Source organism: Paractinoplanes rishiriensis (assembly GCF_016862375.1).
Taxonomy (GTDB): Bacteria; Actinomycetota; Actinomycetes; order Mycobacteriales; family Micromonosporaceae; genus Actinoplanes; species Actinoplanes rishiriensis.
Map to the genome: position 1 here is coordinate 115,344 of NZ_BOMV01000026.1, position 57,120 is coordinate 172,463.

General features: G+C 71.6%; 47 protein-coding genes and 1 riboswitch (2 of these 48 running past the window's edge). Of the genes, 28 read left to right on the forward strand and 19 right to left on the reverse strand.

Features of this window, described 5'->3' with window-relative positions; translation table 11 throughout:
* On the forward strand, window positions 1–107 hold the final stretch of the coding sequence (locus tag Ari01nite_RS13725; RefSeq protein WP_203781592.1) for a vanadium-dependent haloperoxidase. Its footprint begins 1,036 nt before the window's first position; the window shows 107 of its 1,143 coding nt (coding positions 1,037–1,143); its start codon lies off the left edge, out of view; the stop codon is at window positions 105–107.
* A gap of 70 nt (window positions 108–177) precedes the next feature.
* Here Ari01nite_RS13725 and Ari01nite_RS13730 read toward each other — a convergent pair whose 3' ends face one another.
* Window positions 178–1,164 carry a hypothetical protein gene (locus Ari01nite_RS13730; protein WP_203781593.1) on the reverse strand — a complete coding sequence of 329 codons (987 nt, stop codon included), beginning with the start codon at window positions 1,162–1,164 and terminating at the stop codon, window positions 178–180.
* 262 nt (window positions 1,165–1,426) lie between these two features.
* Here Ari01nite_RS13730 and Ari01nite_RS13735 point away from each other — a divergent pair, with 262 nt between their 5' ends.
* The 3 genes from Ari01nite_RS13735 to Ari01nite_RS13745 all read left to right on the forward strand — a co-directional run bounded on the left by Ari01nite_RS13735 (window position 1,427) and on the right by Ari01nite_RS13745 (window position 4,440).
* Window positions 1,427–2,602, forward strand: coding sequence for a VOC family protein (locus tag Ari01nite_RS13735; RefSeq protein ID WP_203781594.1), 1,176 nt, complete (start codon window positions 1,427–1,429; stop codon window positions 2,600–2,602).
* Window positions 2,592–3,479, forward strand: a complete 888-nt coding sequence (locus Ari01nite_RS13740) for a fructosamine kinase family protein (RefSeq protein ID WP_239162731.1) — start codon at window positions 2,592–2,594, stop codon at window positions 3,477–3,479. Before Ari01nite_RS13735 ends, Ari01nite_RS13740 begins: the two co-directional genes overlap by 11 nt.
* A 301-nt stretch (window positions 3,480–3,780) precedes the next feature.
* Window positions 3,781–4,440 (forward strand): Bax inhibitor-1/YccA family protein, encoded by a 660-nt coding sequence (locus Ari01nite_RS13745; RefSeq protein WP_203781595.1) that lies wholly within the window; start codon window positions 3,781–3,783, stop codon window positions 4,438–4,440.
* Between the two features lie 261 nt (window positions 4,441–4,701).
* Here Ari01nite_RS13745 and Ari01nite_RS13750 read toward each other — a convergent pair whose 3' ends face one another.
* Entirely contained in the window at window positions 4,702–5,370 is a 669-nt protein-coding gene (locus tag Ari01nite_RS13750; RefSeq protein ID WP_203781596.1) for a lytic polysaccharide monooxygenase auxiliary activity family 9 protein, read from the reverse strand.
* A gap of 73 nt (window positions 5,371–5,443) precedes the next feature.
* Complete coding sequence (locus Ari01nite_RS13755) at window positions 5,444–8,212, reverse strand: LamG-like jellyroll fold domain-containing protein (protein ID WP_203781597.1); 2,769 nt, start codon at window positions 8,210–8,212, stop codon at window positions 5,444–5,446.
* A 91-nt stretch (window positions 8,213–8,303) separates the two neighbouring features.
* Here Ari01nite_RS13755 and Ari01nite_RS13760 point away from each other — a divergent pair, with 91 nt between their 5' ends.
* The 5 genes from Ari01nite_RS13760 to Ari01nite_RS13780 are packed head-to-tail and all read left to right on the forward strand — an operon-like array spanning window position 8,304 to window position 13,138.
* Window positions 8,304–9,611, forward strand: a complete 1,308-nt coding sequence (locus tag Ari01nite_RS13760) for a pectate lyase family protein (protein ID WP_203781598.1) — start codon at window positions 8,304–8,306, stop codon at window positions 9,609–9,611.
* 54 nt (window positions 9,612–9,665) lie between these two features.
* Complete coding sequence (locus tag Ari01nite_RS13765) at window positions 9,666–10,262, forward strand: sigma-70 family RNA polymerase sigma factor (protein WP_203781599.1); 597 nt, start codon at window positions 9,666–9,668, stop codon at window positions 10,260–10,262.
* Window positions 10,243–11,334, forward strand: a complete 1,092-nt coding sequence (locus tag Ari01nite_RS13770) for a hypothetical protein (protein ID WP_203781600.1) — start codon at window positions 10,243–10,245, stop codon at window positions 11,332–11,334. Before Ari01nite_RS13765 ends, Ari01nite_RS13770 begins: the two co-directional genes overlap by 20 nt.
* Window positions 11,331–12,299, forward strand: a complete 969-nt coding sequence (locus tag Ari01nite_RS13775; protein ID WP_239162732.1) for an ABC transporter ATP-binding protein — start codon at window positions 11,331–11,333, stop codon at window positions 12,297–12,299. Before Ari01nite_RS13770 ends, Ari01nite_RS13775 begins: the two co-directional genes overlap by 4 nt.
* Complete coding sequence (locus tag Ari01nite_RS13780) at window positions 12,296–13,138, forward strand: ABC transporter permease (RefSeq protein WP_203781602.1); 843 nt, start codon at window positions 12,296–12,298, stop codon at window positions 13,136–13,138. Before Ari01nite_RS13775 ends, Ari01nite_RS13780 begins: the two co-directional genes overlap by 4 nt.
* 18 nt (window positions 13,139–13,156) lie before the next feature.
* Here Ari01nite_RS13780 and Ari01nite_RS13785 read toward each other — a convergent pair whose 3' ends face one another.
* Window positions 13,157–13,909, reverse strand: a complete 753-nt coding sequence (locus Ari01nite_RS13785; RefSeq protein ID WP_203781603.1) for a TetR/AcrR family transcriptional regulator — start codon at window positions 13,907–13,909, stop codon at window positions 13,157–13,159.
* A 152-nt stretch (window positions 13,910–14,061) separates the two neighbouring features.
* Between Ari01nite_RS13785 and Ari01nite_RS13790 the strand changes: the two genes are divergently transcribed.
* The gene (locus Ari01nite_RS13790) at window positions 14,062–15,525 is read left to right on the forward strand and encodes an MFS transporter (RefSeq protein WP_239162733.1); all 1,464 of its coding nucleotides are present in this window, start codon (window positions 14,062–14,064) and stop codon (window positions 15,523–15,525) included.
* A 97-nt stretch (window positions 15,526–15,622) separates the two neighbouring features.
* Window positions 15,623–16,276, forward strand: coding sequence for a DUF4232 domain-containing protein (locus Ari01nite_RS13795; RefSeq protein WP_203781605.1), 654 nt, complete (start codon window positions 15,623–15,625; stop codon window positions 16,274–16,276).
* Window positions 16,277–16,355: 79 nt separating this feature from the next.
* On the opposite strand, the gene Ari01nite_RS13800 is transcribed toward Ari01nite_RS13795, so the two are convergent.
* Window positions 16,356–17,009: a helix-turn-helix transcriptional regulator gene (locus Ari01nite_RS13800; RefSeq protein ID WP_203781606.1), complete on the reverse strand. Its 654-nt coding sequence runs from the start codon at window positions 17,007–17,009 to the stop codon at window positions 16,356–16,358.
* A gap of 97 nt (window positions 17,010–17,106) precedes the next feature.
* On the opposite strand from Ari01nite_RS13800, the gene Ari01nite_RS13805 reads away from it, so the two are divergent.
* The 6 genes from Ari01nite_RS13805 to uppS all read left to right on the forward strand — a co-directional run bounded on the left by Ari01nite_RS13805 (window position 17,107) and on the right by uppS (window position 21,790).
* Window positions 17,107–17,508, forward strand: a complete 402-nt coding sequence (locus Ari01nite_RS13805; protein ID WP_203781607.1) for a DoxX family membrane protein — start codon at window positions 17,107–17,109, stop codon at window positions 17,506–17,508.
* An 82-nt stretch (window positions 17,509–17,590) separates the two neighbouring features.
* Window positions 17,591–18,268 carry a response regulator transcription factor gene (locus Ari01nite_RS13810; RefSeq protein ID WP_203781608.1) on the forward strand — a complete coding sequence of 226 codons (678 nt, stop codon included), beginning with the start codon at window positions 17,591–17,593 and terminating at the stop codon, window positions 18,266–18,268.
* Window positions 18,261–19,616 carry a sensor histidine kinase gene (locus tag Ari01nite_RS13815; protein ID WP_203781609.1) on the forward strand — a complete coding sequence of 452 codons (1,356 nt, stop codon included), beginning with the start codon at window positions 18,261–18,263 and terminating at the stop codon, window positions 19,614–19,616. The genes Ari01nite_RS13810 and Ari01nite_RS13815 overlap by 8 nt, the downstream gene beginning before the upstream one ends.
* Before the next feature lie 61 nt (window positions 19,617–19,677).
* On the forward strand, window positions 19,678–20,181 hold the full coding sequence (locus tag Ari01nite_RS13820) for a PepSY domain-containing protein (RefSeq protein WP_203781610.1): 504 nt from the start codon (window positions 19,678–19,680) through the stop codon (window positions 20,179–20,181).
* A 58-nt stretch (window positions 20,182–20,239) separates the two neighbouring features.
* The gene (locus tag Ari01nite_RS13825) at window positions 20,240–20,812 is read left to right on the forward strand and encodes a TetR/AcrR family transcriptional regulator (protein WP_203781611.1); all 573 of its coding nucleotides are present in this window, start codon (window positions 20,240–20,242) and stop codon (window positions 20,810–20,812) included.
* 204 nt (window positions 20,813–21,016) lie between these two features.
* Window positions 21,017–21,790: a polyprenyl diphosphate synthase gene (gene uppS, locus Ari01nite_RS13830; protein ID WP_239162734.1), complete on the forward strand. Its 774-nt coding sequence runs from the start codon at window positions 21,017–21,019 to the stop codon at window positions 21,788–21,790.
* A 138-nt stretch (window positions 21,791–21,928) separates the two neighbouring features.
* Here uppS and Ari01nite_RS13835 read toward each other — a convergent pair whose 3' ends face one another.
* The 3 genes from Ari01nite_RS13835 to Ari01nite_RS13845 are packed head-to-tail and all read right to left on the reverse strand — an operon-like array spanning window position 21,929 to window position 26,075.
* Window positions 21,929–22,615, reverse strand: coding sequence for a hypothetical protein (locus Ari01nite_RS13835; RefSeq protein WP_203781613.1), 687 nt, complete (start codon window positions 22,613–22,615; stop codon window positions 21,929–21,931).
* A gap of 5 nt (window positions 22,616–22,620) precedes the next feature.
* Window positions 22,621–23,835, reverse strand: a complete 1,215-nt coding sequence (locus tag Ari01nite_RS13840; protein WP_203781614.1) for a S53 family peptidase — start codon at window positions 23,833–23,835, stop codon at window positions 22,621–22,623.
* Window positions 23,836–23,843: 8 nt separating this feature from the next.
* Window positions 23,844–26,075 carry a hypothetical protein gene (locus Ari01nite_RS13845; RefSeq protein WP_203781615.1) on the reverse strand — a complete coding sequence of 744 codons (2,232 nt, stop codon included), beginning with the start codon at window positions 26,073–26,075 and terminating at the stop codon, window positions 23,844–23,846.
* A 174-nt stretch (window positions 26,076–26,249) separates the two neighbouring features.
* Between Ari01nite_RS13845 and Ari01nite_RS13850 the strand changes: the two genes are divergently transcribed.
* Window positions 26,250–27,221, forward strand: a complete 972-nt coding sequence (locus Ari01nite_RS13850; RefSeq protein WP_203781616.1) for a helix-turn-helix transcriptional regulator — start codon at window positions 26,250–26,252, stop codon at window positions 27,219–27,221.
* 21 nt (window positions 27,222–27,242) lie between these two features.
* On the opposite strand, the gene Ari01nite_RS13855 is transcribed toward Ari01nite_RS13850, so the two are convergent.
* The 3 genes from Ari01nite_RS13855 to Ari01nite_RS13865 form a co-directional block, all read right to left on the reverse strand.
* Window positions 27,243–28,859 carry a lysyl oxidase family protein gene (locus Ari01nite_RS13855; RefSeq protein WP_203781617.1) on the reverse strand — a complete coding sequence of 539 codons (1,617 nt, stop codon included), beginning with the start codon at window positions 28,857–28,859 and terminating at the stop codon, window positions 27,243–27,245.
* A 159-nt stretch (window positions 28,860–29,018) separates the two neighbouring features.
* Complete coding sequence (locus Ari01nite_RS13860) at window positions 29,019–31,958, reverse strand: M36 family metallopeptidase (RefSeq protein WP_203781618.1); 2,940 nt, start codon at window positions 31,956–31,958, stop codon at window positions 29,019–29,021.
* A 106-nt stretch (window positions 31,959–32,064) separates the two neighbouring features.
* Entirely contained in the window at window positions 32,065–34,368 is a 2,304-nt protein-coding gene (locus Ari01nite_RS13865; protein ID WP_203781619.1) for a putative bifunctional diguanylate cyclase/phosphodiesterase, read from the reverse strand.
* A 216-nt stretch (window positions 34,369–34,584) separates the two neighbouring features.
* Between Ari01nite_RS13865 and Ari01nite_RS13870 the strand changes: the two genes are divergently transcribed.
* Window positions 34,585–35,022, forward strand: a complete 438-nt coding sequence (locus Ari01nite_RS13870; protein ID WP_239162735.1) for a DoxX family protein — start codon at window positions 34,585–34,587, stop codon at window positions 35,020–35,022.
* Between the two features lie 300 nt (window positions 35,023–35,322).
* Window positions 35,323–35,592, forward strand: a complete 270-nt coding sequence (locus Ari01nite_RS13875; protein ID WP_203781621.1) for a hypothetical protein — start codon at window positions 35,323–35,325, stop codon at window positions 35,590–35,592.
* 37 nt (window positions 35,593–35,629) lie between these two features.
* On the opposite strand, the gene Ari01nite_RS13880 is transcribed toward Ari01nite_RS13875, so the two are convergent.
* Both Ari01nite_RS13880 and Ari01nite_RS13885 read right to left on the reverse strand, forming a co-directional pair.
* Window positions 35,630–35,992: a hypothetical protein gene (locus tag Ari01nite_RS13880; protein ID WP_203781622.1), complete on the reverse strand. Its 363-nt coding sequence runs from the start codon at window positions 35,990–35,992 to the stop codon at window positions 35,630–35,632.
* Between the two features lie 103 nt (window positions 35,993–36,095).
* On the reverse strand, window positions 36,096–36,629 hold the full coding sequence (locus tag Ari01nite_RS13885) for a DUF5134 domain-containing protein (RefSeq protein WP_203781623.1): 534 nt from the start codon (window positions 36,627–36,629) through the stop codon (window positions 36,096–36,098).
* 99 nt (window positions 36,630–36,728) lie between these two features.
* Between Ari01nite_RS13885 and Ari01nite_RS13890 the strand changes: the two genes are divergently transcribed.
* The 3 genes from Ari01nite_RS13890 to Ari01nite_RS13900 all read left to right on the forward strand — a co-directional run bounded on the left by Ari01nite_RS13890 (window position 36,729) and on the right by Ari01nite_RS13900 (window position 38,536).
* Window positions 36,729–37,130, forward strand: coding sequence for a four-helix bundle copper-binding protein (locus tag Ari01nite_RS13890; protein WP_203781624.1), 402 nt, complete (start codon window positions 36,729–36,731; stop codon window positions 37,128–37,130).
* A gap of 82 nt (window positions 37,131–37,212) precedes the next feature.
* Window positions 37,213–37,360: riboswitch (adenosylcobalamin (AdoCbl) riboswitch) on the forward strand.
* A 3-nt stretch (window positions 37,361–37,363) separates the two neighbouring features.
* Window positions 37,364–37,846, forward strand: coding sequence for a restriction endonuclease (locus Ari01nite_RS13895; RefSeq protein ID WP_203781625.1), 483 nt, complete (start codon window positions 37,364–37,366; stop codon window positions 37,844–37,846).
* A gap of 6 nt (window positions 37,847–37,852) precedes the next feature.
* Window positions 37,853–38,536: an MBL fold metallo-hydrolase gene (locus tag Ari01nite_RS13900; protein ID WP_203781626.1), complete on the forward strand. Its 684-nt coding sequence runs from the start codon at window positions 37,853–37,855 to the stop codon at window positions 38,534–38,536.
* Here Ari01nite_RS13900 and Ari01nite_RS13905 read toward each other — a convergent pair.
* Window positions 38,533–39,993, reverse strand: a complete 1,461-nt coding sequence (locus Ari01nite_RS13905; protein ID WP_203781627.1) for an Nramp family divalent metal transporter — start codon at window positions 39,991–39,993, stop codon at window positions 38,533–38,535. The two genes, Ari01nite_RS13900 and Ari01nite_RS13905, sit on opposite strands and share 4 nt — an antisense overlap.
* Before the next feature lie 232 nt (window positions 39,994–40,225).
* On the opposite strand from Ari01nite_RS13905, the gene Ari01nite_RS13910 reads away from it, so the two are divergent.
* Window positions 40,226–41,695 carry a Dyp-type peroxidase gene (locus Ari01nite_RS13910; RefSeq protein ID WP_203781628.1) on the forward strand — a complete coding sequence of 490 codons (1,470 nt, stop codon included), beginning with the start codon at window positions 40,226–40,228 and terminating at the stop codon, window positions 41,693–41,695.
* Here the strand turns inward: Ari01nite_RS13910 and Ari01nite_RS13915 are convergent.
* Window positions 41,672–45,673, reverse strand: coding sequence for a tetratricopeptide repeat protein (locus tag Ari01nite_RS13915; protein ID WP_203781629.1), 4,002 nt, complete (start codon window positions 45,671–45,673; stop codon window positions 41,672–41,674). The genes Ari01nite_RS13910 and Ari01nite_RS13915 overlap by 24 nt on opposite strands.
* Before the next feature lie 90 nt (window positions 45,674–45,763).
* Here Ari01nite_RS13915 and Ari01nite_RS13920 point away from each other — a divergent pair, with 90 nt between their 5' ends.
* The gene (locus Ari01nite_RS13920) at window positions 45,764–46,375 is read left to right on the forward strand and encodes a hypothetical protein (protein WP_203781630.1); all 612 of its coding nucleotides are present in this window, start codon (window positions 45,764–45,766) and stop codon (window positions 46,373–46,375) included.
* Between the two features lie 71 nt (window positions 46,376–46,446).
* On the opposite strand, the gene Ari01nite_RS13925 is transcribed toward Ari01nite_RS13920, so the two are convergent.
* Entirely contained in the window at window positions 46,447–47,184 is a 738-nt protein-coding gene (locus Ari01nite_RS13925) for a pectate lyase (protein WP_239162736.1), read from the reverse strand.
* A 760-nt stretch (window positions 47,185–47,944) separates the two neighbouring features.
* Here Ari01nite_RS13925 and Ari01nite_RS13930 point away from each other — a divergent pair.
* Together Ari01nite_RS13930 and Ari01nite_RS13935 are read left to right on the forward strand one after the other, a co-directional pair.
* Window positions 47,945–49,366 (forward strand): L-fucose/L-arabinose isomerase family protein, encoded by a 1,422-nt coding sequence (locus Ari01nite_RS13930; protein ID WP_203781631.1) that lies wholly within the window; start codon window positions 47,945–47,947, stop codon window positions 49,364–49,366.
* A gap of 90 nt (window positions 49,367–49,456) precedes the next feature.
* The gene (locus Ari01nite_RS13935; protein WP_203781632.1) at window positions 49,457–51,367 is read left to right on the forward strand and encodes an acyl-CoA dehydrogenase family protein; all 1,911 of its coding nucleotides are present in this window, start codon (window positions 49,457–49,459) and stop codon (window positions 51,365–51,367) included.
* A gap of 4 nt (window positions 51,368–51,371) precedes the next feature.
* Here Ari01nite_RS13935 and Ari01nite_RS13940 read toward each other — a convergent pair whose 3' ends face one another.
* Window positions 51,372–52,406: an MBL fold metallo-hydrolase gene (locus Ari01nite_RS13940; protein ID WP_203781633.1), complete on the reverse strand. Its 1,035-nt coding sequence runs from the start codon at window positions 52,404–52,406 to the stop codon at window positions 51,372–51,374.
* An 86-nt stretch (window positions 52,407–52,492) separates the two neighbouring features.
* On the opposite strand from Ari01nite_RS13940, the gene Ari01nite_RS13945 reads away from it, so the two are divergent.
* Window positions 52,493–53,050, forward strand: a complete 558-nt coding sequence (locus tag Ari01nite_RS13945; RefSeq protein ID WP_203781634.1) for a GntR family transcriptional regulator — start codon at window positions 52,493–52,495, stop codon at window positions 53,048–53,050.
* 16 nt (window positions 53,051–53,066) lie between these two features.
* Here the strand turns inward: Ari01nite_RS13945 and Ari01nite_RS13950 are convergent, their stop codons facing one another.
* Complete coding sequence (locus tag Ari01nite_RS13950; RefSeq protein ID WP_203781635.1) at window positions 53,067–56,573, reverse strand: TIR domain-containing protein; 3,507 nt, start codon at window positions 56,571–56,573, stop codon at window positions 53,067–53,069.
* A 120-nt stretch (window positions 56,574–56,693) separates the two neighbouring features.
* Window positions 56,694–57,120 carry the 3' portion of a lytic polysaccharide monooxygenase auxiliary activity family 9 protein gene (locus Ari01nite_RS13955; RefSeq protein ID WP_203781636.1) on the reverse strand. 281 nt of this gene lie beyond the right edge of the window, so only the last 427 of its 708 coding nucleotides appear in the window; its start codon lies beyond the right edge, outside the window; the stop codon is at window positions 56,694–56,696.

Consider the following 57,120-nt stretch of genomic DNA (forward strand, 5'->3'; position numbering starts at 1 on the left):
GCATCATGGTCGGCTTCCATTTCCGAAAGGCCGTCGACGAGGGCATCGCCCACGGCGTCCGGATCGGCGACTGGACGGTGCACAACACCCTGCGGCGCGTGAGCTGAGGCCACGCACATCGACCGCTCACCGGCCCGCGGTGGGGTCGCCCACCGCGGGCTGTGGCCGCTCGATCGCCTACGGGCTGGGGACTTCGACGCGTCGTGCGGGTGGCGTTGCGAGGCCGCCGAGCAGGGCGCCACCCAGCGCTGCCAGGACCACGTTGCCGGTCCACAGTTCCACCGGCCAGGCGATGCCCTGGGCCACCGCCAGGCCGAGCAGATGACCGGCGGTGAACAGGGCGCCGAACAGGCCGCCGATGATCGGCAGGCGCAGTGCGGCGTCTGGGCCGCGTACCGCATCGAGGCGCACCGCGATCAGGTCGACGACGAAGGCCCCGGCGGTCGCGCCGAGAGCGACGGCCGTGAGCACGCTCGGGAACTCCGCGGTTATCAGGTTGAACAGGAAGATCGCACCGACCACCGCGGTCGCGGTGCCGAGGACAGCCCGGCGCCGGTACACGAGCAGAATCGGCAGGAGCAGGATCATGGTCGTGGCGAGGTATCGGGCCGAGGCGTACGACGCCGCAACGTGGCTCGGCGAGCCGGTCACGAAGTCGTATGCCTGAGTCGGCGTGATCGACCTGAACGCGGTGGAGTGGCTGAGAAGCAGCACGCCGAAGACGGAGCCCAGCGCCAGCGCGGCGAGCCCCGTGCCCGCGCGCCGGCTGGTGGTGCCGGTGGCCCACCACGAGCGCACGGGACTGGTCACCAGCAGCGTTCCGGAGACCGCCAGCACCAGGTGACTGGGGCTGAGGACCGCGTCGAGCGAGACCTCGACTCCGAAGATCGTGTGCCAGATCATGTCCAGCGCGCCGCCGATCAGGAAGCCGACCGCCCCCAACCCGCCAACTGCATACCCGGCGGGCCAGTCGTCCAGCCACCACCGCTCCGCGGACGTGCGACGCCGGTACGCCAGCCAGAACGTCCACGCCGCGGTTAGCGCGAACCCGGCGTAGAGCAGTGCATGCCACGGGGTGAAGAAGCCTTCCAGCTCATCGACGATGTTGGCGTGCGCCCACGCGTCGGCGGCCGAACCCCCGATCAGCATGGCCGAGAAGATCACCGTTACGAGATCCTCTTTAACTGTCGTGACGTGCTGCTTCGCGCCGCCCGGCGCAATTGCCGCTTGTGGAGCTCTCCCGGTCGTCATCCGTTCCCCGCCTCCCGACGCCACAAATTGGCCTGTGACGATGTTTTCACTCCGGGAGTTCGCGAGCCATCCTCTTGTTTCGCGAATGACGCTGGCGGCTCGCCCGGTTCGAAGCCGGCGGCAACATTCCGCATCCGGCAGGAGATCGTGCGGAAAGGGCTCTACAGTGCTGGGCATGACAGAGATCGGACCGGATTGGCGGGCGGTCGACGGCGTTGCGACGGCATGGTTCGACGCGCCATCGCTGGTCGCGGGGGCGGCGCTGGCCGGGCGCATCGGGGAGCTGCCGGCCGACATCGTGGTCGACCTGCGCGCGACGGGCGTGCGGGTGCGCCTCGACTCGGACGAGTACGCCGAGGCGGTGTCGGCCGCCGCGCGAGACCTCGGGCTGGCCGCGAACCCGGCCGTACTGCAGCAACTCAGCGTCGTGTTCGAATCCGCGAACCCGTCCGTGGTGCGGCGGTTCTGGCAGCGCGTGCTCGACTACGCGCCGGGGAAGGACGGCGGTCTGGCGGATCCGGTACGGCGCGACCCCGCGATACGGATCCGGCAGTCGACCGAGCCACGGCCGCTGCGAAACCGCATCCACCTCGACGTGGTGCGGCCCGCCGCGGCGGTCGAGCAGGCGCGTCCTGGTGAGGCATCGGGACCGTACGGGGTCTGTCATGCCGACCCCGACGGCAACGAGGTCGACCTGGTGCCGGGCGCGGTGCTCGGCGAGGGGATCGGGACAGCCGACTGGCAGACGGTGTTCAGCGCGATGGCGTGCTACCGCGTCACCTCCCCGGCGCAGCAGCGTGACCTGGCCGCCGCGGCAGCGGCGCTGGCCGGCGACGCGGGCTTCCCGCTGCTGATCGACCTGCGCCCCGGGCTGGTGATCATCGACAGCGGTAAGGACCAGGCAGAAGACGACGCCCACGGCCTGGAGCTCGACTTCGCCGACCTCGCCGGAAGCCTCCAGACCGCCGCGCGCGAACTCGGGGCGACGGCGGATCCGGGGCTGCCGCGCTTCGCCCAGCTTTTCCTCGACGCCGCCGACGTCACCGCGGTCCGCGCGTTCTGGGTCGACGCGCTCGGATATACCCACGACCGGCGGGCCGGGGTGAGCGACATCCACGATCCGCGGCGGCTGAACCCGGTGCTGGTGTTCCAGCAGCTCGATACCTCGGACTCGGAGCGGCGCCGGCAGCGCAACCGCATCCACTTCGAGCTCGCCGTGCCGCCGGACCTCGCGCAGACGCGTCTCGCCACGGCCGTCGCCGCCGGTGGCCGGCTCCTCGACGAGTCGGCGGACCGCTGGCGGGTCGCCGACCCCGAGGGCAACGAAATCGTTCTCGTCAGTGGGACCTGAGCTGGCCGGCGGCGTGCTGCGCGCGACCCTGGAGAGGTCCGGGTTGCCGGACGTCGTCGCGGTGGAGCCCCTAAGTGGTGGGCTCGCGGCGCTCGCGGGCATAGCAACCCGCCGGGACGCGCCACCGGTGTTCGTCAAGGCGTTCGACGACGTTCCGGACGACGACGTCTTCGCCGCGGAGGCCGAGGGGCTGGCCGCCCTGCGCGAAAGCGGCATGGCGACACCCGAGGTGATCCTGGCCAACCGGGAACTGCTCGTGTTGTCGCTCCTACCGGCGAGACCGCGCAGCGAGACCTTCTGGGAGCAGTTCGCCCACGCGCTCGCCCGCCTGCACACGAGCACGGTCCACCCGCGTTTCGGATGGCACCGCGACAACTGGCTGGGCCGCCGCCGGCAGATCAACACCTGGAACGACGACGGCTTCGCATTCTTCGCCGAGCACCGACTGCTGCGATGGCTGGGGGAGCCCCGCGTCGAAGCCGCACTCGACGCCGGCGACCGCGCCGCGTTGGAGCGGCTGTGTCACCGGTTGCCCGAGTTGCTGCCGGAGCGGCCGGCCTGCCTGACCCACGGCGACCTTTGGACCCAGAACGTCCTGGCAACCGCGGATGGCCGGCCGGCGCTGATAGATCCGGCGGTGTCGTACATGTGGGCCGAGGTAGACCTCGCCCACGTATGGACCACCGCACCGCCGCCCGAGGCACAACGGTTCTTCCCGGTCTATGCCGAGCTGACCGCACTCGACAGCGGCTGGCAGACCCGGATGCCGATAATCCAGCTGCGACAACATCTCGCGGTCCTGGCCCAGTTCGACCCGGATTGGGGCGCAGCCGAACAGATCCGCGCCACCCTCGCCCCCTTCCGGCCATCAATATGAATGAAGGCCTCACTAGAATCGCGGGAGCGGTCGCCGAATGTACGTGGTGCCGTTCATCCTGCATTGGGCGGCCCTGCGCGCGACACCCGGGACAGCACGCCCGTTGGACCTCGAAGAACGGATGGCCGAGCTGGCGAAACCGAGCCGACCAGGCGCCGATGCCCTGCCTCGCGCCCGAGGCCCTCGACGAGATCGACCGGACCGGCTCCCGGCGTCATCGACGGTGAGTCTCTCCAGGCCCGCGAGTATCACCCCTGGCGAAGGGTGTCCGCCTGCCCGCGCGGGTTCATAGTGATGGGCCATGGACGACACCTATGCCTACCGGCCGGCCGGGATTGCCGTCCGGGACCGTGGGCGTACGCTGTTTGCGCAGACCATGGCCTATGTCGCGGCTACCACCGGGCTGTTCGCGCTCGGGGCGTACCTCGGTCGTAATTTTCCCGGTGGCATTGCGTTTCTCGCTTACCTTGCGGCGTTTGCCGCGCTGATCGGGATGCAGTTTGCGGTACGACGATCGCGGCAGACCACGGTCGCGCTGCTTGCCGCCTTCGGGTTTCTGATGGGGGTGGCGGTCGCGCCCACGCTGGTCTACTACGCCAGCACCGATCCGCAGGCGCTCTGGCAGGCGGGGGCGGCCACCGCGCTGTTCGTCGCGGCGTTCGGGGCGGCCGGTTATGCGACCCGGCGGGACCTCACGGCGCTGGCTCGCATCTGCTTCTGGGCGCTGGTGGCGCTGCTCGTCTTCGGCATTGTGCTGATCTTCGTGAATATCCCGTTCGGGTCACTGATCTACTCGGTGCTCGGGCTGGTGATCTTCGCGGGGTTCATCATGTTCGACTTCCAGCGGCTGCGGCGCTCGTCGGACGTCAACTCCGCGCCGCTGCTGGCGGCGTCGATTTTCCTGGACATCCTCAACGTGTTCCTGTTCTTCCTGCGGATCTTCCGGGGCGGCAACCGCTGAACGGGCCGTGCCCCCGCAGCCGGCGGGGACACGGCGTCCGGGTCAACCGCCTTGCTCGTACGGGGCACGACTGCAGGCCGACCCCGAGGGCGCGCTGCGGTACGCCGAGCGGCCGCTCGCGCTGTGGGGCACCTCGACGGTCCGGGCTGGGAGGGCAAGACGGCGAACGCCGGGCCTCTACCACGCGCACGGCGGCGCACCCGGGCTGATGACCGGGTCCGGCCCGGGACGCTCAGCGTCCCGGGCCGGAGGTGGTGCTGATCAGGAGAACACTACGTCGCTGCACCACATGTAGGCCTGGTCGGAGTGCGAGGCCTGCCAGATGACGAACAGCAGGTGGTGTCCGGTGTAGCCGGAGGTGTTGACGTTGAACGAGATGTTCTGGGCCGGCGCGTACCGTCCGGTCTGCTGGATGAAGTCGAGGTTGCCCCAGCCGAGGCGCTGCGTGGCCGGGTTGAACCCCTGCTTGCTGACGTAGACGCGGAAGTAGTCGGCACCGTGGCTGGCCTGGTCGTACAGCTGGACGGTGAAGTTCCGGCTGATGGCCGTGGTCTTCCAGGCTCCGGGCGTGTTCAGGCTGTCGTTACGGGTGAGGCCGTTGCTGCACAGCTGGCCGTCCGGGGTGCGGGCCTGGAACTGGGCCCCGAGGCCGTCCCGCAGCGCGCTCATCCAGTTCCACATGGTGTCCGGGTTGGCCTGGAAGGCCGCCCAGCACATGGGGTCCTGAGTCTGCATGGTCGGGCTCATGTGGTTGGTGCCCCAGGTTTTCCAGCACTGGTACGCGCGGGTCTGGGGGCTGATGATGGTGCCGTGGGCCTGAGCGGGTGCGGCCCAGGCGAAGGCGCCGGCGAGCATCGTGAGGACCACGAGAAGCGCGCGGACGGCTGAGCGGGACTGTCGGCCGGACTGAGCGGAGTCGTGTGGGGGCACGGTACGTCCTCCATTATTCGGCGATCGGGGATGGGAGCGCTCCCGGCAAGCATTGCATCCGTAAGGCTAGGTATCAATTGATAGTTTTCGATACATCGACGTAGTCGAGGTCGACCGTGCCGGGCTGGTCGGACTTGGTGAACGCCAAAGTGGACGCTCCGGCCGGGAGATCGACCTGGACCGTGGTCTGGCGGATCATCTGGCGGAACTGGGTGGGTTCGTAGGAGACCGGCTGCCACGGGCCGTCGTTCACCCGCACGAGTTGGCCGGATTTGATCTGGGCGCGGCGTTCCGCCTCGGTGCCCGCGGTGGAGTAGCCGATCGTCAACCGGTAGCGGCCCGCCGCCGGGACCGACACCGGCAGCCGCAACGTGCTGCTGGGCAGGGCGAAATCCGCCACGTAGGCGTTGCCCGAGACGTAGGGGGCGAAGAAGTTGGCCTCGGACATGTCGATCCGGGTCAGGCTGGCGTCCGTCCAGGTGCCCGACTCGGCCTGCACGCGAGTGCGAAACGGGCTGATGTCCAGGTAGTCGGCGCCGAGCGTACCGCCACGGATGTTGACTTTGATCTGGTTGTGGCCCTTGCGCAGGACGGCGGTGGACCGGACGGTGGCGAAGCCGTCGGCCGCCGGGAAGGAGACCGGGCGGCCGGCGATGCTGCCCTCGGCGGCGCCGCCGGTGTAGCGCAGGGCGAGATCATATGCGCCGGCCGCGGGGGCGTCGACGGTGAAGGTGAAGTTCCTGCCGGTCGCGTAGTGGTTCTCCGAGGCCAGCGGGCTTGTCCGGGAACGACCATCAAAAGCTTCGGAGCGATGGTACGAGGGAACCGGTCCCGTGGCGGGGCGGACCACCGCGAGATAGGCCGTGGTGTCGTCCATATCGGACACCGGCACCGAGATGGCGCCGTCGCGGACCGGATAGGTGCCGCCGAAGACCGGTACCGGACCCGCCGAGACGCCGTCGGTGCCGGTCCACTCGGTGGCGAAGACGCGGACGTCGGCCCGGCCCCGGAACGGGATGCCGGCCACCTTCAGCTGCAGGTCGCCGGAGCCGCCGCCGAAGACCACCTTGGCGGTGCGGCCGTCGACGCTGGCGAAGCCGTCCGGAGCGGGCAACTGCGAAACGCCGGTCACGCCGGTGGTCACGGTGCCGTCGTGGCCGTTGCCCGAGGCGTCCGGCGTGGTCGGAGCGGCCGTCTCGTCGAAGTGGTACGCGAGGACGTTGCCGGCGCCGGGCGCGGTCTGCAACGCCTGCACCTCGGCGGCGGTCAGCGCCCGGTCGTAGATGTTGAAGTCGTCGACCGTGGCGTCCAGCAGCGGATCGGGGTACTGGGAACGGCCGATCCAGTTGTTCGGGGTGTCGCCGGCGTTGAGGTCGGCCGGTCCGATGGTCAGGTTCGGGTTGGTGCCGACCGGGGCGCCGTCCACCCACAGCGTGCCGGTGGTGCCGTCCTTGGTCACGGCCACGTGGTGCCAGCCGGTGGGCAGCGGGCCGGTGCCGTTGATCTGCTGCTCGGCGCCGGGGCCGGTGGTGATCGAGAAGCGCAGGCCACCGCCGCCGGCCCGCGGGGTCAGGAACATGTTGACCGAGGTGCCGGTGCCGAAGTCGAAGATCCGGGCCCAGTCGGCGACGGACGCCAGGTTGACCCAGGTCGCAATGGTGAAGTCGGAGACGCCGCGCAGCACGCCGGCCGGCATCGTGACGTGGCGGTTCGGGGCCTCGCCGTTGAGCGGGATCGCGCCGCCGAACCGGCCGGCGGAGCGGGTGGGCGCGGACGGGACCGGGGTGCCGACCTCGATCCAGCGTGCGGTCGGCGCGGGCGGGGTCACCTGGACCATCCGGCCGGTCATCCCGGCGTACCACTGGTAGAGCCAGTAGTTGCCGGTCGGGTCGGCCTCGCGCGCCGGACCGGAACCGCCGCCCTTGGGCACCAGCAGGTCGGCCAGCCGGCCGGGCTTGTGCCAGAAAGCCAGGTTGGCCGTGTCGACCCGGGAACGTTCGAGCTTGGCCACGAAGCGGGTGAGCCAGCCGGGCACGCCGGCGTCGCGCGGTGAGCCGTACTCGTTGATGCTGATCGGCAACGGGCCGACGCCCAGTTCCTTCTCCAGCGCCCGGTACTGGTCGACGTGCGTCTCGACCTGCATGCCGGTGACCGGCCCCAGCTCGTGCCAGGAAACGATGTCGGGCACCGTGTCCGAGGCGACCGCGGCGGTCAGGAACGGGCGCAGGCCGACCTCGTAGTCACGGTCGTAGCTCGGGCCGATGATCGGGGTGTCCGGGTCGATCGAGCGGATCAGCCGGTGGGTCTTCGCCCACATCGCGAAGAAGTCACCCCAGGCCGGGTTCCAGGTCCACTGCGGCTCGTTCCAGATCTCGTACCCGTAGATGTTGTCGGCGCCGGAGGCCAGGGTGGCGCGGACCATCTTCTCGACCTGGCCGTACCAGTAGTCGTCGCCCTGCCACACGTACGGGAAACTCGGGAAGATGTCGGGCAGCCGGACGGTGACGGTCGCGCCGTGCCGCTTGGCGACCGGCCACACCTTGAGCGTGTCGCCGACCGGGGCGGGTTCGCCGTTGGGCTGGTGGGTGGCGCCCGGCGGTGGCTGGGTGAACATCTTGGGCTTGATGCCGGCGATCCATTTGTCGGCCGGCCAACCCTCGTCGCCGAGGCCGTAAAGCGAGCCCGAGGCGGCCTGGTCGACCGGCTTGATCGGTTTCGACAGGTCGACCGCGAGGACCATCGGCGGCCGTTCGGCCTGCGCGGCCTGCGCGGCACCGGGGTGGGCGATCACGCTACTCACGATTATCAGAAGTCCGGCCACGCCGGTGGTCCGTCGAAGCACGCTGCTCTCCGTCCGTGGAGGAAAACGTTTTCCTCCACGGACGCTAGGGTGCTCATTGAACCGTGTCAATGCGTTCGCCTACCATCGCGATGTGAAGAGGACTGTGGGTCTGCTGCTCGCCGTTGTCGTCGTTCTGGCCGGTCCCGCACCGGCGCAGGCCGGAGCCAGAGACCGGCAGGTCGGTGGCTGGGCCAGCCTGAACGGCGGCGTCACCGGTGGCCTCGGCGCGCCGCCGGAGAGCGTGACCGTGGTGCGTGACCGGGCCGGCCTGATCGCGGCGCTCAAGAACAACGGCAACCCCACCGGCCCCAAGATCGTGCAGGTGGCCGGCACCATCGAGGGCAACCAGGCGGCGGACGGGCGGCTGCTCGGCGAGCAGGACTACGCGCCCGGCTACGACCTGCAGCAGTACATGTCCTGCTGGGTGGACGGCAAAGTCTGGTCGGACAGCGCGTACCCGTACTGCAAAACCATGCGGCAGCTGCGGCAGAGCGGGTCGAACGCGCAGAAGGCGCAGATCCAGATCGAAGTCCCGGGCAACACCACGCTGGTCGGGCTCGGCCGGCACGCGCGGCTCAACGGCGTCTACCTGAGCATCCGGGCGAGCAGCAACATCATCGTCCGCAACCTCACGCTCGAGGCGCCGGTCGACCACTTCACGTCCTGGGACGGCGAGAGTGCCTGGAACGCCCGGTTCGACGCGCTGTCCGTGGTCACCGGGTTCAACCTGTGGATCGACCGCTGCACGTTCACCGACGGCCGCTACCCGGACAGCTCAGCCCCGATCGGGCTGGGCGGCAAGCACGTGCAGCACCACGACGGCCTGCTCGACATCGAGGACGGCAGCGACTTCGTGACGGTGTCCCGCAGCGTGTTCGAGAACCACGACAAGTCACTGCTGATCGGCTCCGGTGACAGCCGCGCCGAACGGGACCGCGGCCACCTGCGCATCACGTTCCACCACAACCTCTTCCGCAACAGCCTGCAACGCAGCCCGCGGGTCCGGTTCGGTCAGGTGCACGTCTACAACAACGTCTACGAGGGCACGCCGCAGTACTTTCTCGGCCTGGGCATCGAGTCGAAGATCTATTCCGAGTACAACGTGTTCCGCTACCGCGGCAGTCCCGACCTCATCGTCGAGAACTACAAGGGCAACACGTTCCGTGACCACGGCTCCTGGCACAACGGCCGGCGCGTCGACCTCAACGTGATTGCCGAGCGTGAATATCTGGCGGCCAGTGCCGCCGCGATCGCCGCCGGCGACACCGGCGAGTGGACGACCGCCGGCTTCCGCACCGAGGTGGGCTGGGCTCCGAGTTCCGTGTACGCCTACCGGCCGCTGAGGTCCGCGGCGGCCGTCACCGCCCTGGTGCGCCGGGAGGCCGGCGCCGGGCGCTGATCACTTTTTCGGCGCCTCCTGTCACATGCGAGGGCGCGGCGGTGCTCTCCTGATGTGAAGGATGAACTGGAGCTCGCCGGGCCCGCGCTGCTGACCCTCGGCCGCGGGCGAGCCGAGCGGAAAGGCGCCGCGGCCGTGACTCCTGCGCGACAAGGGGCCGTGCGGCCCGATCTCGAACAGGTCTTCCGCTCCGCCTACCCACGGGTCGTCGCGGTCGCCGCCCGGGTGCTCGGCAACCGGTCCGAGGCCGAGGACATCGCCCAGGAGGTCTTCCTGACCTTCGGCCGGTCCGCGGTGCCGGCCGGCGAGGCGGGCGGCTGGCTGTCCGTGGCCGCCGCGCACACCGCGCTCAACCACCTGCGTACCGGCCGGCGACGGGCCTCCCGCGAGGAGGCGGCCGGGGACGGACAGGTGGTCACCCCGGACATCGCCGACGCGGTGGTCAGCAGCGACGAACGCCGCCGGGTGCGCGCGGCGCTCGCCCGGCTGCCCCGCAAGCAGGCCGTCGCCCTGGTCTTACGGCACAGCGGCCTCAGCTACGTCGAGGTCGCGGCCGCCCTTGATCTCTCTCCCGGCAGCGTCGGCACCACCGTGCGGCGCGCCGAGTCCGCCCTACGCGAGGAGTTGAACCGTGAAGCGTCATCCGAGTGACGGCACGCTGCGCCGCCTGCTGGACGAGCCGGCCGGGGTCGCCGACGCCGACCGCCGGCACGTCGCGGACTGCCCGGTCTGCCTGGCCGGGGTGGCCGCCGCCGGCGAGGACGCGGCCCTGATCACCAGCGCGCTGGCCGTGGACGCGAGCGCCGACGTCGACGAGGGGTGGCGGCGGCTGTCCGGCGCGCTCGCCGCCGAACCGGCCCGCCCGGTGACCACGGCCGCCCGCGGCAACCGGTGGCGGGCCGCGCTGCGCAGCCCGGTGATCGCCGTGGTGGGTGTGGTCGCGCTGCTCACCGGTGCCAGCGCCGCGGCCGCCGCGGACTGGTTCCAGATCTTCAAGGCCGAAAAGATCGCCCCGGTGACGGTCACTCAGGCCGACCTGCTCAAGTTGCCCGAGCTTTCGGCGTACGGGGAAATGAAGATCAACCAGAAGGCGGACATCCGCGCTGTGCCGGACGCCGCGGCGGCCCGGGAGGCCACCGGCCTCGCGGTGGCCCGGGTCGGCAAGCTGCCGCGCGGCGTCGCCGGTGAGCCGCAGTACCTGGTCGGCAACCGGGTGAGCGCGTCGTTCACCTTCTCCACGGCGAAGGCCGCCGCGACCGCCCGGGCGGCCGGCCAGGCGCTGCCCCCGCCGCCGCCCGGCCTGGACGGCAGCGAGTTCCGCCTCACCGCCGGCCCCGGCGTGGCCGCCGTCTGGCAGTCGTCGGCCGGCCTGCCCAGCCTCGTGGTGCTCCGCGCGAACGCGCCCACCGGTTTCTCCGAGGGCGTGCCGTTCGCGACCGCCCGCGACTACCTGCTCTCGATGCCCGGCCTGCCCGCATCGGTGGCGTCCCAGCTGCGCAACTTCACCGCCGACGGCTCGACCCTGCCGCTGCTGGTCAAGCAGGAACGGGAGCGGTCGTTCAGCACCGACGTGAATGGCGCCCAGGCCACCGTGCTGACCTCGCGCGACCAGGTGTTGTCCGGGGTGGCCTGGGTCGAGAAGGGCGTCCTCACCGCGGTCGGCGGCTCGCTGAGCAGCGACGAGGTCGTCGAGGTGGCCCGCGGGCTGCGGTGGGACTCGTGACCAGCCCCGCTCTCGACGCGGCGGCGCAGCTGGTCGCCGACCTGCCGCCCGCGTCCGCGGTCTGGTGCTCCGGCCTGCGCAAGCGGTACCGCAAGCGCACCGCGGTGGACGGCGTCTCGTTCGCCGTGGGCCGCGGCGAGGTGCTCGGCCTGCTCGGGCCCAACGGCGCCGGCAAGACCACCGTCATCAAGATGCTGCTGGGCCTGGTCCGGCCGGACGCCGGGGAGGTGCTGCTGCTCGGCAAGCCGTCCGCCGAACCGGCGAGCCGGGCCCGGGTCGGTTACCTTCCGGAGCTGTTCCGCTATCAGCCCTGGCTGACCGCCGCCGAGGTGCTGAAGCTGCACGTCCGGCTGGCCGGCGCGCAGGTGGCGCCCACCGAGCGGCAGGAGTGCCTGGCCACGGTCGGGCTGGCCGACCGGGCCGGTGACCGGGTGGGCGGCTTCTCCAAAGGCATGCAGCAGCGCCTCGGCCTGGCCGTCGCGCTGGTGGCCCGCCCGGAACTGGTGATCCTGGACGAGCCGACCAGCGCCCTCGACCCGCTCGGCCGGGCCGACGTGCGCGACCTGCTGCTCGCTCTCAAGGCCCGGGACGTCGCGGTGCTGCTCAACTCGCACCTGATCGGCGAGGTGGAGCGGGTCTGCGACCGGGTGGTGATCCTCGACAAGGGCCGGGTGGCGGCGGCCGGCACCCTGCCCGAACTGCTCGGCCGGCGGGAGGTGCGGCTGCGGCTCGACGGCGTGACCGCGGCGGTCGAGACCCGGCTGGGTGCGGCCGGCCCGCTGACCCGCGACGGCGACGAATTCGTCGTCACGCTGCCGGTCGAGCCGGACCCGGACACCGTGCCCGACCTGGTCGCCGACCTGGTTTCGCTGGGCGTACGGGTGCACGCGGTGGAGCCCGCCCGGGTCAGCCTCGAGGAGAGGCTGCTGGACATTCTTCGGACGCCTCACGAGGAGCGCGGATGACCGTTCTGACAATCGCCGGCCTCACCCTCAAGGAGGCGGCCCGGCGGCGGGTGCTGCGCTCGCTCGCGGTGCTGACCGCGGTGCTGCTCGGGCTCAGTGCCTGGGGCTTCTCCCGGCTCCAGGCGGAGTTCGGCGGGCTAACCAGCGGCGAGGCGATGATCGCCGGGTCCACGGTGCTCAACCTGGTGATGTTCGGGCTCAGCCTGATCGCCGCGCTGGGCACCGCGTTCCTGGCCGGCCCCACCCTGGCCGGCGAGGTCGAGTCGGGGATCGCGCTGGCCGTGATGACCCGCCCGATCCGCCGGTCGTCGGTCCTGGTCGGCAAGTGGCTGGGCCTGGTGGCCTTCGGCGCCGGCTTCGTGACCGTCGCCGGGCTCGCCCAGTTCGCCATCGTCAAGGCCACCGTGGACTACTGGCCGCCCCGCCCGGTGACCGGCCTGGCCCTGCTGGCCGGCCAGACCGTCGTGCTGCTCACCCTGGGCCTGCTGCTGTCCACGGTGATCGCCCCGATGGCATCCGGCATCGTGGCGGTCGGCCTGTTCGGCGCGACCTGGATCGCCGGCATCGTCGGCCTGGTCGGCGAGGCGTTCCAGAACGACAGCGTGGCCCAGGTCGGCACGGTCTCCCGGATGCTGCTGCCCACCGACGGCCTGTGGCGCGGCGCGATGAACGCGTTCCAGAACCCGGGGTTGCTGTCCGGCGCGGCCGGCGGCGGCTTCGAGGCGTCGCCGTTCCTCAGCCTCACGCCGCTGACCGCCGCGTACGTCGCCTGGTCCGTGCTCTGGGTGGCGGCCGTGCTGGGCCTGGCCACGGTGTCGTTCCAGCGCCGCGACCTCTAGTCAGGGCGCCGGCCGACGTCAGCCCTGATCGGCGCGGTATCTCACCATCAGGTCGATGCCGTCGAGCACTCGGGTCAGGCCGAAGACGAACTCGGTGTCCGGGTGGTCGGCGACGTCCATCACGCCCGCGTCGATCACCCGGCGCAGCGCCGGGAAGCGGTCGGGCTGCACCAGGTGGCGCAGCAGGGTGCCGTACTCGGCCATCACCGCGTCGAGGGTGCGCTCGCCGGCCCGGGCCGCCTCGACCATCTGGCCCTCGATCGAGGCCTCGTTGCGCACAAAACCGCTGAGCAGCAGAATCACCGACAGCTTCTCGCCCTCGCCCAGCCGGGTGCCGGTGAGCGCGGTCAGGCCCACCTCGACCCAGGCCAGCTGACGCGGGGTGGCCGGCGGGCCGGGGATCGGCGCCTGCAGGAACCAGCGGTGCTCCCGGTACATCGCGAACAGCGCGAACGCCCAGCGTTCCAGCGCGGCCCGCCAGGTCTCCCCGTCGGCGATCGGCTCCGGCGGGTGGCCCGCGACGGACTCCAGCATCAGGACGGTGAGCTCCTCCTTGTTGGCCACGTGGCGGTAGAGCGCCATGGCCGAGGTGGACAGCTCGCCGGCCACCCGGTTCATCGAGACCGCGCCGAAGCCCTCGGCGGCCGCGATCCGCACCGCGGCCTCGACGATCCGCTCGGTGGTGAGCGTCGGGCGCGGGCCCTTGCTGGGCCGCTCCCGCAGACCCCAGGCCGTCTGCAGGACGCTGGGCACGGCGGTGGTGTCGCGCATTCATCTCCTCACGGGGTTGACCTCCATCCTATTACTGCGTATACCTTAAACAGTATCGCGTATGGCATACGCAGAAGGAGGCTTGGATGCGAGCGGGGCGTCGTGAATGGGTGGCTTTGGGCGTACTCATCTTGCCGTTGCTCTTGGTTTCGATGGACGTGTCGGTGCTCTACTTCACCGTCCCCTTCATCAGCCAGGACCTGGCGCCGACCAGCACGGAGCAGTTGTGGATCCTGGACATCTACGGCTTCGTACTGGCCGGCTTCCTGATCACCATGGGCGCGCTGGGTGACCGGATCGGCCGGCGCCGGCTGCTGCTGATCGGGGCGTTCGGGTTCGGCGTGGCGTCGGCTTTTGCGGCGTACGCGTCCAGCGCGCCGATGCTGATCGGGGCCCGCGCGCTGCTCGGCGTCGCCGGGGCCACCCTGATGCCGTCCACGCTCGCGCTGATCCGCAACATGTTCCACGACGACAAGCAGCGCAGCACCGCCGTGGCGATCTGGACCGCGGCGATGACCTCCGGCGTGGCGCTCGGCTCGGTCCTGAGCGGCGTCCTGGTCGAGCACTTCTGGTGGGGCTCGGTCTTCCTGATCAACATCCCGGCCATGGTGCTGCTGCTGGTGCTGGCGCCGTTCCTGCTGCCGGAGTACCGCAACATGGCGGCCGGCCGGTTCGACCTGGGCAGCGGGGTGCTGTCGATCGCCGCGGTGCTGCCGATGATCTGGGGCATCAAGGAGATCGCGGCGCACGGGTTCGGGCCGTACCGGGCCGGGGCGATCGTGGCGGGCCTGGCGCTCGCGGTGGTGTTCGTCCAGCGGCAGCGGCGCCGCCCGTTCCCGATGCTCGATCTCGCGGTGCTGCGCCGGCCCGCGTTCGCCGGCTCGGTGCTGGTCAGCCTGCTGGCGACGTTCGCGATCGTCGGGTTCGCCATGTACACCACCCAGTTCCTGCAACTGGTGCTGGGGATGAGTCCGCTGGAGGGCGCGCTGTGGAGCCTGGCGCCGACGGTGGCGGTCGGCGGGGCGGCGCCGCTCGCGGTGCGGCTGGTGCAGGCCGGGGTGGACCGGGCGCTGGTCATCGGGGGCGGGTTCGGGCTGGCCGCCGTGGGCTTCCTGGTGCTGAGCCTGCTGCGCCCGGACTCCGGGCTGTGGGTGCTGCTGACCGGCGCGGGTATCTATGCGGCCGGGCTGGTGGTGGTCATGTCGATCGCGACCGAACTGGTGGTGGGCACGGTGCCGCCGGAGCGGGCCGGTTCGTCGTCGGCGCTGGTGGAGACGTCGTCGGAGTTCGGCGGGGCGCTGGGGATCGCGGTGCTGGGCAGCATCGGGACGGCGGTGTTCCGGGCGCGGCTGGACGGGGTGGCGCCGGACGCGGCCCGGGAGACGCTGAGCGGCGCGCTGGTCGCGGCGGGGCAGATGCCCGGTGCGGCGGGTGCGGAGCTGGTGGCGGCGGCCCGGTCGGCGTTCGTGGCCGGGCTGGACGTGGTGGCCTGGGCCGGGGTGGGCCTGATGGTGGTGGCGGCGGTCATCGCGGTGACGCTGCTGCGCGGTATCAGTCTCCCGAAGCCGGACGAGGCGCCGGCGCCGGTCGGGGTGGAGGAGCAGGGCGCGCGCTGAGAGTCGGCCGGGGCCGGTCGGGGCCGGTTCCCGTGGAGGAGGGGGCGTGCGCTGACGGCCGGGGCGGGGCGTGCGCCGGTGGGGCAGGATCGGGGCGGTGAAGCTGACTCGGGGGCTGTTGGTGACGGTGGCGCTGCTGGCGGGATGCGGTGTGTCGCAGCCGGTGATTACGCAGCCGCGACCGTCCGTTGTCGACCTGCCGGCGCCGTCGCTGTCGGTCACCGGGACGCCTGGGCCGCCGACCTGCCCGGCGTCGGGGGTTCGGCTGGAACTCGGTGTGGTGGACGCCGCCATGGGGCTGCGGGCGATGGGGCTCGGCATGGTCAACTGCGGGGGAGCGCCGTACCGGGTCAGCGGGTATCCGGCGGTCCGGGCGCTCGACGAGAACCGGGCCGCGCTGGACGTGCGGGTGCTCGACGGGGTCACCGGGATCACCGGTTCGCTGCCCGGCCGGGACGGGCCGCCGGAGGCGTTCGTGCTGCGGCCGGGCGAGCGGGCTTCGGCGCTGGTGGCCTGGCGCAACAAATACGACGACACCCGCCGGCCGCCGGTCGAGGTGGCCTACCTGTCGGTGGCGCCGCGGGCCGGCGGGAAAGCGCAGGTCCTCACCCCGGAGGGGCCGCTCGACCTGGGCAGCACCGGGCGGCTCGGGGTGAGCCCGTGGCGTCCGGTGCCGGAGCCGGCCCCGGCGCGGCCGACCCCACCGTCGACCGCCCCGGCCACTTCGGAGCCACCGCCGCCGCTGCCCTGAGCCCCACCGGCCGCAGGGCCTCTGGCGGGCGGGGCCTCTGGCGGGCGGGGCCTCTGGCGGGCGGGGCCACCGGCCTGGGCTACCGGGATTGTCGCTGAAGTCGAACGCAGCAGTAACCGGGGGCCGGGTCGAGCACCGGCACGTGCGGGTCGCCCACGCCCTCGGTCACGCCGCGCAGCAGGTGCAGGTTGACCCCGCAGACCAGGGCCGTGTACTGCTTGGCGAGCCGGTGGAACGGGCAGTTGCCCAGCACCAGGTCGCCGTCGTCGGCCGGCCGAGGTTCGTAGCCGGCCTCGGTCAGCGCGGGCAGCAGGCCCTCCGCCTGCTCGCCGACCGCGCGGCCCGCTGAGTACGCCGTGCGGTTCAGAGTCTCGCGCACGTCGGCACCCGTGTCGATCGCCTCGGTGACGGCCGCCGCGAGCAGCGCGCCCACCACCTCGTAGTGGCGCTCCGGCACGGACACCGCGATCTCCTCGGCCGCCCGGCGGTAAAGCTTCGCGGGCCGGCCCGCGCCCGGGCCGCCGCGGCCCTCGGGGCGCCGGAACTCGAACTCCAGCAGGCCCTCGTCGGCCAGCCGGTCCAGGTGGAACGCGGCGACCCGCCGGCTCACCCCGAGCGCCTCGGCGGCCGCGTCCCGGCCCACCGGCGTGTCGGACCGTGCGACCAGATCGAAAACGGCCCGGCGGACCGGGTCGTCGAGGGCGGCCAGCGCGGGCACCGGGCGGGAGGGCATGCCGTCGAGTGTAAAACACGTACTTCTTGACTTTAGAGTTCGACCGGTCCTAGTTTCTAAGAAACGCGCAAACGTCTTTTAGAAGGGAGGGCGTGGCATGGCCATGCGAACCTCCGCTCGGGTCACCAGCCCGGCGGATCAGGCGTACCTGCTGCTGCGGACGGTCTTCACGGTGGCGCCGATCGTGTTCGGGCTGGACAAGTTCACCAACCTGCTGACCGACTGGCCGGGATACCTGGCGCCGTTCGTGGACCGGCTGGTGCCCGGCACCGCGCAGCAGGCCATGTACGCAGTTGGCGTCATCGAGATCCTGGCCGGCATCCTGGTCGCGGTCCGGCCCCGGTGGGGTGGGCTGGTGGTGGCCGCCTGGCTGGCCGGGATCATCGTGAACCTGCTGATCCTCGGCAATTACTACGACGTCGCGCTGCGTGACTTCGGACTGATGGTCGCGGCGCTCGCGCTGAGCCGGCTGGCCGTCCGGCAGGACTCCAGGGCGTGACGGGGCGCCGGGCGCCGGTCTTGGAAAGGGCGGCGCCCGGCGTTCAGCGCGCATTCAGGCGCGGTGCGCGAGGATGGCACCCATGCGGGTGCTGGTGGTGGACGACGAGAAGCGCCTGGCCCAGACCCTGCGCGTCGGGCTGGAGGCCGAGGGGTTCGCGGTCGATGTTGCCCATGACGGCACAGACGGCTTGTGGCTCGCGCGGGAGAACGCGTACGAAGTCATTGTCCTTGATCTGATGTTGCCGGGGATCAACGGTTACCAGGTGTGCGCCACGCTGCGGGCCGAGAAGGACTGGACGCCGATCCTGATGCTGACCGCGAAGGACGGCGAGTGGGACCAGGTCGAGGGGCTGGACACCGGTGCCGACGACTACCTGACCAAGCCGTACTCCTTCCCGGTGCTGGTGGCGCGCCTGCGGGCGGTGGCCCGGCGCGGCGCGCGCGAGCGTCCCACCCAGATCGAAGCCGGTGACCTGCGGCTCGATCCGGCGGCGCGGCGGGTGTGGCGCGGCGACACCGAGATCGAGCTGACCGCGCGGGAGTTCTCGTTGCTTGCGTTCCTGGCCCGGCACCCCGGCGACGTGGTCTCCAAGCGGCAGATCCTGGACGCGGTGTGGGACGTCGACTTCGAGGGCGACCCGAACATCGTCGAGGTCTACATCCGGCACCTGCGCAACAAGATCGACCGTCCGTTCGGGCGGGAGGCGATCCAGACCCTGCGCGGCGCGGGCTACCGGCTGGCCGGCAACGGTGGCTGACCTGGGTCGGGCGTCGGTCCGGCTACGCACCACCGCCGCCGCGGTGCTGGTGGTGGCGGTGGCCCTTCTGGCCGGTTCGGTCACGCTGGTTTTGCTGGTACGCGCTTCGCTGCGGGACGGCGTGGAAGCGAGTGCCGAGCAGCGGGCTTCAGTACTGGCGGCGCAGGTCGACAGCGCCGGCTTGCCGGCGCCGGACGACTCGGATGGTAGTGAGGAGGGCGACGATGATGATGACCTCCTCTGGCACATATCCGATAAATCCGGGCAGATCATTCGGGCTTCGGGGCCGCTGGGAGCGGCGCTGCGGTCGGGCGGCGAGGGCGGGGACGGTGAGTCCGGGGGCGGCGAGGTCACGGCCGGTGGTCAGCGCTATCTCGTGGTCACCGAGGACGCGGACGACTACGACATTCTGGTCGCCGCCTCCCTTGAGGACGTCGACGAGTCGACCGCCGCGCTGGTCACGCCGCTGGCCGCCGGGGTGCCGCTGATGCTGCTGCTGGTGGGCGGCACGACCTGGATGGTGGTCACCCGCGCGCTGACCCCGGTCGAGCGCATCCGCCGCGAGGTCGAGGAGATCACCGGCGACCGGCTCGACCGGCGCGTCCCCGAACCGGCCTCGCGCGACGAGATCCACCGTCTGGCCAAGACCATGAACCAGATGCTCATACGCCTCCAGGACGCGCGCGAGCGGCAGCAGCAGTTCGTGGCCGACGCGTCGCACGAACTTCGTTCGCCGCTGGCCAGCATCCGCCAGGCCGCCGAGATCGCCGGTGCCCATCCGGGCGCGCTGCCGGAGGGTGAGCTGGCCGAGGCGGTGCTCGAGGAGTCCGGCCGGATGCAGCGCCTGGTCGAGCAGTTGCTGCTGCTCACCCACACCGGCGTGGTGTCATCCCCGCGGCAGGACCTCGACCTGGACGATCTGGCGCTGGCCGAGGCCCGGCGGGTGGGGCGCTCGGGTCTGGTCGTGGATACCAGCGGTGTCGGCGGCGGGCGGGTGCGCGGTGATGCGACGGCGCTGGCCCAGGTCGTGCGCAACCTGGTCGACAACGCGGCCCGGCACGCCTCCGCCCGGATCGCCGTCGCGGTTCGCGAGGCACCGGGCGGCGTCGTGCTGTCGGTGGAGGACGACGGCCGGGGCATCCCGCCGGACCAGCGGGAGCGGGTGTTCGAGCGGTTCGTGCGGCTGGACGAGGCCCGGGCCCGCGACGCCGGCGGCAGCGGCCTGGGCCTGGCGATCGTCAAGGAGACCGTGGTGGCGCACGGCGGCACCGTCACGGTCGGGGAGTCGGCGCTGGGTGGGGCCCGGTTCGAGGTCTGCCTGAAGGCGGATTCAGCTTCGTTCAGGTGAGGTTCAGGGAGCCCGGCGCAAGCTGCGTGCAGAACTTGACCGGACGAGAAAGGCCACAGCCATGAAGAAGCGCATCGTCATCCCCACCGTCGCGGCCGTCGCGGCTCTCGGCATCGGCGGCGGTGTGTGGGCCACCGCCGCGAACGCCAGCGACGTCACCGGCGCCGACCGCGACCGGGTGGCGAGCGCCGCCACCCAGGCCGTCGGCGGCGGCGAGGCCGTCGAGGTGGAGACCAGCGACGACCAGGGTGAGGCGTACGAGGTGGAGGTCCGCAAGCCGGACGGCACCGAGGTCGACGTGGCCCTGGACAAGGACCTGAAGGTGCTGAGCCAGGCCGCGGACGCCCCGGACGGCACCGACGCCGACGACCGGGCTCTCACCGACGCCGAGCGCACCTCCGCCGAGCAGGCCGCGATCGCCGCGGTCGGCGCCGGGAGCACGGTCGCCGACGTCGAGGCGGACGGCGACGGCTTCGAGGTCGAGGTCGTCGGCGCCGACAAGAAGGAGTGGGACGTCGACCTGGACGCCGGCTTCAAGGTCCTGAGCAAGACCGAGGACAACTGAGCTATCCTCCCCAGTAACACGGTGTATCTGGAAACACCGTGTTACTGGGGAGGGTGCTGTGCGGCTGACTCGGCTTCAGGCTCAGGAGCGGACGCATGAGCGGCTGCTGGACGCAGGCCGCGAGATCTTTCTGCGGCGGGGCTTCCTCGCGGCGACGGTCGAGGAGGTCGCGGCCGAGGCGGGCTACACGCGCGGCGCGGTCTACAAACACTTCGGCGGCAAGGAAGGGCTCTGGCACGCCCTCGTGCAGCAGTGGAGCGAGACGTTGGCCGACGGGCTGCGGCAGGCGCTGGACGGCGTCCACACCCGGGCCGAGTTGATCGCGACGCTGACCCCTGACCCCGGGCCGGGCCGCTGGGCTCTGGTCTCCGCCGAGGCCACCGCGGCGTTGGCCGGGCGACCCGAGCATGCGGCCCGGGTTGCCGACGTGCAGGCCCGCTTCGACGGCGAGATGGCGACGCTGCTGACCGCGTGCTGCGAACGCCTCGGCGTGCGGCCCGCGATGCCGATTCCGGTGCTGGTGGCGGCGTGGGGTGCACTCGGCGGCGGACTCGCCCTGCGCCGCGCGGTCGACGGCAGCACCGATGTCACCGCGATCGCGGCGGCCGCACTCGGGACGTTCCTGCGATGAGCCTGCTGAGGTGGCTGCGCGCCCTGGGCGGCGCGTTCTCGCATGCCGACCTGGGGCCGTTCGCGGGCGCGCCGCGCAACCCCGACCTGCGGATCGGCGACGAGAAGAGCTACTCCACGATCCACTACGCCACCGTGTGGAGGGGTCGTGCAGATCTGGTGCAGACCGGGCCGGAGCGGCCGTCACCGGGGTTGGATGTCGGCCATGGTGACGTCCTGGATGTACCGGATCTACGCCCGGCGCCTGCGCAGCCGCCTGGCCGGCGCCGCCCTGCCGAGGCACGTCGCGATGGTGATGGACGGCAACCGCCGGTGGGCCCGGCAGATGGGCTTTGACGACCCGGCGGTAGGGCACCGCTACGGCGCCGAGCATCTCGACGAGGTGCTCGGCTGGTGCGCGGAGCTCGGCATCCACCACGTGACGGTCTTCGTCGCCTCGGTCGACAACATGCGCAAGCGGGACACCGCCGAGGTCGGCCACCTGATGCGGATGATCGAACAGGTGGTCGCCGAGCGGCTGGCACAACCCGAAAGCCTCTGGCGGGTACGCGTGGCCGGCCAGCTCGACGTGCTGCCGGACAGCACCCGCCACGCCCTCAAGACGGCCGAGGAAGCGACCCGGGACCGCGGCGCCCCGTTCCACCTGACCGTAGCGATCGGCTACGACGGCCGGGCCGAGATCGTGGCGGCCATCCGGTCGCTGCTGGCCGACGAGGAGCGGGCCGGCCGCAGCGTCGCCGAGGTGGCCGAGGAACTGACCGCGGAGCGGATCGCGGCCCGCCTCTGGACGCACGGCCAGCCCGACCCGGACCTGGTGATCCGGACCAGCGGCGAGCACCGGATGTCCGGCTTCCTGCTGTGGCAGGCCGCCTACTCCGAGCTGTACTTCTGCGACGTCTACTGGCCCGGATTCCGCAAGGTCGACTTCCTGCGGGCGCTGCGCTCCTACGCGGCGCGGCACCGCCGGTTCGGCCGCTGAAGAGCTTCCGGGTTCGAGGTCCGCGCACCCGCCCAGCGCCGCGCAGCGGCGAGATCTTGACGCCGACACCACCCGAGACGGTCGCCCGGATCGAGGAAGGATCCGCTCAGGACGGCTGCCACGATGCGGCACTCGGAACTAGTCGACCGGGCGGCGGCGCCGTTCGATGTCGCGGTGGACGTCCGGGTCCCACTTCGAGGCGTCCCAGTCGTCGGCCTGGATCAGAGTCTGCGGCCGGGCGGCCAGGGTGGGCAGGCCGGTCACCTCCCGGACCCGGCGGCCGGCGGCAACCACGCCGGCGATCAGGAGCAGGAGGCCGCCGATCCGCAGCGCCGCCTCGGTGAGTACCGACGGGACGAGTCCGGGCACCGCGCCCGGGAGGACGTAGGAGAGGCCGGTCAGCAGGACGAAGGCCGCCACCCCGCCGTAGCCGGCCGGGCCGGGCCCGCCGCCGGCCAGCCGGTGGGCGCTGATCACCCAGGTCACCGTGGAAATCAGCAGGACTAGCAGGCAGATCAGGCCGATGAAGCCGGCCACCAGCCCGACTATCACGACGGTCGCCTGGGTGCTGAGCTCGGCCGGGTCGGCGGCACCGCTGCGGATCGCGGTGTAGCCGGCCAGACCGAGGGCGGTGCCGGCGGCGACCAGGACCGCGTAGACCGCGCCGGACCGGATCACCCGGCTGCTGGACTGGGCGAAGACCTGGGCGGCCGGCGCGGCCAGTGCGAACGTCTGGGCAGCGGGGCTGGTGCCGGCGCCGTTCGTCCGGCAGAAGTGGCCCTGACCGGGCCGGTCCAGCGGCGTGCCGCAGATGTCGCATCGCATGGCGTCTATGGTGCGGTCAGACCGCCGATCCCGAGGGGCGTGCCCCAGCCGGTCGGGCCGTCGTAGCCGGGGACTCCGGTGCACAGGTAGTCGCCGCCGCAGGTGGCCGCGTTCGGGCCGGGCACGTTGGTGCCGCTGGTGACGTCGCGGAAGGCGCCCGCGGCGGTGTGCCGGCGCCACGGCGTCGAGCCGTCGTTGACCCGGTTGGCCGCCGTGCCGGTGAGCGCGTACATGCCCGCGATGATCGGGGTGGCGGCGCTGGTGCCGCCGACCACCAGCCAGCCCGCGTTCTGGAACGAGTCGTAGATCGCCACCCCGGTCGACGGGTCGGCCACCGCGCCCACGTCGTTCACCATCCGCATCGGGCAGTTCGGGTCGGTCTGCCAGGACGGCTTGGGCATGTACGCGGAGCAGCCCGACCCGGTGCCCGACCAGACCCGCTCGGTCCAGGCCCCGCTCGCGTTGCGGGTCAGCGTGGTGCCGCCGACCGCCGTGACGTAGGGCGACGCGGCCGGGAAGGACACCGAGTAGCCGATGTCGCCGGCCGCCACCACGAGCGGCACGCCCGGGTGGATGTAGTGCGACTCGTACGCGGCCTGCCCGGCGAACTCGACGCCGGTGCCGTAGCTGTTGGACACCACGTCGGCGCCCAGCCGCACCGCGGTGGACACCGCGGCACCCAGGTCGTCGAGCCCGTTGGAGTTGGCGTGCACCACCAGGATGCGGCAGGCCGGGCAGGCCGCCGACACCATGTCGACGTCCAGCGCCGTCTCCAGCGCCCAGCCGGCGTCGGCCGGTGGCAGCGGCGACGCGGCGCCGTCCTGGTTGACGATGCGCAGGCAGCCGGCGGCCGAGGTGCAGGCCGGCAGGCCGAACGTGCTGCGGTAGACGGCCAGGTCGGCCTCGAGGGTGGGGCTGCTGAACGCCACCACGATGCCGACCGTCTGGCCGCTGCCGCCGGCCGGGATGGCGTACGCCGAGGTCAGGTCGGCCGGTCCGAGCCCGGCCGGCGCCGCCAGGGTCGCCGCCGGCCCGCCGCTGACCACCAGCTTGGCGAAGCAGGTGGCCTTGGGCGGTGCGGCCGGCGCGCAGACGTCGACGGTGCGCAGCGGCTGCGGCGCGGGTTCGTCGGCGGCCGTCGCGGTCAGCGCCGCGGTGACGGTGAGCGCGGTGGCGCCGAGCGCGGCACCGGCGGCCAGCAGGGGAGTACGGGGTCGCATGGTTGTCCTTAGCCGGTGACGCGCAGCGCGCGGGTGACGGTCTGGTCGAGGGTGCCGCCGGTCGCTTCGCTGGCGTGCAGGCGGAACGAGAGGAATTCGCTCCCGGCCGCCGGGGTCACGGACCCGGTGAACTTGCCGCCGCCGGCCGCGGTCGTGGTGACCGGGCTCCAGGTGGCACCGTCGTCGCCGGACACCTCGAGGGTGATCTTGTCGGCGGCCGGCGCCGGGGCGAACTCCTGCGGCCGGACCGTCACGGTCAGCGGGACGGCCACCCCGGCCGGGACCGCGTTGGTGGTGTCCACGCCCAGGTCGTAGGCGGCGAACAGCAGCGGCAGGTAGGAGCAGGGCGCGTCCGCCTCGAGACAGGTGCGGCCGCCCGGCGGCAGCGGTGCGGTGGGCGTTGCGGTGCGCCAGGTCCAGGCGGTGTGCACCTTGGCCGAGGTGGTGACCCACGGCGCGGTCACCGACGAGTCCAGCTCGAGCTTCATCTGCTCGCTGCCGCCCGGGATCACGATGCTGCCGGCCGGGTCGGTGGCCTGACCGACCAGCTGGCCGTCGGCGTACACCCGCATCTGGTTTTGGATGGTGGCGGTCGCACTGGTCGTCATGCGCACGCCGTGCCCGCCCGCGTCGGTGAACGGCTGGAGATTCAGCATCAGCTGGTCGTCCTGGCGGCAGGCCGGGCAGCTCTGGGTCCGCACGGTGCCGCGGTCGACGCCGGGCACCATCGGGGCGGCCAGGAACCGGTCGGCGAGCTTGGCGCCGGCCTGGTACACGACCATCGGGGACTGGGCGGCGCCGTTGAACTCGTCCGGCTTGGCCACCGCGGTGCCGACCCAGCCCATGTCCGGCGCGGCGGAGAGGTATTCGGTGCGGCGCAGCGGGGCGTTCGCGGTGCTGGCGAACCGGATCGGGAACTGCTCCCAGTCCTGGAACGACGTCCGGTAGGTGCTGATCGGGGCCGCTCCGGCCTCACCCGCGTAGGTGGTGTCCAGGGTCGCGAGGCTGCCAGCCGGCACCTGTTCGGCGAAATTGTCCGGCACGCTGCCGTCGGCGGGAAAGACCAGGTCGTAGAGGTACGGGTCGGCCGCGCCGGACGGGGCGTTCAGCCGGAAGTAGGTGTACCAGCGGACCGCGCCGATGGAGACCGGGTCGGTCGGCGTGACCTTCAGCGAGGGCGAGCCGCCGACCATCATGAACGCCGTGGTCGAGTCGAATCCGGCCGCCGACATCCGGGAGAACGTGGCCTGCATCTGCTCCAGGCCGGACGGGTTCGGGGTGGTGGGCACCGGCACCGCGGTGGTCGCCTTGCGGGCGTCCGCGACCAGTTCCATCTGCGGCCCGACGATCTCGATCTCCGGGAAGAACAGCAGCGCGTCGCCGACGTACTTGGTCTCGGCGTCGTACGTGGTGATCGACACCTCGAGCGAGTAGTGCCCCTCCGGCACGCTGAACGAGACCTCGCCGTTGACGAACGACTGCATGCTGCTGAACCGCTGCACGTCCTCGGCGTTGGTGATCGAGACGCCGCCGGAGAACGCCGCCACGCCGAGCGCGTCGAGGCCCTTGACGGTCAGGTTGGCCAACGGGAACTGCGGGTTCGCGGTGGGCTCGGCGGCGGCGGACGCGGTTGCGGCGCGCACCGAGCGCACACCCGCCAGCGGTCCGGTGGCCGGGACCGCGACCTGGCGGCTGGACGTCGTGCTCCGGGCTGCCGACGTCCGCGCCTGAGTCGCGGCCCCGGCCATGGCGGCGCCGAAGGCCGCCGGATCGCCGACCCGGCCGGTGGACTTGTCACCGGCGGCCGGCTTGAGGTCAAGACCGGGGATGGTGCGCGGGGTGACGCCGGGCTCCCACTCCACCTGGATCGCGGCGGCGGGATTCCGTACGTCGAAAAGCGAAAGGTCCAGTTGGCGTCCCACGAAGGGCAAAGCGCTCTCGGGTACGACATAGTGGTGGTCAGCGACCGACATGGTGCGCACCCGGACCGGATCTGCCCCGGTCCGTGCACCGGCCGGGGGCTCGACGCCACGCACCTGCCGGCCGTCTCCGGCGGCGGTGAGGAACACCCGTTCCCCGGTGGGCAGCGTCACGACGCGGTCCGGTTGGATATGGGCTGTCGAGGGGGATTTCGGCGCTTCCTCGGCGTGCACGGTGATGGGTAGCACCACGGCCAGCGCACCGACGAGAGTAAGAACCCCCAATCCGTAACCGACAGTATTGATCCGTACGCGACGCATCCGCGTCCTCCCTAACAACAGCGCCCCTACACCGGGTCGAGCGGCAGGGGTTCTCACAATCAACCCGAAGAATTGACCTATGTCTATACTCCGAGGGCTTCCAGTTGTGGCCAAGCGCCCCTTGTGGCCAGCGAAGACGGCGTTTGGAAGATCAGTCGACGGAGGCGGTCCGGGATGTTGGAGCCGTTAGGTCTCGGCGCTGCCGAGGAGCAGGTCTACCGGGCTCTGCTCAGCGCGCCGGAGAGCTCGGCGCGCGCATTGGCCGATCGCACCGGGTTACCGATCGGTCGGGTTCGTGAGGACCTGGCCCACCTGGTGACGCTGCGGCTCGCGCAGCGCGACGACAGCCGGCCGGCCAGGTTCCGCCCGGTGCCGCCGGACATCGCGATCACCGCGCTGGCCAGTGAGCGGCAGTCCGCGCTCGATCTGGCCCGCCTCGCGGTGCCGCAACTGCTCGCCCAGTACCAGGAGGCCACCGCGGCGTCCCGGCCGGGCAGCCTGCTCGAGGTGCTGACCGGGCCGCAGGTCGGCCGCCGCCGGTTCCTCGAGCTGCTCTCCGCGACCAGCGTCGAGCTGCTGACCTTCGACCGGGTCAGCGAGCACGAGAACGCGGGGGCCGTGGAGGTCGAGGCGGAGGCGCCGATGCTGGGCCGGGGCGTCACCTGCCGGGCCATCTACGAGCAGGCCGCGCTCGACGTGCCGGGCCGGTTGCCGCGCCTGCGTCACCTCGCCGACCTGGGCGAGCAGGCCCGGGTGGCGCCGCGGCTGCCGTTCAAGATGATGATCTGCGACCGTAAGCGGGCCATGCTGCCGATCACCACGGCGTCGACCGGCACCGAGAGCGTCGTCCTGGTCGGCCCGTCGGCACTGCTCGACGGTCTCGTGGAGATCTTCGAGGGGTACTGGCAGCGCGGCACGCCGCTGTGGTCGGGTGCCCGCCGCGAAGTCGAGGGCACCGGCCTGTCCGCCGAGGAGTACGAGGTGCTCCAGCTGCTCGCCACCGGTCTCAAGGACGAGGCGATCGCCCGGCAGCTAGGGATCAGCATGCGCACCGCCCGGCGGCGCATCTCCAGCCTGACCGCGACGCTCGGGGTGGGCACCCGGTTCCAGGCCGGGGTGGAGGCCGCCCGCCGCGGCCTGCTCTAGGCGCGGCGGGCAGCCCGTCGTTCAGCCCTCGATGCCGTGCACCGGCGGAACGGTCAGCGTGCGCTCCTCGGGCGTACCGCCCAGGATGATCTGGCGCAGCGCCGAGTTGTTGGTGGTGCTCAGCTCGGTGAGCTTGTTCTCCGGGTTGGCCAGCACCTGGATCCAGTAGGTGCCGTTCGGCAGGTCGGTGACCTCGAACGACTGGCCCGGCCGGTACTGGCTGTAGGTGTCGCCGTTGCCGACGTCGAGCACCTCACGCACCGCCACCACGGTGTCGGCGCCGCACGAGGTGGCCAGATCGGTGTTGTCCGGGCGCCACTTCGCGTTCGTAATGGTGTAGTCGACCGCGTCCGTATTGGCCAGGCAGAACGCCTCCTTGCCGCTGCGCACCGCCAGCGACTGGTCGGCGGTCAGCAGGTTGTACTGGGCGAAGTCGGTGAAGTGCCAGTGCAGGTGCCCCTCGCGCGGGTCCCACTCCATGGTGCCGGCCGGGCGCGAGCCGACCTGGTTGCCCTTGGCGTCGAAGAAGTACTGGTACGCGTCCATCAGGTCGGTGCCGGTCCGGCGGAAGCCGTCGACCAGCAGCGGCGACGTGCCCGCGTTCCAGACCGTGGCGCCGAAGTTCACGTACCACTTGCCGTCCGGCTCGCCGGTCTCCTCGTCGGCGCCGGGCTCGATCGCGATGCCCCAGGCCGGCAGCGAGCGCAGGTCGGGCTTCGGACCACTGGCCGGCGCCGCCGCCAGGGTGGTGGGCCGCTTGGCCGGCGCCCGGAACTCGGGCAGGTACGACGACACCTGGCGGGTCGCGTCGCCCTCGCCGCCGTGCAGGCCGTGCGCGTCGGCCGCGGCCACCGCCGCCGCCGGCTCCTGCTTGGCGTCGGCCGCCTTGGCCCGGGCCAGGCCGGCCTCGTCGACCTTGGCGTCCACCACGGTCACCGCGACCGTGGCGCTGGCGTTCTGCGCCGGGATGCCGAACAGCTGCTGGTACGCGGGGGTCACCGTGGCGGTGACGGTGTACTTGCCGTTCGGCAGGTCGAACTGCGCGCCGTCGGGCTCGAACGGCGGGTACTCGGGCACCTGCGCGTTCCAGCCGGCCTGGATGCCCCACACCGCGCCGAGCGCGAACGGATTTTCGCCGCCGCACATCCGTGGGTAGGGCGAGGTGGCGGGCGCGTCCGGCCGGGTGCGGGCCGAGAAGTACGAGTTGCCGCAGAACGACGTGCTGTACTCCTTGACCACCTCGCCGGCCTCGTTAGTGATCTTGAAGGCGGTGAAGTCCTTGAGGCCGGAGAAGTCGGCGACCATGCCGGCCGGCAGCGGCACCCGCTTCTTCTTGCCCTTCTGGGTCACCACCCGCTCGGCGGTGATCGGCGTGTCGTACCCGGAGCGCTTGGCCCAGATCTCGAAGGCGTCGTTGCCCGCGATCACGTGCAGCCCCAGGTCGAAGGAGAGCCACACCTCGTCGTCCCAGACGTAGCGCTCGGCGGTGACCGCGTTGGTGGCGGCCACGAACGAGAGCGGTGGCGGGGTGGCCGCCTGGGCGATGCCCACCCCCGCGGCGGTCAGCGCCAGTGCTCCGGCCACGGTGCCCGCGGTCAGCAGGCGGGTCCGCCGGCGACGGTGTTTCGGGTCAGTCATGGGTTCCTCCCCGTCAATGCGACCGGCGTCGATCCGATCGCTGCCGAACCATCCAATCCGGACAGTTGTGAAGAACCTGTGAAGTAGCCCGGGGTTGGCACAAAACGGGGAGGATGCGGGTGCGTGGGTGAGCTCGGCGGCCCACCCACGCACCTGCATCTATTTCGCGTACGCCTGGAACTCCGCGGCCCGCACATTCAGTGCCTGTGGGCTCGCGGTGCCGCAGTCGGTGCCGGCCCTCGGGTCGGCATCCTGCTCACCGGCGTAGTCGGGCGCGCCGGTGCACTGGGTGGTCAGCACCTCGAAACGCAGGTGCGTGGCCGTGGTGGGCCGGATGTCGAACGACCGCACGGTCAGCTGCGGCACCCGGGGCCGCGGCGCGATCGCCGGGAACGCGTCCGGCTTGCTGGTGAAGGCGGTCGTGAAGTCGGCCGCATCCGCACACGTGACGGTGGCACTGGCGGTGCACGCCAGCACCCGGAACTGCCGCAGCGCGGTGAACCGGTTCTGCGCTCCCGCGTCCGGGTCGCCCTCGACGGCCGGCCGCAGCATCGCACTCACCTGCACCCGCCGGACCGTCTGCGCCTCGCCGGCCAGGTCGACCGTGACCTGCTTGCCGGCCACCGGGCTGGCCAGCGACGCCCAGTTGGTCGCCTCGTCGTCGTCGATCAGCCGGGCCACGTTGATCCCGTCGCCGGTCGCCGTGGCGCCGGCCGTCGCGGAGGCCAGGTTGTGCGGCAGCCGCACGGTCAGCGTCCGGGTCTGCCCGGCCCGCACCGACGTGGCGCCGACCCGGGCGTGCCCGTAGCCGGGCGCCTGGCCGAGGAACGTGTACGAGCCGGGGATCAGGCTGACCCGGTCGGGCAGCGGCGTGGCCGGGTCGTTGTCGGCCATCGGTACGGCCCGTGCCTGGAAGTCGCCCACGAACAGCTTGGCGCCCGGCACCGGCTGGCCCTTCTCGTCGACCGGCCGGAACACCACGGTCGCCTCGGTGGCGTGCGGCGAGGCGAAGCTCGGCCGCGGGTCGGCGTCGGTGGCACCGGTGCTGGCCGCGCCCTCGCCCAGGCCGCGCTTGGCGAACGCGTTCCACAGCAGCGCCTGGTTGGCGCCGCCGAACCGGACCAGGTCGGCGCCGAGCAGCGCATCCCGGGCGTCCACCATGCTGTTGGCGCTGGTGGCCATCAGCAGGAACGAGTCGAAGACCAGCTGGATCCACCGCCGGTTGCCCGGGCACGAGGTGACCGGGGTGAGCCCGTTGGCGCAGGACTTCTGCAGCCTCGCCGTGCCCTCGCCGTACCTCTTGATCATCGCGGCCCGGATGTCGAAGTTGGTGGCGCTCCACAACTCGCCGGACGCGTGCACCTGGAGCCCGACGAAGTCGTAGTCCACATGGCTGTAGTTGAGCGGGCTCCGGCTCATGTTGAAGTTCCGGATGCCGGCCACCGGGTCGCTGGTGACGTACTGCCCGATGGTGAACGCCCGCTGCCCGCCCGGCGCGTAGCCGTGCTCGGCCAGGTATTCGATCGCGAGCTGGTCGGACCAGCTCTCGCTCATGCCCTGCGGCGAACTGAGCCCGCCGTCCGGCCCGGCGATCATCCGGTTGGTGATGGCGTGGGTGTACTCGTGGGCGATCACCGACATGTCGTAGTCGCCGTCCACGCAGGGCGGGTAGAACGCGCCGGCCTGCGGCTGCCACAGGTACATGTTGGTGATCGGCGCCTCGCCGTCCGGCGGGGTGATCTGGTTGGCGTTGTTGCGGGCCGCGAACGCCGGCGGCCCGCCCGAGATGCCACCGGCCTGCGCGTTACCCTGCTCCGGATCGTCGGGGAGGCCGCCCGGCCGCAGGTTGTCGTCCTGCATGTTCCAGGTGGCCTCGGTGAAGCCGAGGTGGTACGACCAGTCGTGCATCCGGTTGTGCTGGCCGAACAGGTTGGCCCGGGCCGCGTCGATGTCGTTGCGCTGCGGCGACTCGAAGACGGTCGGCGCGCAGCTCTCCCGGTGCCACTGGTTGGTCCAGTCGTACACGTACTTGCGGTCGGGCTGCGGGGTCGCGGTCTCGGTGCCGACCGTGAACGGGTCGTTCGAGGTCCAGTTGTGCACCGCGAACCCGTTGTTGCCGGCCGTGGTGTAGGTGGGCGTGCCGTCGGCCGGCTTGACGTCCCAGCCGAGCGGCGACGCCGAGGTGCCGACCACCTCGTCGCAGCCCCGGCCCGGCCCGAAGCACCAGCGGTCCCGGACGTCCCGCGACGAGTAGTCGACGCGCGGCGAGTTCGGGAAGACGTCCCACTGCGGGTTGTCGACCTCGTGCTCGTCGACGATGTCCTGGCGGACCAGCACGGTGCCGTCGCGGGCGTCCACATGGGTGGTGAACGCGACCGGCTCGGCGCCGCTGAGGTCGTCGCCGAGGGTCACCTGGTAGGCCGCGCGGGGGCCGCGGTCCGGCGTGGGCACGGCGACGAGGCGGTTCGCCATGACGGTCGGCGTGGTGAGTCCGGCGTCGGCGGCGGCGAGGCGCTCGGCGTCCGCCGCGGTGAGGGTGGCCGGCGGCGGTGCGCCGGCGTCCCGGGCGAGCGAGGAGCTCACGTACCAGACCTGGCCGTCCCGGACGCCCACCGAGAGCAGGCCGTCGTGGCCGGCGACCAGGTCACCGAAGCGTTGCCGGAAGACCACCGCGGCGCCGCTTCCGATCGGTGCCGAGGTGAGCAGTTCCAGGGCGTCGGCACCGGCCGGGGTGAGGCCGAGCACCTCGCGGTTGGCGGCGACGTAGGCGCGGGCGGCGGCGACCGGGTCGGCCGGCAGCCCGGCGGCCAGCGGCCCGCCCGGTGGTGCGGTCAGCGTCGCGGGCGTGCCGAGGGTGTTCCACCGGGCCTGGGCACCGGTCGCGGCGGCGTGGTTGCGCTGCCCGGTGGTGGGCGCGATCCGGCCGCGGCGGTTGTCGGTCAGTTTCTCGTGATGATCGTCCCCCGGAGCCTTCGCCACCGGCACCGCGGCCGGGGCGGCGGCCGCCGCGTTGCCGGTGCCGGATCCGCCGGCCAGCACTAACGCGGACGTGACGAGCATCGTGGCGGCTGCCGATAACGCACGGGATGGTGTGCGCACGGTCCCTCCTCAGTCGAACGGCTATTACCGATTCCACTGGGATCCGATCGCACTTACGGTGGGGCCGGGCATGGGCCGAACGTCCAAAGTAGAAGCCCAGCGGCGGTCAGCGCGGGGCGGCGAGGGCTCGGTTGGCGCCGAGGATGCCGTCGATCTGGTCCGGGGGGACCGGCTTGGCGAAGTAGAAGCCTTGCGCGTAGCGGTAGCCGAGGGCGTGCAGGCGGTCGGCCTGTGCCTCGCTCTCCACGCCCTCGGCGACCGCGCGCAGCGCGAGCGTGCTGGCGATGCCGCTCAGCGAGGTGGCGATGGCCTCCTGCTGGGCGGTGCCGTTGAGGCCGTCGATGAACGACTTGTCGACCTTCAGCGTGGTCACCGGGCAGGTGCGCAGCAGGGTGAGCGACGAGTGCCCGGTGCCGAAGTCGTCCAGCGCGATGCCGGTGCCGAGTTCGCGGAGCGCCTGGACGGCCGCCACCGCGGCGCCGCCGGCGAAGACCGCGGTCTCGGTGATCTCCAGGGTGAGCCAGCGCGGTTCCAGGCCGTGCCGGTGCAGCGAGCCGGCCACCTGGGCCGGCAGTTCCGGGTCGAGCAGCTGGCGGGCCGAGACGTTGACGCTGATCCAGGGCGCGTTGTCGCGGTGCCGCTGGTGCCAGGCGGCGGCGTCGGCGCAGGCGGTGTCGATGATCCAGGCGCCCAGGTCGACGATCAGGCCGGTGTGCTCGGCCACCGGGATGAACTCGGCGGGGGAGACCGCCGGCCCGCCGTCCGGGTGCCACCGGACCAGTGCCTCGACGCCCTGCACGATGCCGTGCGGCAGCTCGACGATGGGCTGGTAGACCAGCCGGAACTCGCCCAGCTCCAGGCCCCGGCGCAGGGCCGCGGCGATGTGCGCGTGGTGCTCGGCGGTGGCGTCCAGGGCGGCCGAGTGCGTGTGGTAGCGGTTGCCGCCGGACTGCTTGCCGGCCTGGAGCGCGAGTTCGGCCCGGCGCAGCAGGTCGGGCACCATGTCGCCGGACCCGCTCGCGACGCCGACCGTGATGGTGACCAGCAGGTCCCGGTCGTCCACGCAGAGCGGGGCGCGGAACGCGTGCAGCAGCGCCTCGGCCAGGTCGACGTCGTCGGCGAGCGGGTGACCCTCGGGCACCACCACGCCGAACTCGTCGCCCAGCAGCCGGGCCACCACGGCGTCGGCGCCGATGGTGAGGGTGAGCCGGGCCGCGGCCTCGCGCAGCAGCCGGTCGCCGTAGTCGTCACCGAGCGAGTCGTTCAGCGGCGCGAAGCCGTCCAGGTCGATGACCGCCACCGTGGTGGGCGCGGTCCGGCGGCTCAGCACGGCGGTGAAGAACCGGCGGTTCGGCAGCCCGGTGAGGTCGTCGTGGTCGGCCCGGTCGGCCAGCCGGTCCAGCAGCTTGGTGTTGTCGGCGACCGCGATGAGCTGCCGGATCGACACCAGGATGATCAGCGCCATCGAGCCGGCGGCCAGTTCCGGGCGCAGGTATCCGGTGTGCAGCGTGATGGCCAGCAGCATGGTGACGGTGAGCGCGACCGCGAGGTAGGGCACCAGGCTGACGCTGCGCCGCCACACGCTGGCCCGGGTGTGCCGGTCCGAGGGCAGCGGCTGCAGCGTCGCCTGCGGGACCAGGTTGGCCCGGGTCTGCGCGCGGCCGGCGACCGCGAACATCAGCCCGGCCAGCGGGATCGCGATGGCGATGCCGTTCAGGTGCGGCCAGACCTGGAAGACCGGGGTCAGCAGCAGGGCGAGCGGCGCCACCAGGCCGATCGGCGCCAGGGTCCACAGCGCCGGTCCGTGCACCGGCTCGGCGCCGGTCATCCCCACCTTGATCACGGCGAGCACGGCGGCACCCGCGGTGCCCAGCACGATCAGGTACAGCGCGGTGGTCAGCGGGCCGCCGCGCCCGGTCAGCACGGTCGCCGACATGAACTGCGCGGCCACCAGCCCGGCGGCCACCGCGACGACCGCGATGTCCAGGCACAGCGCCACCGTCGAGCGCCGGTTGCGGCGCCGGTTCGGCAGCCGCAGGATGGCCAGCACGGCGAGCAGGACGGCGGTCAGGAACAGGCCGCTGACCAGCGGGAGGGTCGGCGTTCCGATGGTGTTGTTGCCGTGCGTCAGCGAGTCGTAGCCGCGGAGCGCGGTGGCCGCCGCCATGAAGCCGGCCGCGACCGCCAGGCGCCGCCAGAACAGCCGGACCGGCCCCTGCCCGCTGACCGCGGCGACGGCACAGGCGAGCGCGCCGGTCGCGCCGGAGGCGGCGGCCGGCGGCCACAGCGCCCAGCCCGGGATGTCCCCGACCATGCCGGTCACGGTGAGCAGCCCGACCACCGCGACCCAGGCGCCGGTGAGCGCCACCAGGTGGCTGGAAGCGCGCAGCGTGCGGGACGCTGATGGCATCGCCGTTCCTCCCCGCCGAGCGGTCCGGACCAGGTGATCCGGTCCGATTCCTCGCCTTAATCGGCCGCGCCGGTGCCCGCTTGAGACTTCTGTGACAACCTCAGACATTTATCGGTATCAATTGCTTGCACAGAGGACTCCTTTTAAGCTGTCAGGGTTTGGGAAGCCCCATCTTCCATTGAGGAGCATCAATTGATTTCCGAGCGTCTCCCACGCGTGATCTGGCCACTCTTCCGCGCCGTACTCGGTCTGCTCTTCGCCTGTCACGGCCTCGCCAGCCTGTTCGGCGTGCTCGGCGGCAACCGCGGCAGCGGTGAGCCGATCCCCGCCGGCACCTGGCCCGGCTGGTACGCCGCGGTCATCCAACTCGTCTGCGGCCTGCTCGTGCTGGTCGGCCTGTTCACCCGCCCGGCCGCGATCCTGGCCTCCGGCTCGATGGCGTACGCCTACTTCGTGGTGCACCAGAAGACCGGTCTCATGCCGATCGAGAACGGCGGCGTGAACGCGGCCCTCTATGCCTGGTCGTTCCTCGCGGTCGCCGCCCTCGGCGCCGGTCCCTGGTCGCTCGACGCGTTGTTCGGCAGCCGGCGCGCCTCCTCCGCCGCCACGACGGAGGAAAGGCCGGCCGAAGAGGTCGCCGCCGCAACCACCTGAGCCAGGCGACCGGCACCCTACGGCCACAGCGAGGTGGTCGTACGGGGTCGCCGTCGACGTTCCGGTCGGAATCCGGACAGCCGGGTGCCCGATGGGCCGGCCTCGAGGGCCGGTCTTTTCTTGTGCACGCCTGCCGGAAAGCCTTACGCGACGCCGGATCGACCGGCGGCGCGTCGGTGTTTCGGGGTTTGCCACGAGTGAATGTCGGGGTGGCAGGGGGCGGAAACCCGGAGGCGATCAGTGGCGCCGGTGCGTCACCCTGAGCACACAGGGAGACACATCGGATCGGAGCTGATCGACATGCGAAGCCAACTACTGGCCGCCCGGGCCGCCGCGCTCTTCGCCAGCGAACTGCCGTCGGGGACCCGCCCGCCGGGGGCCGTGGTCGAGGCCGCCATCGGCCGGGCCGTGCGGACGTTCGGGGTGAGCGGGTGCGTGGCGACGCTGGCCGCCGCGTACGGCGAGTGCCCGGAGACCGCGATGCCGAGAATGCGCTGGGCACGCGGCGTGGTCCTGAGTCTGTACGACGTCCGGCGCCCGGAACCGGAGCGGGAACTGGCCGCCGCCTGATCGCCGCCCCGGCCGGGCGGCGGCCCGATCCGGGGGATTAGGCGACGGTTCGCGCGGCGGCGGAGCGGGCCTGGCTGCGGACCAGCCTCAGCGAGACGGCGGTCAGGGTCAGGGCGGACAGGAACAGCGCGAGGTGCACCGCCGGGTTGGCGATCGGCACGAAACCGATGACCGCCACCGGCACCTGCACGATCGCGATGAGCCCGGCCAGCCACAGGCGGTTGCCGCGGCCCCACAGCAGGGCGGTCCACACCGGCGCCGAGGCGACCGCGACGGTCAGTCCGTCGAGCAGGGCGTGCAGGGCCGAGTTGTGCACGGCGTTGTGCGCGAACGCCTGTGCGGGCGAAGCCACCCAGAGGGCGGCGAGGACGACGGTGGTCAGGATCGCGGCTCGACGCATCGGAAACCTCCCGGTCGATCACTTTGAGTAACGATGCTATCGGCGATGAGCGGGGGAAAGCGGGTTCCCTCATCTTCACGCGCGACCCTTCACGCGCGACCGCTCACGCGGCGGCCAGCAGCGCCAGGCCCATGCCCGCGCTCATCGTGCCGTGGCACAGCGCTGCCCAACTGGGCGGCGGTTGATCGGTGGACGCGGTGGCCAGCCGGCGCAGGCGCATGCCGCGGATCACCCAGCACAGCGCGGCCGCCACCAGGTAGGCGCCGAGCCCGGCGCTCACCCACGCGGCGTAACCGTGATCGTGATGCGTGCCGGCCGGCATGGCGGCGCTCATCCAGACCATGGCGGCGGTGGCGCTGGCGAAGAACATCGGCGCGACCCGCTGCCCGGCCGATCGGGCCGCGCGGGCGACGAACCATCCGGTGGCGGGCACGAAGATCGCGATCCAGGCCGGCGCCGGCAGGATCCCGCCCCAGGGCCAGATCATGGTGATCATGGACGCGCCCATCACCAGGTGCAGCGCCTCGGTGAGCCGTTCCGCCGGGGCCGCCGGGCGCAGCACCCGGACGAGGTGGAAGCCGGCGGTCGCGGCGAAGGCCACCGTCAGCGCCCAGCGCAGCGGCTCGACAGCGATCATCGGGCCGAACGCTAGACGGCGCCCCCGGCCGGGCGAAGCGTTTCGCGAACAGCCGACCGGCCCGGCACCTAGCATCGGTGACGAGCCGAGGGGGAGCCCATGCAGGAAGCCAAGCTGCTGTCCGAGACCGACGCCGGCGCCTGGGACCACGACATGCTGGCCAGCGCGATCGACGTGCTGCGGGACGGCGAGAACGCGGTGACCTCGTGCTCGGCCGCCATGCTGGCCGACCCGCACGCCGGCCAGCTGGCTGGCGCGGTGGCCCGCGACCTGGACACCGCCGACGTCCTGGCGGTCACCGCCCGGCTCCTGATCCGCCGGGCCGGGGTCGACACCGCGCTGCTGCGGGTCCAGCTGGAGGCCTGCGCGATCGCCTGCGAGCGCAGCGCCGAACTCTGCGGCCGGCACGCCCACCACCACGAGCACTGCCGCAAGTGCTCCGAGGCCACCCGGCGCTGCGCCGAGGTCACCCGCGAGCTGCGTCAGGCACTGCCCGCCTGAGCCCGGTCGGGTGAACCCCGCTCAGCGGCGAGCACAACCCCGGTGAGCTGCGGGTTCGTTGCGGTCACGGGTGCGTAGACTCCCGGGACAAGAACGTGATGGTGATCGGAAGCCGGTGCAAGTCCGGCACGGTCGCGCCACTGTGACCGGATCACGCGGGTTGGTCCGGAAGTCAGACCTGACGCCGTCACAAGACCCCTGCAACGGGACGCGAGATCCCGGGGAGGCTTGTGATGCGTACCGTGATTGCGGCCCTGGTGCGGCACTGGCGACGGCGCCGGGACGCTCTGCCGGATCTTCCCCAGCAGGTGGCCGGGCTGATGCGTTCCGGTGGTTGGCGGCGGGTGACCGTGGCGGCGGCGATGGGACAGCTGGGCACCGACGTGGTGGGTGTGGCGGCGGACGGGCGGCGGTGGGTGGTGCGCTGCCATCACGACGCGGTGCGGCTGGGCCCGGCGGACGTGCGGCGGTTCGCGCAGACGTTCCGCGAGTTCCGGCGCGGCGAGGTCGCGGTGCTGGTGACCGACCAGCCGGTCTCGACCGCGCTGCGGGACGCCGCGCTGCGCTGCCGGACCACCCTGGTGGACCGCGCCGGGCTGGTGTGGTGGGCCTGCGTGCAGGCCGGCCTGCGACCGCCCGCGGCGCTCACCTCGGCGGCCCGCGTGCCCGGCAAATCTATTCCGGAAGCCGACCGTCCGGAACCGCCCCTATCGTGAACGCCCATGGAGGAACTGCAGGCGGGGCTCTGGCACTGGCAGGCGCCGCACCCGGACTGGACGCCGCAGGATCACTGGCCGCGGGTGGTTTCCTCGTACGCCATCGACACCGGCACCCACCTGCTCCTGCTGGATCCCCTCGCCGTGCCGGACAAGCTCCTCCGGACCGGCCGCCCGCCGGTCGTGGTGCTCACCGCGCCGTGGCACGAGCGCGACACCCGCCGAGTGGTCGCGGAGTTCGACGCGCCGGTCTACACGCCGTCCGCGGACACCGCCGATGACCTGTACCGCAAGTACGGCCTCACCATCGACGACATGGTCCGGCAGTTCGGCGTCACCCCGGAGCGGGCGGCCGCCGGCAGCGGCGATCTCGACTGGCTGCCCGACCAGAACAAGCAGGTGTACGCCGCGGGCGACCGGCTCCCGTTCGGCATCGAGGTTTTCCCGGGCCGCGAGCGCAACGACGTCGTGCTCTGGATCGAGAGCCACCGTGCGGTCGTGGCAGGTGACTCCCTGGTCGACTTCGGCAGTGGACTCGCGATCCGGCCCGAGACGCTGACCAGGGGGGTCACCCGCGAGCAGGTGATCGAGGGCCTGCGGCCGCTGCTCGACCTGCCGGTGCACCTCATGCTGCCCGCCCACGGCGCCCCGGCCGGCCGGGGCGCCCTGGAGCGGGCACTGGCCGGCTAGCCGCCGAAGAGTTCGCCGATGCGGTCCTGGAAGGTCAGCACCGAGAGCGTGCCGAACAGCAGCAGCGACCAGATCAGCACGGCCAGCCGGATGCCGCGGACCCGGATCGGGGCCGGCAGGATCTTGCGGTTGACGAGGATGAGCAGGCCGGAATAGATGAACATCATGAAGCCGCCGACCACCGCGGAGATCACCAGAAGCACGATGGGCTGGCCGAAACCGGCCAGCAGGACCGCGATGCCGATCAGGACCAGGCCCCAGACCAGACCGGCGTAGATCTTGCTCTCGTTGGCGTTGCGGGCGTACGAGGTCTTGATGACGTCGGCGGCCAGGCGGCTGGTGTAGTCGACGATGCCGAGTGCCGCCGCGAACAGCGAGAACGCGCCGATCGCCCAGAAGAAGTACTGGAACCAGGAGCCGACCCGCTCGCCCAGAATCTGGCCCTCGACCTCGAGGAAGCCGATGTTGTTCTCCAGGCCCTCCCGGCCGAACACCGTCGAGTAGGCCAGCAGCGAGGTGAACAGGATGGTCAGGAACGTGATCAGGACGAACGTGGTGAGCTGCTCGATGTTCGCGAACTTCCACCAGCCCTTCCAGCGCCGCAGATTGTCGTCGGTCGGCTCGAAGACGTAACCGGTGCTGGGCGCCGCCTCGGCCTGGCCGGTCACCGGGCTGACCAGCCGGGGCACGTACGCGCCCATGCCGAAGCCCTTGTCCCGGATCCAGTTCGACTGCACCAGGTTCTGCCCGCCGCCCGCGCCGGCGAACGCCAGGGCGCCCAGCAGCAACGCGAAACCGAGTTCCTCGACCGGGATGCGCGGCTGGGTGACCACCTCGGGCAGGTCGCTCCACGCCGACGCGCCGATCGCGAAGATCGCCGCGACCAGGAACAGCGTCAGCACCGCGGCCACCTTGAGCATCTGCGCCTTCTCCAGGGCCACGTAAACCACCGGGGCCAGGGTGAGGATCAGGCCGATCACGACCAGCATGCCGATCGCGATCCACGTCCGGTCACCACCGAAGAGGTACGTGGTGAGCGTGGCCGAACTGGTCACCCACCCGGGCCACAGGTTGGCGAAGTAGGTGAGGACCGCGAACACCAGGCCCCAGTGCCGCCAGTACCGGCTGAAACCGGTGAGCGCCGTCTCGCCGGTGGCCAGCGTGTACCGCTCGATCTCCATGTTCAGGAAGTACTGGGTGACCAGGCCGACCAGGGCGGCCCAGACAAAGACCAGACCAACCTGCGAGGCGATGTACGGGAACAGGATGAACTCGCCGGAGGCCAGACCGACGCCGGCGGCGATGATGCCCGGTCCGATCAGCCGCCGGTAGTGGTGCGGCTCGTCGGGCAGATCGCGGACCTGCGGTGCGGGAAGGTATCGGGTGGGGAAGGCGGCCGTCACCCGGGCTGCTGCCTCGGTTCCGGCCGGTTTGCCTGCGTCGTCGGTGGTCGCCACAGATGCTCCTCGATCGGGTCTTCAACCCTCTGCCCGGACTCCTGGTGTGTCAAGCGTCACAGGCAGGTCGGCGCTGGTAGGGATGGGGGTCGGGTCCGATTGCGGGCGGCAGACAGATCATGGACGTAACGGCCCCGTCCGGGACCGTCTGCGGCATCGTGCTGATTGCCGGCGTTCATGATCGTGAACCGGCTACTGTCGACGACCTTGACCCGAGGGAGTACCCCGAGCGATGGCGATTGATGCCTCTTCACCGCTGGCTGATCCGCAGCAGATTCAGGGCAACATCCTGCGGCCGTTCGGGGGCGAGTGCCAGGCGTTCCTCTTCCTCTCCTTCGCCAGCGACCGCCGGGCCGCCCGGCGCTGGCTGGGCCGGCTGGCCGGCCGGATCTCCGGGACCGGCGACGTCGGTGAGTCCCGGGTGTCGCCGGCCAGCTCGCGGATCGCGCCGGGCCGCTCGCTGACCGGCCTGGGCCTGACCGCCACCGGCCTGGTCCTGCTGCACGGCGAGGTGGCCGGCGACCTGGCCGGGTACGACGCGTTCTGGCGCGGCCCGCTGGGCCCCCGGTTCGACGACGCCGGCCTGCTCACCACGGCACCGGCCCTGCTCGGCGACGTGGACGAGAGCGACCCGCGCAAGTGGGTGGTCGGCGGGCCGGACGGGCCGCCGGTCGACGCGATCGTGACCCTCGCGGCCGGCGACCCCGACACCCTGCACGCCGCTGTCGACCGCGAGATCAGGGCCGCCGACGACGCCCAGGTCGAGATCCACCGGATTCCCGGCGAATACCGCGACCGGGCCCAGATCGGCCGGGTGCTGCGCAACGCCGACGGCAAGCGGATCGAGCACTTCGGCTTCGCCGACGGCATCTCCCAGCCGGCCGTCCGCGGCTACCCCGACCCGGAACTGAGAAGCCGCCGCACGCCGTCCGCGGTCATCGCGACCGGCGAGTTCATCCTGGGCTGCGCGGGCGAGCGCCGCCCGGCCACCTGGGTGCCGTCGCCGTCGCCGGCACCGTGGATGGTGGGCGGCTCGTTCCAGGTGTTCCGCCGGCTACGGCAGAACGTGCCCGGCTGGTGGGACAAGATGAGCGACCTGGCCGGCGCGGGCGGCGACCCGGACGAGGAGGCCGCCCGGGTGCTGGGCCGGCATCTCGACGGCAAGCCGCTGGCCCGCCTCCGGAAGGGCGGCGACCACAATGCGTTCGACTTCGGCGGCGACGAGGACGGCGAGCGCACCCCGCTGTTCGCCCACATCCGCAAGATGAACCCGCGCGAGGACCGGGTGTTCCGCGACCGCGGCCACAAGATGCTGCGCCGGGGCATCCCGTACGGCTCCGAGTGCAACCGCGACCACCGCGACGACGCCGACCGGGGCCTGCTGTTCAACTCGTTCATGGCCAGCATCGAGAACCAGTTCGAGTTCCTCCAGCGCCGCTGGGCGAACGACCCGCAGTTCCCGGCCAGCACGGTGGCCCGCTACCGCCCCGGCACCTTCGAACGCCGCGTCGACGGCCTCGACCCGGTCCTCGGCGACAGCGCGGAGGCAGCCCGCCGGCGGCTCGGCGACGACGTGGTCGGCCAGATCCCGAAGTCCGCCTTCGGCGGCCTGGTGACCACCACCGGAGCGGTGTACGCCTTTGCGCCGTCGCTGCGCGCGTTGCGGTCGCTGGCCGGATCAGACCGGCTCGGGGCGCCGTAGCCGGGTGATCCGCTCCAGGAGGGCCTCGAGGTCGGGGCCCTCCTCGGCGGCGATCCAGTCGGGCAGCGGCGGCAGTTGCGGGCCGGGCGGCAGGTCGGCGCCGCTCAGCCGCCGGTAGGCGTGGCGGTGCTCCACGGTGGGCGCTCGCTCGCACAGCCCGCGGTAGATCACGGCGGCGGTCTCCCGGGCGTCGGTGTCCGCCGGGTCGAGCTGCCAGGCCGCGTCCAGCAGCACGGCCACCTCGTGCGCCTCGTTCCACTTGCCGGTCGCCTTGCGCAGTTGCTCCGCCGCGCTGCCGGCGTCCAGCCGGCCCGCGGTGACCCGGAGCCGGACCGCAAGCGCGTACGAGATGACCTGGGTGTTGCGTTCGTCGTGTTCCTCGGCGATGTGTAGCGCCTCGGAGTTCAGCCGCTCGGCCTCGTCGGGACGCCCCGCCGCCAGCTCGACCCGCGCCAGCCGGTGCAGCCACTCGCACAGCAGGTAGGGCGCCTCCAGCTGCCGGCTCAGCTCGATGGCTCGGCCCAGCAGCCGGGCCGCATCCTCCGCGTCGTCCTCGGCGGCGGCGATCGCGCCCAGGTGGGCCAGTTGGTCGGCGACGCTGGTCCAGTCGCCGAGCTCGACCGCCACCCGCAGGGCCTGCATCGCGCAGACTCGGGCCGCCCCGAGGTCGCCTACCTCCCGGTAGATCTCGCTGAGATTGCCGATGATGACGCTGCCGGTGTGCCGGGCGCCGATGTCCTGCGCCACGGTCAGCGCCTGCCGGTAGGACGCGAACGCCTCGATCAGGTCGGCCCGGCGTACGTATCCCCAGCCGAGGTTGCAGGCCGCGTTGAGCGTGCTGTGCCGGTCGCCGGCCCGCTCTGCGGTGGCCAGCGACCGGCGCAGGTGGTCGAGGGCCGCGTCCAGCCGGCCGCTGTTGAGGTGCACCAGGCCGATGTGGTTCAGCGCGGTGCTCATCGCGGACAGGTCGCCGGCCGCGGCGGCCATCGCGAGGTGCCGTAGGCCCAGGTCCAGCGCCTCGGCGTAGGCGCCCTGGCGGTACAGGGCGAACGTCATCCGGTTCATGGTGCGCGACTGGCCCACGATGTCACCGATACGTTCGAATCCGTCCAGCGCCCGGGTCAGCCAGGTCACCGCCTCGGCGTCGGAGTGGGTGTACATCAGCAGGTCTCCGAGCTGGCGCTGGCCGGCGGCGAGGATGTCGTCCCGGCCGGCCTCCTCGGCGAGGTCCATGCCCTTGCGGTAATGCTCCTCGGCGTCGGCCCACTGTCCGGTGTGGTAGTGCACGGTGCCGATCTCGACGTGCAGTTCGGCCCGCTCGTCCCGGGGGAGCAAGGGCAGCAGACGGCCGTAGTAGTGGGTGGCGGTCTCGTTGGCGTACATGGCCTTGGCCCGGTCGCCCGCGGCCCGGAACCAGACCAGCTGCTCGCCGGTCCGCTCGGTCCGGCCGTAGTGGTAGGCCAGCACGTCGACGTACTGGGAGAGCCGGTCGGCGAAGGTCTCCTCGACGAACCGGCCGACCTTCTCGTGCAGGGCGGCGCGGGTCTCGTGCGTGATGCTCTGGTAGGCCGTCTCCTGGGTGATCGGGTGCTTGAACTCGTGCTCCGGTTCGATCTGGTCCGGCACCGGCTGGGTCAGGTCGCGCTCGTGCAGGTGGTGCAGGTGCTCCTCGACCTGTTCGGTGGCGCCGGCGGCCGGATAGACCGAGGCGATCCACGGCGGCTGGAACCGCCGGCCGATCACGCTGGCCACCTTGACGGTCGCCTTCTCGTCGTCGGTGAGCTGGTCGATGCGGGCCATCACCAGGCGTTGCAGGCTGTCCGGCACGTGCACGGCGGTCATCGCGCGCGGATCGGCCGGGTCGATGCCGTGCCCGTGCAGATAGCTGACCAGCTCCTCGATGTAGAAGGCGTTGCCGCCGGCCTGCTCCGCGATCTGATGCACCAGCTGCGCGGCCACGGTCGCCGCCGGCCCGTACCGTTCGCGCAGACGCAGGGCGGCGAGCCGGTCGGTGTCCGCCCGCGGCATGTGGGTCAGGGTCAGGCCGGCCAGGTTGGCCAGCTCGGCGAGCTTGGCGGGTACCGGCTCGCGGGAGGTGGCGAGCAGCAGCACCGGCAGGTCGGCGATCTGGCCGGCGATCATTTCGAGCAGGGCCACCGACGCCGGGTCGATCCACTGGCAGTCCTCCAGCAGCAGCACCAGCGGCCCGCCGGCCACCCGGTCGCGCAGGCAGGCCACCAGGGTGGCGCGCAGTAGCTCGTCGCGGCCGACCAGGTCGAGCTGGGCGGTCAGGTCGGTGTCCGGCATCGGCAGGTTGATCACCGCGGCCAGCAGCGGCGCCCGCTGGCCGGTGCCGTCGTAGCGGGCGACCCGCTTGGTCAGCGCGGCCTGCTGCTGGGCCAGCGGCAGCGCCGGGTCGACGCCGAGCAGCTCGCGCCAGATCGACCGCCACACCCGGTAGCCGGCCCGGGTGCCGTGCGAGCGGCAGCTACCGGCGTACCCGGTGAAACCGAACGTCTGCATGGTCCGGAACGCCTCCGCGGCGACCCGGGACTTGCCGATACCGGCTTCGCCGTGCACCCAGACCACCTGGCCGTGGCCGTCGCGCACCCGCCGGGCGAGGCTGTGCAGCAGTTCGAGCTCCCGGGCGCGGCCCACCAGCCCGCCCGGCGCCGGCGACGGCACCGAGGTGGCGGGTGCCGGCTCGCGCGCCTCGCGCACGTGCCAGACGCGTACCGGCTCGGCTTTGCCCTTGGCGGTCACCGCGGACGGACCCTCGGCGACCACCACGTCGCGCACCCGCTCATAGGTGGCCTGGTCGATCAGCAGACGCCCGGGCGGCGCCGACGCCATCAGCCGGGCGGCCAGGTTGACCGCGTCGCCCACTACGGCGTATTCGCGCCGGATGTCGGAGCCGACCTCGCCGGAGTAGACCGGGCCGGTGGTGATCCCACCCCGGTACGGCCCGCCGGGCAGGGCCAGCAGCTCGAGGCAGCAGCGCAGCGCGCGTTCCTCGTCGTCCTCGTTGCTCACCGGCGTGCCGAACACGGCGACCAGCACGGTGCCCTTGTCGTCGGCCATCAGGTGCCGCAGATGCCCGCCGTACCGGTCGATGATCGCGACCCCGGCGGCCAGGTAGCGCTGCAGTTCCTGCACCGACGCCGGATCGTCGATCACGAGGTCGGGCAGCCGGACGAAGGCCGTGCTGACCTTGCGGTGCTCGTTGACCAGCTCGTGCCGGCCGGACCGCAGGCGGGCCCGGATCGCCGGGTGCAGGAACGGGGTGAGCAGGCGTTCCAACTCGGCAGGCGGCGGCGCCGGAACCGTTGACGGGTCCTCGTCCGCACCCGGCGGGCCGGCCATCGCGCGCAGCCCCTGGTCGACGACGATCTCGCCGCGGTCGGCCTCGTGCAGCGCGGTGATCGCCCGGTCCAGCGCCGGGCCGGCAACCACGTGCTGGAGCCGGATCGCCGGGTCGCCCAGCAGCATGACCAGCGTCGGGCCACCGGCCAGGCCGATCCGGATGGTCAGCGACTGCGGCCCGTCCGGCGTGGACACCGGGCCCACCGACGCGGTCGCCGTGCGAATCAACTCGGCGCACCGGATCGCCCGGCCGGCCGCCGCTGCCCCGGTCTCCGGGGAGTAGCGGAACATCCCGACCAGCGCGTCGCCGGCGAAGTCCACCACGCTGCCGCCGGAGCTGGCGATCGCGTCCGCGGTCACCGCGAACCACTGGTTGATGATCCGGGTGAGCTGCTCGGTGCCGTAGCTCCCGGCGCTCGACAAGCTTTCGGTCATCGCGGTGAAGCCGGCCACGTCCGCGTAGAGCAGGACCGCGTCACCCGATTCGGTGACTGGCGGATTGTTGACATTGGTGGCCGAGAGCAACAGGTGTAGGACATGCTCGGGCAGGTACGAGCGCCAGGTCGCGGCGAGGTCACTCGCGATCTGCGGCGTCTGGAGGCGCGAGTCGGTCACGCCCGGCATGGCCACCCTTCGCGTCGTACGGTCGCGCTCGCTGCTCACTGCCCACCATCGGTCTATCAGTCGCGTCAAGGGAGAACGGACATGAGTCATCCGGTCAGCGATGCCGCGTTCGAGCTGCTCGGCGCGTGTAAGCACTCGCTGCGGTTCGCCTTCGGCGCCCCCCTCGACTATCCCTATGCGCCGGCCAAACTGGCCGTGGAAAACCAGCCACCGGCGTTGTTCCGGCGGCTCCAGGCGGTGTCGCCACCGCCCGCCCGGGACGGTGATCCGTGGCAGACCGGCATGAAGCTGGACGACCGGCCCTTCGATCCTTCCGACCCGGACACGTGCGCCGGCCGGCTGGCCGACGTGAAACACGACGAGGATGCGGCGTCACTGGATACACCGGACCCGGAAAAGATCGTACTTGACCGTTGGTTCAGTGTTCCGAAGCAGCCGAGCAAAATGTCCTTCCCGGGTGCCGACGAGGGCCGCTACCTGACGTCGATCGCATACTGGAGCCCGATCCCGCCGTCCGCCACCGAGGTCTCGGTCGGGGTCGAGTACTACGGCGCGTTCCGGATGGACTGGGCGCGTCCGCCGCAGGACCGGTGGGTCGCGGTGAGCCTGGACGCGTTCTGGCCGGCCGAGCGGGACAGCGCCGACCTGATCATCCCGCTGGGCAAGTGCGACGAGCAGTGTCCTAACTCCTGACGACGACACTCCTGACGACGACCGGAACCCCTCGGGGGTCTGCCGAGGGGCCCCGGTCGTCCGCGCTGTCCTTACGACACGACGCAGGTGGTGCTGTTCGGGCCCTCACCGATCTTCTCGGGCTCGTCACCGGAATCGTTGCCCTCGAAGAGGTCGCAGATGCCGATGTCGCCGTCCAGGTTGAGGCCGGAGAGCCGGGCGGTGTCACCCAGGTTGACGTTGATGCCGACCAGCACGTCGCCGTCCGACGCGGTGATGTTCGACAGCGTCACCGAGCGGGCGGCCTGCGTGGAGCAGTTGCCGCACGAGCGGTAGAACTTGCCGAAGTCGGTCACCTCGAAGTTCCGGATGGTCACCGAACCGCCGGCGCCCCGGTTGTCCTGGAACACCTTGTCGGACGCCTGCGCGGCGCTGCCACCGTCGACCACGACGGTCGCGTTGGTGCCCCGGAAGGTGGCCGCATCCTCACCGACGTCTTCCCAGAAGACGTTGCGCAATGTGCAGCTGCCCGCACAGTGCACCCCGTCCGCGGCGGGCGAACCCAGGATGACGTTGCTCAACGTCGCACCGGCGGCGAGCCGGAACAGCGGGTCCTGCCCTTCGTCCTGCCCACCGTCACCGAGATCGCCGGCGCCGACGAACCGCTTGTTGGCCCCGTCGAAGTTGCCGGAAACCTCAATGGTCTCGGTAACCTGCTGCTCCCCGGTCGCCGGCGGCACCTCGGCCGAGGCCAGCGAAGCCGTCGTGGCCACAGCCGCCATCGCCACCGCCACAACCGCGGCACCGATGACCAAACGTGGTCTTTTCACAATCTGCCCCTTTCTAGGTCACCCACCTCTAATTCGGTCAAGGTGGGCTGCTGCTGAAAAGTACGTCGCAGATGAACGAGCGGTTAGGGCTAGACCGCAGTCAATGTCTTAATTCCGGCTTAATCAATGCTTTGTTCACAGCCTGTATTGCTGCAAACCCCACGTCAGCGGCGCGGACTCAGCAGGGCTTTCGAGGGTGCCCGGCGGATAACGGTCTCCCGCTGTCGACGATGGAGCAATTTGTCGACCCCGGCATTGCCGCGACCCGAACAGTTGCCGAGGCGGAACGGAGCTCACCTTCTCCCGCCACCGGGCACCGCCACCGCGTGCCGGGAACCGCTGACCGCATCATGAGCCTGTCCTGGACTGCGGACGACCATTCCACCCGCCGGGAGACCCTCCGGAGCAAAAGCCGCGTAATACCTTATAACGTCGCGCCACCGATAGATCGTGGCGAGTTCCCGTCCGACCGGAACACCGACTCTTCGAGATCGCGGCCCGGAGCCACCACCGCCAGGCGGCGGCAGGTGTCGGCGCGCTGTGGCACTTCACCGGCCGCGCATCAATCAAATGGGGGTCGAGCGGTCCGGCATCTATCGGATATTGCACGAGTTTTCGGGTGCTGGCGTCAAGATCTTCGGGTGGCCGGCCGGGAGGTGGGAGCGAGCCGACGATTCCCTTGACACGTGTGAGCGGCGCCACATACGTTCGGTTGGGCGGAACTGAAACATTTCAAAAGGCCGGAGGTCGTGGGATGGCGATGACGGACCTGCTTGCGCCCAAGCGGCGGCGGAAGACGCGGATCGGGCTGGTGGCGGGCGGGCTGGGGACGTACTGGCCGCAGTTTCCGGATCTGTTGCCGCAGTTGCAGGAGTCGGCCCGGTATGTCGCGGAGCGGTTTGCCGAGATGGACGCCGACGTTACCGACGTCGGGTTCATCTCGGATGCCCAGGAAGGCGCAGCGGCCGCCGAGAAGCTGCGCCGGGTCGACTGTGACCTGCTGGTGCTCTTCCTGACGACGTACCTGACCTCTTCGATGGTGCTGCCGATCGCGCAGCGGGCCGGGGCTCCGGTGCTGGTGATCGACCTGCAGCCGACCGAGAAGATGGACCACGCCACCTTCGGCACGGGAGCCTGGCTGGCGTACTGCGCACAGTGCCCGGTGCCGGAGGTCGGCAACCTGTTCCGGCGGGCCGGCATCGAGTTCCGCAGCGTCACCGGCTGGCTGCGGCAGGAGTCGGCCTGGCAGCGGATCGGGCGGTGGGTGCAGGCCGCGCACATCCGTGCCGCGCTGCGCACCGCGCGGCACGGGCTGATGGGGCATCTCTACCCGGGCATGCTCGACGTCTCCACCGATCTGACCCTGCTGCCCACCACCTTCGGCTCCCATGTCGAGGTGCTGGAGTTCGACGACCTGCGGGAACGCGTGAATGCCGTGACCGGCGACGAGGTGGCCGAGCGGATGGAGCTGGCCCGCAAGATCTTCGTGCTGGACGAGTCGGTCAAGCCGGAGGACTTCGCGTGGGGCGCCCAGGTGTCGGTGGGCCTGGACCGGCTGGTCGACGACTTCGCGCTGGACAGCCTCGCGTACTACCACCGCGGCCTCAACGGTGAGCAGCACGAACGCCTCGGCGCCGGGATGATCCTGGGCGCCTCGCTGCTGACCGCCCGCGGCATTCCGGCCACCGGCGAGTACGAGCTGCGGACCACGGTCGCCCAGCTGGCCACCCAGGTCGCCGGGGCCGGCGGCTCGTTCTGTGAGATCCAGGCGCTGAACTTCGAGGACGACGTGGTCGAAATGGGGCACGACGGGCCGGCCCACCTGGCGGTCAGCAGCCGGCAACCGCTGCTCCGCGGGCTCGGCGTCTATCACGGCAAACGCGGCTGGGGAGTGAGCGTTGAATTCGACGTACGCCCTGGTCCGGTGACTTTGCTCGGTCTTGGGCAGGATCGGGATGGCAGCCTGTCCTTCATCGCCGCGGAAGGGACGGTGGTGGACGGGCCGCTGCTCGCGATCGGCAACACCACGAGCCGGGTCGACTTCGGGCGGGACCCGGGGGAGTGGGTCGACGACTGGAGCGCGAGCGGCGTGGGGCACCACTGGTCACTGTCGCTGGGGCATCGCGCGGCCGACTACCGCGCCGCGGCGAGCCTGCTGGGCATCCCCTGCCGGCAGGTGTGAAACCGCGATTCGCGTAACGGGCCTACCGCTGGGTAATACGCGTCGGTAACCTGCTGGGTGCGAACCGTACTCGGATCGAGGGGGTAAGCCGTGACCACGACCCAGGGCAAGCCGGCCGACGTCTCGGAGAAGCAGGCCCGCCAGGTGGCCGAGGCCGCCCGCGAGTCCGAGTGGCGCAAGCCCAGCTTCGGCAAGGAACTGTTCCTCGGGCGCTTCCGGCTCGATCTGATCGACCCGTGGCCCGAACCCGAACCCCGCCCGGACGCCGAAGAATTCATGAAAAAGCTGGAGACGTACGTCCGGGGCGTGGACGGCACCAGCATCGAGCGCGACGCCCGCATCCCGGACGAGGTGTTCCACGGTCTGGCCGAGTTGGGCGCGTTCGGCATGAAGATCGACAAGGAGTACGGCGGGCTCGGGCTCAGCAATCTGCACTACTGCCGGGCACTCACCCTGATCGGGTCGGTGAGCGCGGCCACGGGTGCCCTGCTGTCCGCGCACCAGTCCATCGGCGTACCGCAGCCTCTGAAGACCTTTGGCACCCCCGAGCAGAAGAAAGCCTTCCTGCCCAGGCTCGCCGCAGGCGAAGTCTCCGCGTTTCTGCTGACCGAGCCGGACGTGGGCTCCGACCCGGCGCGCCTGGCCACGATCGCCGAGCCGGTCGAGGGCGGCTACCGGCTCAACGGGGTCAAACTGTGGGCGACCAACGGCACGCTGGCGACGCTGCTGGTGGTGATGGCGCGCGTCCCCGGCAAGGGCATCACCGCGTTCGTGGTCGAGGGTGACTCGCCGGGCATCACCGTGGAGCGCCGCAACGAGTTTCTGGGGCTGCGCGGCCTGGAAAACAGCGTGACCCGGTTCCACGATGTGTTCGTGCCGGCCGAAAACGTGATCGGCGGTCCGGGCAAGGGTCTCAAGATCGCCCTGACCACGCTGAACACCGGCCGCCTGTCGCTGCCCGCCATGTGCGTGGGCGCCGGCAAGCGCTGTCTCAACGTGGCCCGCGAATGGTCCGCCGACCGGGTGCAGTGGGGCCGCGCGGTCGGCCAGCACGAGGCAGTCGCCAAAAAGATCGCGTTCATCGCCGCCACCACCTACGCGATGGAGTCCATGCTCGACCTCTGCTGCGTGATCGCCGACGACGACACCAACGACATCCGGATCGAGGCTGCGCTGGTCAAGCTGTTCGCCAGCGAGATGGCCTGGCAGGTCGCCGACGAGCTGATCCAGATCCGGGGCGGCCGCGGCTACGAGAAGGGCACCTCGCTGGCGGCCCGCGGCGAACGCGGCGCCGAGGCCGAGCAGATCCTCCGCGACCTGCGGATCAACCGGATCTTCGAGGGTTCCACCGAGATCATGCACCTGCTCATCGCGCGCGAGGCGGTCGACGCGCACCTCTCGGTGGCCGGCGACATCATCGACCCGGACGCCGGCCTGAGCCGCAAGGCGCGAGCCGGGGTCCGCGCCGGCGCGTTCTATGCGAAGTGGCTGCCGACCCTGGCGGTCGGCAAGGGCCAATCACCGGCGGGCTTCGGCGAGTTCGGCCCGCTTTCAAACCATTTGCGGTACGTGGAGAGGGCGTCCCGCAAGCTGGCCCGGTCCACCTTCTACGCGATGTCGCGCTGGCAGGGGAAGCTGGAGAAGAAGCAGGGCTTCCTCGGCCGGATCGTGGACATCGGCGCCGAGTTGTTCGCCATGTCGGCGGTCTGCGTGCGGGCCCGCGCCGAGCGCAAGACCAGGCCGGAGGGCGTCGAACTGGCCGACCTGTTCTGCCACCAGGCCCGGTTGCGGGCCGAGGCGCTGTTCGACGGGCTGTGGGCCAACACCGACGCCCGCGATGTCCGGGTGGCGCGGCGGGTGCTCGAGGGCCGTTACTCGTTCGTCGAGGACGGCATCGTGCTGCCGCCCGATGACCTGGCCTGGGTGGCTGCCTGGGAGCCGGGGCCCGCGGTGGTGGACGACGTACGCCGGCGGATCCCGCCGCGCTCCTCCGGCGGCTAGCCCGTCAGCCGGCTAGCCGCCAGACGTTCGGGCGGCCGGCCACCGGCGTGAGGTGTCCGGCGGCGGCGAGGTGGTGCAGGTGGGCGAGGGTCTCGCCGAGCGCCATCCGCCGCAGCCCGCCGGACAGCGCGTCCCAGCCGCGCGACCAGGTCAGTCCGGCCGCGATCTGCCAGGCGGACGCGGCCCGGTCCCTGACCACGACCAGGATCTCGGCGCCGCGCTCGTCGTGGTGGGTGAGCAGGTCGGCGGCCCGGTCACCGATGCCGCGGAACCGATATTCGTGCGCCGGCAGCGCCTCGTCGGCGTCGAAGCGGCCCATAAGTTCCAAAGATTTCCGGTACGCCGTGAGCGGGTCGCCGTGATTGTCGTGCACCCCGATGTTCGGGCTGATCCGCGGCAGCAGGTGGTCGCCGGTGAGCAGCACGCCCGCCTCGGCGTCGTGCAGGCACAGGTGACCGGGCGTGTGCCCCGGCGTCCACACCGCCCGCAGGTCACGCCCGTCGACCGGCAGCCGGTCACCGTCGCCGATCATCCGGTCCGGCTCGGCCATGGTGCGCAACTCGTCCATCCGGCGTGGAGCGATGGTGAGCGCGTCGACGTCCGCCTCCGGCACCCCGTGCTCGCGCAGCCAGCGCCGGTCGTCCTGGGAACGCCACCCGCGCCACAGCCGGCCGGGCAGCGTCGCGGCCTCGGCCGGGTGCATGCCGATCCAGGCGCCGCTCTCGCCGCGCAGCCAGCCGCTGAGCCCGTGGTGGTCCGGGTGGATGTGGGTGAGCACGATGCCGGCCACGTCGGTCAGGTCGGCGCCGGCCGTGGCCAGGCCCTCCTTGAGCGCGTGCCGGGATTCGGGGGCGTCCCAGCCCGGGTCGACGAGCACCACGGTGTCGCCGGTGAAGGCGTACGAGAGGGTGTAGCGCAGCGGGTTGTGCGGGATCGGGACGGGAATCGACCAGACGCCGGGGCGGACCTGCTCCACCGGCGGCAACACCCGCTGTAGCCAGGCCTCGCGCTGCGCCGTACCGGTAACCCTGGAACCCACGCCTGGACACTAACTGAAAAGAAGCCGGGTATTGCAACGCGGCTGCGTACTTGTTGCCACCTGACCAGTCACGTCAGCATCCAGTGGTGTCCATCGACGAGCAGCAAGCCCCCTACCAGCTCATCGCCGCCGGGCTGCGCAATCAGATCCTGGCCGGCCACCTCACCGTGGGGACGAAACTTCCGTCCGAACACGAACTGGCCGCGAAACATCACGTCGCGCGGGCCACCGCCCAGTCCGCGCTGCGCCAGTTGCGATCCGAGGGCCTGACCACGTCGCGTAAGGGCGCCGGCAACTACGTCGCGTCCGCGCCGGCCGCCGACATCGGGCGCTGCCCCGCCCACCTGGTGCTCGCGCCGGCCCAGATCGCCTGGCTGGGCACGCTGCCGATGCCCGCGCACGGCCTCGACCGGGTGCTGCACTGCGAGCTCGAACGGGCACACCCCGGCCCGCACGCGGGCCTGGGCCAGCACGCCGGTGACACCCCGTGGTGGGTGCAGTGGACGCTGGCCGCCTCCGAGATCGTCCCGGTGCCGATGTGCCCGGCCCAGCGGGTCCCCGAGCGCGCCGAGGTCGACGACAACAAGTGCCTGCTGTTCCAGGACCATGCCGGCCGCCACCTGTTCGGCGGCGACTATATGTGAGCAGTTCGGCGCCGCATCACATCGAGGCCAGATAGATGGTCTCCTGCGCCGAACCGGCCCAACGGCGCTCGACGACGATGGTGGCCGCCGCGATCCGCAGATGGTTCCGGTCGGCCGGGTCGGCAGCAGCCAGCATCAGCGCGGCCATTCGCATTTCCGTGAGGCTCGTCCGGCTCACTTTGTGCCGGGACAGCACGTCCTGAGTGCGTTCCCGCAGCAGTTCCACCAGCGGGACCGGCAGGCGAGGCCGCCCCGGCACGGCACCGGTCGGCCGGGCCGGGTCGCCCAGCAGTTCCGGCGCGGCCTCGACCCGGTATTCGTCCGACAGCCCGGCGGTCGCGGCGAGTGCGCGGACGAAGACGGCGAAGGCCTTGGCATGTTCGGCCGGCCGGCGTGCGACCGTCTCGCGCCAGACCCGGGCGAGCGGATCACCCACCGCGGCTGCCAGGAGGCGCTGCGCGTCGGCCGGGTCGGCGAGGAGGGAGCCCTGCTCGCCGATGGTCCTTGCACACCCGTGCCACCGCCGGTTGCCGACGGTGGCCACCTGGCGGAACGAGTTGGTGAACCTGCTCATCCGCTGAACGATCTCGGTGGCCTCCGTTTTCACTGCGGCGACGTTCTCGTCGCGCACCACGCGGCCGTGGTGTGAGATCACGGAGCTGTGGGCAAGGCGTTCGGCGGCCTCCCCGAGCCGCACGCAACGCTCGTGCAGCGCCGCCAGCCCATAGTCGCCGTGCACCGCGTTGCGGACGTCGGAGATCGCGGCAGCCGCGCCGATGTCACGATCCGAGTTGATCACGGCCGCCAGTTCCAGCACCGCCGCCCGGACATCCTCCACCGCCGCATACACCTGCTGGGCCGCTTCGGCGTCGTCGCTGAACGGGTTCGGTGAGGGCACCGCCTCGAAGTACTCGCGTTGCCGGTCCCTGGCCGCCGGCTTCGACCCGTCGAGCGCCACCCGCCGCCCGGTGTACGGCCGGGCCGCCCGCACGGTCAGGGCGTCGCGCCGGGCCCCGAGGCGCTGGGCGAGCGTGCCGACCGTCGAGGCGAGCAGCACGGCGCGGCTGCGGATGCCGAGCGACAGCAGGTCGAGCATGAGTCCCGGATCGGCCGATTCGCCGGTCAGGCCCGTCCGCAGCTCCACGCCGGTGACGATGGCCGGCGATCGCCGGCCCGGCAGCGTCCATAGAACGGGCAATTCAAAGATTCCGCCGTCCGCCCACACGAGCGGCGAGCCCGCGCGAAGTGCCTCGGCGGCCCCGTCAGTGCCGGCGGCCAGCGCCGTGAGCTCCGTTTTCGTCGGCAGCCGATAGGTGGTGTCCGGGTCGCCGCACTCGGCGGTGATCCGGTTGATCCACCTGACGAAATCGAGCGCATCCCGGCCCCACATGCCGCGCGCCGGGGTCGTATCCGGATGGCAGGGCCGGTCCGGCGCTGGATGCCCGTCCTGGACGAACAGCCAGTAGAGGCGGCTGGGCACCGGTCCGGCACAGAGCCGGCTGCCGCTCTCGGTGGGCACCGTCCGGCGCAGATAGCGCAGTGCCTCGATCCCGGCCACGATGCGGCGCCGTTCCGGGCCGGCACCGGGCTGGAACGCTGCGTCGACAGTCGCCCGCAGCCGTTCCCGGAGCTGCGGGTCGACCGCCTGGTCCAGGTCGGCGCACTCGAAGGCCAGCGAGAGCGCCGTGATCCGTTCGGAGTCGAGGCAGGCCCGGATGATCTCGTCGGTGGACTGCGCCGCGGCCCACAGCAGGATCACCTCCCGCCACCACGCCGAGTCGACCCCGTCGATCAGCACGTCGACGAGGCCGTTGCGGCGGATGTGCTCGGCCGCCAGGTACTCCTGGAAGGTCAGGTGAGCGAACGAGAGCTGCTCGTTGTCGAGCTCGACGAGGATGCCGTTCGCGGTCGCCTGCTGGAGCGCCGCGGCCGCCTCCGTCCCGGCCGCGAGCGACGCGGTCAGCGTGTTCCGGGCCAGGACCACCGTGCCCGCCGTCATGAAACGGTAGGCCAGCGCGGCCAGCCGTTCCCGGACAGCCGCGGCGTGTTCCCGTGCCTGCTCCGGGTCGCGTTCGTCGCGCGGGCTGAGAATGACCTGGAACAGCTGGTCGTACAACTTCTGGCGGCTCTTGGGCAGCGTGCCCCCGTAGCGATGGACGTTCGCGATCATGGTGAGCAGCAGGGGATTGACCATGAGATCGTGCAGCGCCGGCGTCGCCATCAGCCGGGTCAGCATGTCTGCCGCCCCGGCGGCGGCCCGCGCCCGAGCCGCCCGCCGCGACGCGCCCACAGGCCGGTCGGTGACCCGGTACCAGGCTTCGACGAACGTAGCGACCTGGTCCCGGGTGAACGGCCGGACCTGCAATGTGCGCAGCTCGTCGAGCCGGAGGCGGTCGTAGCCGTACGGGCGGGACGAGAGCACGACGTGGTTGTCCGGGTAGTACTCGAGCTGACGGCGGATCCACTCGATGACGGTCCGGCGTGCGTCGAACCCGGTCACCTCGTCGAGGCCGTCGAGCAGCACCACGCACCGCCCACGGCGCAGCTGGGTGTCCCACCATCCGGGCGGTTCGGGCACGCCGAGGTTGGCGGGAAGCTGGGCCACCAGCTCCGGGAGGTTCACAGCCGGGTCGGTCACCACGGCGGCGGCGTGCGACCGCAGCTCCACCAGGATCGGCAGCCAGCGCCGGTGAGCCAGCGGCGACCGGCCGGCGATCCGGCGCACCACATGGCGCAGCAGCGTCGACTTGCCGCTTCCCGGAGCACCCAGGAGCACCAGCGCCTGCGGTTCCCGCCGGCCGAGGAAGTGCCAGATCGAGTGCCGGTCGGTCACCGTCGCGGGAGCGTCGTCGAGCAGGCCGCCGCGGACATCGTGTTGCGGCCGGGGCACCAGGCTGACGTCCACGAACACCGCGTCCAGATCGGGAACCGCCGACCCCACGGTCGGCAGCGACGGGGCGGCGCTGGGGATCCGGGTCCGGCTCAACATCCGTTTGCGGTACGCAGTGGCGTACCGGTGCCCGGACCAGCCCAGCCGTCCCGGCCGCGGGGTGGTGCCCGGGAACCGGACCTCGGGGCGGCCGGGGAACGACGCCTGGGACGGGCGTGCCGCCTTCCGGTCCACCGCGGCCAGCAGGGCGGCGCGGGCCGCGGCCTCGTCCAGGCCGACCAGATCCACGTAGACCCGCGAGGACAGCAGCCCGGCCGGTGAGCAGGGCCGGACCCGAACCAGGATCAGCGTCCGCCGTGCCCCGGACGGGTCCCGAACGTACGCCGCCCGCCACTCGGCCGCGCCGTGCACGGAGGTGAGGTAGTCCGGGGACAGCACGGCAACGGTGTGTTCCGCGACGGTCGCCGCCTCGTGCATCTCGTGTACGAAGTCCGACCCGGCGGGAAAGTCGGCAGCCTGGTACACCGTCGTCAGCCCGGCCTTCTCCAGCTCGACGGCGATCCACCGGGCCCAGTCCCGGTCTTCGCCGGCGTAGCTGATGAAGACGGCCGGGCCGGCCGGTCCTGCGACCATCCGGCGTTCCTTCCTCCCGGGCAGAACCGCCATCGTACAAAGTGGTCGGCCGGGATGGCGCACACAACGAGCGGCCCCGGGACATGCCCGGGGCCGCCGATGGAGCTGTCAGCCTTCTTTTCAGCCGAAGTTGACGTCCGCGCACCAGTAGTACACCTGGTCGGCGTGGCCCGCTTCCCAGACGGTGTAGACGATGTGCCGTCCGGTCCGGCCCGGCGCGCTCACCGGGATCTTGACGGACACGCCACCCAGCACCGGGTCGTTGGTGGTCTCACCGACGCCGGGCGCGATCGGCCCGGTGTCCTTCAGCAGGGTGAGGTCGCTCCAGCTCGGGCGCTGCGTCAGCGGGTTGAAGCCCTGCCGGGTCACGTACACCCGGAAGTACTTCGCGCCGTGCCGCGCCTGGTCGTGCGCCACCACGGTGAAGTTCGACGAGTTGGGGATGTTCGTCGCGACCCAGTTGCCCGGGGTGTCCAGCGCCGAGTACGTGGTGCCGTTGGTGTTACCGGCGCTGCACAGCGAGCCGTTCGGGACGGCGGCCTGGTGG

Excerpts from the sequence above, each read along its gene's own strand:
- uppS (WP_239162734.1), top strand. The coding sequence starts at position 21,017 with ATGGTGACGTCCTGGATGTACCGGATCTACGCCCGGCGCCTGCGCAGC.
- Ari01nite_RS13950 (WP_203781635.1), bottom strand. The coding sequence starts at position 56,573 with ATGGTCGCAGGACCGGCCGGCCCGGCCGTCTTCATCAGCTACGCCGGC.
- Ari01nite_RS13890 (WP_203781624.1), top strand. The coding sequence starts at position 36,729 with ATGCAGGAAGCCAAGCTGCTGTCCGAGACCGACGCCGGCGCCTGGGAC.
- Ari01nite_RS13840 (WP_203781614.1), bottom strand. The coding sequence starts at position 23,835 with ATGCGACCCCGTACTCCCCTGCTGGCCGCCGGTGCCGCGCTCGGCGCC.
- Ari01nite_RS13850 (WP_203781616.1), top strand. The coding sequence starts at position 26,250 with ATGTTGGAGCCGTTAGGTCTCGGCGCTGCCGAGGAGCAGGTCTACCGG.
- Ari01nite_RS13865 (WP_203781619.1), bottom strand. The coding sequence starts at position 34,368 with ATGCCATCAGCGTCCCGCACGCTGCGCGCTTCCAGCCACCTGGTGGCG.
- Ari01nite_RS13810 (WP_203781608.1), top strand. The coding sequence starts at position 17,591 with ATGCGGGTGCTGGTGGTGGACGACGAGAAGCGCCTGGCCCAGACCCTG.
- Ari01nite_RS13805 (WP_203781607.1), top strand. The coding sequence starts at position 17,107 with ATGGCCATGCGAACCTCCGCTCGGGTCACCAGCCCGGCGGATCAGGCG.
- Ari01nite_RS13855 (WP_203781617.1), bottom strand. The coding sequence starts at position 28,859 with ATGACTGACCCGAAACACCGTCGCCGGCGGACCCGCCTGCTGACCGCG.
- Ari01nite_RS13785 (WP_203781603.1), bottom strand. The coding sequence starts at position 13,909 with ATGCGCGACACCACCGCCGTGCCCAGCGTCCTGCAGACGGCCTGGGGT.
- Ari01nite_RS13930 (WP_203781631.1), top strand. The coding sequence starts at position 47,945 with ATGACGGACCTGCTTGCGCCCAAGCGGCGGCGGAAGACGCGGATCGGG.
- Ari01nite_RS13780 (WP_203781602.1), top strand. The coding sequence starts at position 12,296 with ATGACCGTTCTGACAATCGCCGGCCTCACCCTCAAGGAGGCGGCCCGG.
- Ari01nite_RS13895 (WP_203781625.1), top strand. The coding sequence starts at position 37,364 with ATGCGTACCGTGATTGCGGCCCTGGTGCGGCACTGGCGACGGCGCCGG.
- Ari01nite_RS13910 (WP_203781628.1), top strand. The coding sequence starts at position 40,226 with ATGGCGATTGATGCCTCTTCACCGCTGGCTGATCCGCAGCAGATTCAG.
- Ari01nite_RS13875 (WP_203781621.1), top strand. The coding sequence starts at position 35,323 with ATGCGAAGCCAACTACTGGCCGCCCGGGCCGCCGCGCTCTTCGCCAGC.
- Ari01nite_RS13835 (WP_203781613.1), bottom strand. The coding sequence starts at position 22,615 with ATGCGATGCGACATCTGCGGCACGCCGCTGGACCGGCCCGGTCAGGGC.
- Ari01nite_RS13900 (WP_203781626.1), top strand. The coding sequence starts at position 37,853 with ATGGAGGAACTGCAGGCGGGGCTCTGGCACTGGCAGGCGCCGCACCCG.
- Ari01nite_RS13880 (WP_203781622.1), bottom strand. The coding sequence starts at position 35,992 with ATGCGTCGAGCCGCGATCCTGACCACCGTCGTCCTCGCCGCCCTCTGG.
- Ari01nite_RS13820 (WP_203781610.1), top strand. The coding sequence starts at position 19,678 with ATGAAGAAGCGCATCGTCATCCCCACCGTCGCGGCCGTCGCGGCTCTC.
- Ari01nite_RS13745 (WP_203781595.1), top strand. The coding sequence starts at position 3,781 with ATGGACGACACCTATGCCTACCGGCCGGCCGGGATTGCCGTCCGGGAC.
- Ari01nite_RS13790 (WP_239162733.1), top strand. The coding sequence starts at position 14,062 with ATGGACGTGTCGGTGCTCTACTTCACCGTCCCCTTCATCAGCCAGGAC.
- Ari01nite_RS13735 (WP_203781594.1), top strand. The coding sequence starts at position 1,427 with ATGACAGAGATCGGACCGGATTGGCGGGCGGTCGACGGCGTTGCGACG.
- Ari01nite_RS13845 (WP_203781615.1), bottom strand. The coding sequence starts at position 26,075 with ATGCGTCGCGTACGGATCAATACTGTCGGTTACGGATTGGGGGTTCTT.
- Ari01nite_RS13800 (WP_203781606.1), bottom strand. The coding sequence starts at position 17,009 with ATGCCCTCCCGCCCGGTGCCCGCGCTGGCCGCCCTCGACGACCCGGTC.
- Ari01nite_RS13885 (WP_203781623.1), bottom strand. The coding sequence starts at position 36,629 with ATGATCGCTGTCGAGCCGCTGCGCTGGGCGCTGACGGTGGCCTTCGCC.
- Ari01nite_RS13920 (WP_203781630.1), top strand. The coding sequence starts at position 45,764 with ATGAGTCATCCGGTCAGCGATGCCGCGTTCGAGCTGCTCGGCGCGTGT.